The 46,834-nt window shown below is 64.1% G+C and carries 42 protein-coding genes and 1 tRNA gene; 26 read left to right on the top strand and 17 right to left on the bottom strand.

Features of this window, described 5'->3' with window-relative positions; translation table 11 throughout:
- Positions 1-94: 94 nt before the first annotated feature.
- Positions 95-934 carry an SDR family NAD(P)-dependent oxidoreductase gene (locus RAD04_RS15135; RefSeq protein WP_461624391.1) on the bottom strand — a complete coding sequence of 280 codons (840 nt, stop codon included), beginning with the start codon at positions 932-934 and terminating at the stop codon, positions 95-97.
- A gap of 179 nt (positions 935-1,113) precedes the next feature.
- Between RAD04_RS15135 and RAD04_RS15130 the strand changes: the two genes are divergently transcribed.
- From RAD04_RS15130 to RAD04_RS15070, 13 genes are all read left to right on the top strand, one after another.
- Positions 1,114-2,079, top strand: coding sequence for a sensor histidine kinase (locus RAD04_RS15130; RefSeq protein WP_091961957.1), 966 nt, complete (start codon positions 1,114-1,116; stop codon positions 2,077-2,079).
- Between the two features lie 222 nt (positions 2,080-2,301).
- Positions 2,302-4,038 (top strand): putative bifunctional diguanylate cyclase/phosphodiesterase, encoded by a 1,737-nt coding sequence (locus tag RAD04_RS15125; protein WP_461624390.1) that lies wholly within the window; start codon positions 2,302-2,304, stop codon positions 4,036-4,038.
- A gap of 254 nt (positions 4,039-4,292) precedes the next feature.
- Positions 4,293-5,735, top strand: coding sequence for a sigma-54 interaction domain-containing protein (locus RAD04_RS15120; protein WP_461624389.1), 1,443 nt, complete (start codon positions 4,293-4,295; stop codon positions 5,733-5,735).
- A gap of 199 nt (positions 5,736-5,934) precedes the next feature.
- The gene (locus RAD04_RS15115; protein ID WP_461616275.1) at positions 5,935-7,245 is read left to right on the top strand and encodes an MFS transporter; all 1,311 of its coding nucleotides are present in this window, start codon (positions 5,935-5,937) and stop codon (positions 7,243-7,245) included.
- A gap of 111 nt (positions 7,246-7,356) precedes the next feature.
- Complete coding sequence (locus RAD04_RS15110) at positions 7,357-9,384, top strand: acyl CoA:acetate/3-ketoacid CoA transferase (RefSeq protein ID WP_461624388.1); 2,028 nt, start codon at positions 7,357-7,359, stop codon at positions 9,382-9,384.
- 106 nt (positions 9,385-9,490) lie between these two features.
- Complete coding sequence (locus tag RAD04_RS15105; protein WP_461624387.1) at positions 9,491-10,675, top strand: substrate-binding domain-containing protein; 1,185 nt, start codon at positions 9,491-9,493, stop codon at positions 10,673-10,675.
- Between the two features lie 223 nt (positions 10,676-10,898).
- Positions 10,899-11,669 (top strand): ABC transporter ATP-binding protein, encoded by a 771-nt coding sequence (locus tag RAD04_RS15100; RefSeq protein ID WP_461624386.1) that lies wholly within the window; start codon positions 10,899-10,901, stop codon positions 11,667-11,669.
- Positions 11,666-12,388, top strand: coding sequence for a branched-chain amino acid ABC transporter ATP-binding protein (locus tag RAD04_RS15095; RefSeq protein ID WP_461624385.1), 723 nt, complete (start codon positions 11,666-11,668; stop codon positions 12,386-12,388). The genes RAD04_RS15100 and RAD04_RS15095 overlap by 4 nt, the downstream gene beginning before the upstream one ends.
- Positions 12,385-13,395: a branched-chain amino acid ABC transporter permease gene (locus RAD04_RS15090; RefSeq protein ID WP_018319497.1), complete on the top strand. Its 1,011-nt coding sequence runs from the start codon at positions 12,385-12,387 to the stop codon at positions 13,393-13,395. Before RAD04_RS15095 ends, RAD04_RS15090 begins: the two co-directional genes overlap by 4 nt.
- Positions 13,392-14,477: a branched-chain amino acid ABC transporter permease gene (locus RAD04_RS15085; RefSeq protein ID WP_461624384.1), complete on the top strand. Its 1,086-nt coding sequence runs from the start codon at positions 13,392-13,394 to the stop codon at positions 14,475-14,477. The genes RAD04_RS15090 and RAD04_RS15085 overlap by 4 nt, the downstream gene beginning before the upstream one ends.
- Before the next feature lie 174 nt (positions 14,478-14,651).
- Positions 14,652-17,774 carry an EAL domain-containing protein gene (locus RAD04_RS15080; protein WP_461624383.1) on the top strand — a complete coding sequence of 1,041 codons (3,123 nt, stop codon included), beginning with the start codon at positions 14,652-14,654 and terminating at the stop codon, positions 17,772-17,774.
- Entirely contained in the window at positions 17,774-18,853 is a 1,080-nt protein-coding gene (locus RAD04_RS15075) for a sensor domain-containing diguanylate cyclase (protein WP_461624382.1), read from the top strand. The genes RAD04_RS15080 and RAD04_RS15075 overlap by 1 nt, the downstream gene beginning before the upstream one ends.
- 61 nt (positions 18,854-18,914) lie before the next feature.
- Positions 18,915-18,991, top strand: a tRNA-Arg gene (locus tag RAD04_RS15070).
- Positions 18,992-19,017: 26 nt separating this feature from the next.
- Here the strand turns inward: RAD04_RS15070 and RAD04_RS15065 are convergent.
- Together RAD04_RS15065 and RAD04_RS15060 are read right to left on the bottom strand one after the other, a co-directional pair.
- Positions 19,018-19,227, bottom strand: a complete 210-nt coding sequence (locus tag RAD04_RS15065; protein WP_018319492.1) for a hypothetical protein — start codon at positions 19,225-19,227, stop codon at positions 19,018-19,020.
- Positions 19,228-19,321: 94 nt separating this feature from the next.
- Entirely contained in the window at positions 19,322-19,765 is a 444-nt protein-coding gene (locus RAD04_RS15060; protein ID WP_461624381.1) for a TspO/MBR family protein, read from the bottom strand.
- 43 nt (positions 19,766-19,808) lie between these two features.
- Here RAD04_RS15060 and dinB point away from each other — a divergent pair, with 43 nt between their 5' ends.
- Positions 19,809-20,909 (top strand): DNA polymerase IV, encoded by a 1,101-nt coding sequence (dinB, locus tag RAD04_RS15055; protein ID WP_461624380.1) that lies wholly within the window; start codon positions 19,809-19,811, stop codon positions 20,907-20,909.
- Positions 20,910-21,013: 104 nt separating this feature from the next.
- Positions 21,014-22,426 carry a sensor histidine kinase gene (locus RAD04_RS15050; protein WP_461624406.1) on the top strand — a complete coding sequence of 471 codons (1,413 nt, stop codon included), beginning with the start codon at positions 21,014-21,016 and terminating at the stop codon, positions 22,424-22,426.
- Between the two features lie 95 nt (positions 22,427-22,521).
- Here the strand turns inward: RAD04_RS15050 and RAD04_RS15045 are convergent, their stop codons facing one another.
- Together RAD04_RS15045 and RAD04_RS15040 are read right to left on the bottom strand one after the other, a co-directional pair.
- Positions 22,522-22,815, bottom strand: a complete 294-nt coding sequence (locus RAD04_RS15045) for a hypothetical protein (RefSeq protein ID WP_018319488.1) — start codon at positions 22,813-22,815, stop codon at positions 22,522-22,524.
- Between the two features lie 201 nt (positions 22,816-23,016).
- Positions 23,017-23,703 carry a DNA-3-methyladenine glycosylase I gene (locus tag RAD04_RS15040; RefSeq protein ID WP_461624379.1) on the bottom strand — a complete coding sequence of 229 codons (687 nt, stop codon included), beginning with the start codon at positions 23,701-23,703 and terminating at the stop codon, positions 23,017-23,019.
- 336 nt (positions 23,704-24,039) lie between these two features.
- Between RAD04_RS15040 and RAD04_RS15035 the strand changes: the two genes are divergently transcribed.
- Complete coding sequence (locus RAD04_RS15035) at positions 24,040-25,434, top strand: MBOAT family O-acyltransferase (RefSeq protein ID WP_461624378.1); 1,395 nt, start codon at positions 24,040-24,042, stop codon at positions 25,432-25,434.
- Between the two features lie 3 nt (positions 25,435-25,437).
- A complete protein-coding gene (locus tag RAD04_RS15030) occupies positions 25,438-26,505 on the top strand; it encodes a hypothetical protein (protein WP_461624377.1) in 1,068 nt (355 codons plus the stop codon).
- Between the two features lie 56 nt (positions 26,506-26,561).
- On the opposite strand, the gene RAD04_RS15025 is transcribed toward RAD04_RS15030, so the two are convergent.
- The 4 genes from RAD04_RS15025 to RAD04_RS15010 all read right to left on the bottom strand — a co-directional run bounded on the left by RAD04_RS15025 (position 26,562) and on the right by RAD04_RS15010 (position 28,970).
- Positions 26,562-27,098, bottom strand: a complete 537-nt coding sequence (locus RAD04_RS15025) for a GNAT family N-acetyltransferase (protein ID WP_461624376.1) — start codon at positions 27,096-27,098, stop codon at positions 26,562-26,564.
- 122 nt (positions 27,099-27,220) lie between these two features.
- A complete protein-coding gene (locus RAD04_RS15020; RefSeq protein WP_461624375.1) occupies positions 27,221-27,961 on the bottom strand; it encodes a di-trans,poly-cis-decaprenylcistransferase in 741 nt (246 codons plus the stop codon).
- Positions 27,962-27,991: 30 nt separating this feature from the next.
- On the bottom strand, positions 27,992-28,366 hold the full coding sequence (locus RAD04_RS15015; RefSeq protein ID WP_461624374.1) for a transcriptional regulator: 375 nt from the start codon (positions 28,364-28,366) through the stop codon (positions 27,992-27,994).
- Positions 28,353-28,970 (bottom strand): hypothetical protein, encoded by a 618-nt coding sequence (locus RAD04_RS15010; protein ID WP_091962069.1) that lies wholly within the window; start codon positions 28,968-28,970, stop codon positions 28,353-28,355. Before RAD04_RS15010 ends, RAD04_RS15015 begins: the two co-directional genes overlap by 14 nt.
- 194 nt (positions 28,971-29,164) lie before the next feature.
- On the opposite strand from RAD04_RS15010, the gene RAD04_RS15005 reads away from it, so the two are divergent.
- The gene (locus RAD04_RS15005; RefSeq protein ID WP_461624373.1) at positions 29,165-30,412 is read left to right on the top strand and encodes a S1C family serine protease; all 1,248 of its coding nucleotides are present in this window, start codon (positions 29,165-29,167) and stop codon (positions 30,410-30,412) included.
- A gap of 12 nt (positions 30,413-30,424) precedes the next feature.
- Here RAD04_RS15005 and RAD04_RS15000 read toward each other — a convergent pair whose 3' ends face one another.
- Together RAD04_RS15000 and RAD04_RS14995 are read right to left on the bottom strand one after the other, a co-directional pair.
- Positions 30,425-30,703: a DUF3551 domain-containing protein gene (locus RAD04_RS15000; protein ID WP_461624372.1), complete on the bottom strand. Its 279-nt coding sequence runs from the start codon at positions 30,701-30,703 to the stop codon at positions 30,425-30,427.
- Positions 30,704-30,852: 149 nt separating this feature from the next.
- Positions 30,853-31,827 carry a Bug family tripartite tricarboxylate transporter substrate binding protein gene (locus RAD04_RS14995; RefSeq protein WP_091962081.1) on the bottom strand — a complete coding sequence of 325 codons (975 nt, stop codon included), beginning with the start codon at positions 31,825-31,827 and terminating at the stop codon, positions 30,853-30,855.
- 125 nt (positions 31,828-31,952) lie between these two features.
- Between RAD04_RS14995 and RAD04_RS14990 the strand changes: the two genes are divergently transcribed.
- Together RAD04_RS14990 and RAD04_RS14985 are read left to right on the top strand one after the other, a co-directional pair.
- Positions 31,953-32,363, top strand: coding sequence for a VOC family protein (locus RAD04_RS14990; RefSeq protein WP_461624371.1), 411 nt, complete (start codon positions 31,953-31,955; stop codon positions 32,361-32,363).
- Between the two features lie 247 nt (positions 32,364-32,610).
- Complete coding sequence (locus RAD04_RS14985) at positions 32,611-34,191, top strand: AMP-binding protein (protein WP_461624370.1); 1,581 nt, start codon at positions 32,611-32,613, stop codon at positions 34,189-34,191.
- A gap of 108 nt (positions 34,192-34,299) precedes the next feature.
- On the opposite strand, the gene RAD04_RS14980 is transcribed toward RAD04_RS14985, so the two are convergent.
- The 3 genes from RAD04_RS14980 to RAD04_RS14970 all read right to left on the bottom strand — a co-directional run bounded on the left by RAD04_RS14980 (position 34,300) and on the right by RAD04_RS14970 (position 38,537).
- A complete protein-coding gene (locus RAD04_RS14980) occupies positions 34,300-35,394 on the bottom strand; it encodes an HD-GYP domain-containing protein (RefSeq protein ID WP_183708456.1) in 1,095 nt (364 codons plus the stop codon).
- 372 nt (positions 35,395-35,766) lie between these two features.
- Positions 35,767-38,052, bottom strand: coding sequence for a xanthine dehydrogenase family protein molybdopterin-binding subunit (locus tag RAD04_RS14975; RefSeq protein ID WP_461624369.1), 2,286 nt, complete (start codon positions 38,050-38,052; stop codon positions 35,767-35,769).
- Positions 38,049-38,537 (bottom strand): (2Fe-2S)-binding protein, encoded by a 489-nt coding sequence (locus tag RAD04_RS14970; protein WP_461624368.1) that lies wholly within the window; start codon positions 38,535-38,537, stop codon positions 38,049-38,051. Before RAD04_RS14970 ends, RAD04_RS14975 begins: the two co-directional genes overlap by 4 nt.
- A 500-nt stretch (positions 38,538-39,037) precedes the next feature.
- On the opposite strand from RAD04_RS14970, the gene RAD04_RS14965 reads away from it, so the two are divergent.
- The 4 genes from RAD04_RS14965 (at position 39,038) to RAD04_RS14950 (ending at position 41,496) form a co-directional block, all read left to right on the top strand.
- Positions 39,038-39,802, top strand: coding sequence for an alpha/beta fold hydrolase (locus RAD04_RS14965; RefSeq protein WP_461624367.1), 765 nt, complete (start codon positions 39,038-39,040; stop codon positions 39,800-39,802).
- 23 nt (positions 39,803-39,825) lie between these two features.
- Positions 39,826-40,167 (top strand): hypothetical protein, encoded by a 342-nt coding sequence (locus RAD04_RS14960; RefSeq protein ID WP_091962096.1) that lies wholly within the window; start codon positions 39,826-39,828, stop codon positions 40,165-40,167.
- A gap of 51 nt (positions 40,168-40,218) precedes the next feature.
- On the top strand, positions 40,219-40,890 hold the full coding sequence (locus RAD04_RS14955) for a dienelactone hydrolase family protein (RefSeq protein WP_461624366.1): 672 nt from the start codon (positions 40,219-40,221) through the stop codon (positions 40,888-40,890).
- A gap of 123 nt (positions 40,891-41,013) precedes the next feature.
- Positions 41,014-41,496, top strand: coding sequence for a hypothetical protein (locus tag RAD04_RS14950; RefSeq protein ID WP_461624365.1), 483 nt, complete (start codon positions 41,014-41,016; stop codon positions 41,494-41,496).
- A gap of 1 nt (position 41,497) precedes the next feature.
- Here the strand turns inward: RAD04_RS14950 and RAD04_RS14945 are convergent, their stop codons facing one another.
- The 3 genes from RAD04_RS14945 to RAD04_RS14935 form a co-directional block, all read right to left on the bottom strand.
- Positions 41,498-42,244: a polysaccharide biosynthesis/export family protein gene (locus RAD04_RS14945; protein ID WP_461624364.1), complete on the bottom strand. Its 747-nt coding sequence runs from the start codon at positions 42,242-42,244 to the stop codon at positions 41,498-41,500.
- Positions 42,245-42,374: 130 nt separating this feature from the next.
- On the bottom strand, positions 42,375-43,031 hold the full coding sequence (gene msrA / locus RAD04_RS14940; protein ID WP_461624363.1) for a peptide-methionine (S)-S-oxide reductase MsrA: 657 nt from the start codon (positions 43,029-43,031) through the stop codon (positions 42,375-42,377).
- 151 nt (positions 43,032-43,182) lie between these two features.
- Entirely contained in the window at positions 43,183-43,500 is a 318-nt protein-coding gene (locus RAD04_RS14935; protein WP_028139549.1) for a hypothetical protein, read from the bottom strand.
- Between the two features lie 378 nt (positions 43,501-43,878).
- Between RAD04_RS14935 and rpsT the strand changes: the two genes are divergently transcribed.
- Complete coding sequence (gene rpsT / locus RAD04_RS14930; protein ID WP_018319466.1) at positions 43,879-44,145, top strand: 30S ribosomal protein S20; 267 nt, start codon at positions 43,879-43,881, stop codon at positions 44,143-44,145.
- 1,252 nt (positions 44,146-45,397) lie between these two features.
- Positions 45,398-46,807, top strand: coding sequence for a chromosomal replication initiator protein DnaA (gene dnaA, locus RAD04_RS14925; RefSeq protein WP_461616336.1), 1,410 nt, complete (start codon positions 45,398-45,400; stop codon positions 46,805-46,807).
- The last annotated feature ends 27 nt before the right edge of the window (positions 46,808-46,834 follow it).

Raw genomic sequence — 46,834 nt, 5'->3', positions numbered from 1 at the left:
CTGACTCTCCGGGGGTTCGAGTGTGGAAACCCAAACCTACCGGAAAGGCCACGCTCACCACCCCATGGAATCTACGGCACCGTCGCCGGAGCTTCTACGCCCCCTGATCGAACGCCTTGCGCAGCGCCACATAGCCCTGCTGCTGCTGGCTCCAGTTGCGGCCGCCGGTCATGGCGCCGTCGACGACGAGATCGTGGCCGTTGATGAAGCTGGATTCGTCGCTGGCCAGGAACACCGCGGCCTGGGCGATGTCATCGGGAAGGCCCGCCCGCGGGATCGGCTGCGCGGTCTTGTAGACCTCGCGCATCACAGCCGGCGTCTTCTCCGCAGCATCGGTCGAGAGCCCGAGCGCCTTGCCGAAAATGCCGGTCGCGATCGCGCCCGGCGAGATCGCGTTGACGCGCACATTGGACTCGCCAAGCTCCATCGCCACGCATTTGGTGAGATGGATCACCGCCGCCTTGGCCGCGCTATAGACCATCGAGGATGAGAAGCCGGCGAGGCGGCCGGCGATGCTGCCATTGTTGATGATGCTGCCTGAGCCCTGCCTCTTCATGTGGGGCGCGGCGTGCTTCATGCCGAGCATGACGCTGCGCACCAGCGTCGCCATCGCCGCATCGAAGCGCTCGACCTCGAGGCCCTCGATGCCGCCGGTCTGCGCCGGGCCGCCGGCATTGTTGAACAGGCAGTCGATCCGGCCGAACTTGTCCACGGCGAGCGCGATCAACGCCTGCATCTGGTCTTCGAGCGTCACGTCGGTCTGGCGGAAGATGCAGTTGGCGCCGAGCTGCTTCGCCAGGGCTTCGCCCTCCGGTCGACGCCGCCCCGCGATCACAATTTTGGCACCTTCGGCAACGAAGACTTCCGCAGTGCGCAATCCGATCCCGCTTGTCGCCCCCGTAATCACCGCAACCTTGCCGTCCAGCCTGCCCATGGAATGTTCCTGTTTTCGAACGATTTGACGCCAAATGGCGAACATCGGCCGCTGCCATCGCCGCGGGCGCCACTATCCCTGCCTGCCCCCGACAAGGCAAGCTATGCTTGTGCGGACGGGATGCGTAACATCTTCACGGGTCGCTCGATTTTCGAACGCATATCGCAATTGGGCTGCGCATGGGGAAGCTGATCGAGGAATTCCGCAGGGGTTGGCAGGGTGCGGCGCCGCCATCGCTTGGTCTGAGCATTGCCTTTGCGGTGGCCTGCCTGCTGATCGCGACGCTGACGCGCTGGGGGCTGGCCCATGTGCGGCCCGACGTCTACTTCACGCCCTACTTCCCGGCCGTGTTCTTCGCCGCCGCGTTCGGGGGCTTCCGGATCGGAATCGTGACCGCGCTGGTCGGCGGAATGCTCGGCGTCGTGGTGAATTTCGGCGATGCCTTTGCCGATCGGGCGCGGTTTGCCCTGCTGGCACTCTATTGGGCGGTCTGTGCGCTCACCATCTGGGGTGTCGAGCACTATCGCACCATGCTGGCGGAGCAGCGCCGGATCTCCAAGCGCCTGATCGAGGAAGAAGAGTATCGCAAGCTGCTGGTCGACGAGCTCCAGCACCGGCTGAAGAACAAGCTATCGACGGTGCACGCCGTGCTGCACCAGGTGCTGCACGACCACCCCCAGGTCTGGGACCGGGTCGATCCGCGGTTGCGCTCGCTGGCCGCGACCGACGATCTGATCTCGCGGATCGACAAGGCCGGCTGTGACATCCGCGACCTCCTGATCTCGGAGCTCGGCCCCTATGGCCATGTCCGCTTCACCCTCAATGGCGACCGCCTATTCCTGCCGCCGAAGCTCGCGGTCACGCTGTCATTGATGTTTCACGAGCTGGCCACCAATGCGGGCAAGTACGGCGCGTTCTCCGCGCCGCGCGGTCTGCTGCAGGTGTCATGGACCGTCAGCGACGACCGCCTGATCATCACCTGGGACGAGACCGAGGGCCCGAGCGTGGACAAGGTGTCCGAGCCCGGCTTCGGCACCAAGCTGCTGAAATCGGCACTGTCGTCCTTCGATGGCAGGACCGAGATCTCTTACTTGAAGACCGGGCTGCATTGCATCATGCAGTGCCGCATCCCCCGAAGCGAATAGCATCGCGCGTCAAGCGAAAGCCGGCCCGCGCACCCCGCCCGCAGTTTCGCATGGGCTGTTGACCCTCTGTTAATGACGATTTTCTGCGCGCGTCGCATCGCCGCAAGTTTTCTCCAAAACACCCCCGTATTTCTCCGTACCCCTTAACCAAACCTAAGAGGGAACCGCGCAAGATCGCGCCCATTGCAAAGGCGCGCTGAAACAACAAGATTCATGACTTCTATGAACGACAACCAATATTCCGGCGCGACTGAAGCCGAGCTCGGTTTTCTCAAGGAAATCGTTAGAATGCTGCCGGCCGGCCTCACCGTGCAGGATGCGCATGGCGAGCTTCTGCTGGTTAACGATGCCGCCGCCGCGCAGCTTGGCATGGACGGCAGTCGCCCTTCACCCGATCTTGCGCAGCGCCGCGAAGCCTGCCGCCAGGCGCTGAGCGCCGGCCAGGCTGTCGTCACCGAGGAGGCGCTTCACGGCGGCGCCGCGCGCCAGGTGCTGCTCACGACCCACCGTCCCGTTCGCCTCGCCGGACGCGAGCTGCTGATCTCGGCGTCCTCCGACATCACCGAGCAGAAGAATTTCGAGGACCAGCTGTTCCGCTCGGCCTATTTCGACGAGCTGACGGGATTGCCCTCGCGGCGCGTGATCGAACATCACGCCAACAATCTGCTGGCGGAGAATGGCGGCGGCGAGCGTTTCGCGCTGGCCTTCCTCGACGTCGACAATTTCAAGCACATCAACGACTATTACGGCCACGCCGTCGGCGATGCGCTGCTGGTCGAGCTGTCGAAGCGGCTCGGGCGCGACTTGCGCGATTCCGACATGCTGTCGCGCATCTCCGGCGATGAATTCCTGCTGCTGCTCTCTCCGATCCAGAGCCAGGAGGAAGTCGCCGAATTCATGCAATCGACGCTGGAGCGGCTGACGGCGCCGTTCTTCATCGACCATTCGGAACTCTTCGCCTCCACCTCGGTCGGCATCAGCCTCTATCCCGATCACGGCCGCAGCTTCGAGACGCTGCGCCAGAATGCCGACATCGCGATGTACCGCATCAAGAACGACGGCAAGGGATTGGCGGCGTTCTTCGACTCCAGCATGGAGCGCGAGGCGCTGGCGCGGATGAAGATCGAACAGTCGCTGCGGCTCGCCATCCTGGAAAAGCGCTTCTGCTGCGCCTTCCAGTCCAAGGTCGACATCCGCACGCAGGCGGTGAAGGGCATCGAGGCCCTGGTGCGCTTGCGCGACGACGAAGGCGTGATCCAGGCGCCGGGATCGTTCATCAATCTTGCCAGCGAGCTCGGGCTGATCGACGAATTGACCCATCTCGTGCTCGCCGAAATCGTCAAATCGATCGACCTGATCAACGAGACGTTCGGCGCGGAAGCGACCATCAGCATCAACGTCGCGGCCAAGCAGGCCGGCAACCCCGAATTCATGCGCAGCTTCGCGCGGGCGCTGGACGACACCGGCTTTCCGCAGCGCTTCATGATCGAGGTGACCGAAGACGCCTTCGTCGCCAAGAATCATTTCCAGGACGAGATCCTGCCGATGTTCCGCAAGCTCGGCGTCGGCATCTCGATCGACGATTTCGGCACCGGCTATTCCTCGCTCTCGGCGCTGGCCGACATCACCGCCGACGAAATCAAGATCGACCGCTCCTTCATCACCGACATCCATAAGCGCCCGCGCAGCCAGGGCATCCTGCGCGCGATCGAGTCCTTGAGCGAAGCGCTCGGCATGACCGTGATCGCCGAAGGCCTCGAATCCTACGAGGAGCTCGCCTATCTCCAGGCCGCGACCAAGATCCGCTACGCCCAGGGCTATTACTTCTCGCGCCCGATCTTCCTGGAGGAGCTCAAGCTCGCGACGCCGGCCTCGAGCGAGTCGCGCGCCAGCGTCTTAAGCCGCCCGCACCAACAGAACCGCCAGGGCTATTCGCGGGCGAGCGGCTATCGAAGGTAGGGTGCGAGCCGCGCAACACACAGCGCTGTCGTCCCGGGGCGCGAAGCGAACCCGGGACCCATAACCACAGGGCGTGGTTTGGCGCTAAGACGGTCACTCCGAGTCCCCGTTATCACATCTCCCTGTGGCTATGGGTCCCGGATCGTCGCTTCGCTTGCCCGGGACGACAGCGGAGTATGGGGCGCAACCCAATTCCCCCTTTGAAATCGACGCCCTTTTGCTAATACACAGGCAGACTTCCCCCGGGATATGTCATGTCCGCCTCTTCCGCCTCGATCAGCGATCCCGCCTATCTCCGTGCGCGCGCGATGGAGACGCTGTTCGAGCGGCTGGAGAAGCTCTGCGAGGGCGCGATCGCGATCGACCGCGGCGGACGCGTCGTCTACGTCAATGAAAAATATCTCGCGGCGCTCGGTCTCAAGCGGACCTCCGAGGCAATCGGCCGGCCGATCGAGGAGGTCATCCCCAACAGCCTGATGCGCAAGGTGGCCGAGACCGGCGAGCCGATCCTGCTCGACATCATGGAGCTCGGCGGCGAGCAGCTGGTCGTGACGCGCATGCCAATCGAGGACGAGAACGGAACGGTGATCGGCGCGATCGGCTTCGTGCTCTACGACCATCTCGAAAGCCTGAAGCCCCTGCTCGCACGCGTCGCCCAGCTCGAGAGCGATCTGCGGCTGGCGCGGCGGCAATTGTCCAACGCCCGCGCGGCGCGCTTCACCTTCGCCGACTACGTCGGCACAACGCCCGGAATCGCGCAAGCCAAGCAGCTTGCAAGCCGCGCCGCCCGGCAGAGCGTCACCGTGCTGCTCACCGGCGAGACCGGAACGGGCAAGGAGATGCTGGCGCAGGCGATCCACAATGCCTCCTCGCGCGCGGAGAAGCCGTTCGTCAGCGTCAATGTCGCGGCGATCCCCGACACGCTGATCGAGTCGGAGTTCTTCGGCACCGCGCCGGGCGCCTATACCGGCGCCGACCGCAGGGGCCGCGAGGGCAAGTTCCGCATCGCCGACGGCGGTACGCTGTTCCTCGACGAGATCGGCGAGATGCCACTGCAATTGCAGGCCAAGCTGCTGCGCGTGCTGCAGGAGCGCGAGATCGAGCCGCTCGGCTCGGACAAGATCTCCAAGGTCGACGTGCGCGTGGTCGCGGCGACCAATGTGGATTTGCGCAAGCGCGTCAGCGACGGCGCGTTCCGCCCCGACCTCTATTACCGCCTGAACGTGCTCTCGATCGATTTGCCGCCGCTGCGGCAATGCCTGGATGATCTCCCCGACATCTGCGCCCGGCTGGTCGAGGACATCAGCGCCTCCGGCGATTACGTCAAGGCCAAGATCACGCCGAGCGCGCTTTCCGCGCTGGCGCGCTATGACTGGCCGGGCAACGTCCGCGAGCTCCGCAATATCCTGGAGCGGGCGCTGATCCTGAGCGATTCCGGCCGGTTGACCGGCGAGGATGTCGCCCGCATTCTTCCCGTCGGCTCCGAGGTCAGGCTCGCAGCATCCGAGCGTCCGGCCGGACCTGTGGTGCCCTATGCCGAAGCCGAGGCCGAGTTCGAGAAGCACACGCTCGAACAGGCGCTCGCCGCCAGCAACGGCCAGATCTCCGAGGCCGCCAGGATGCTGAAGATCTCGCGCGCGACCTTCTACAAGAAGCTCGCCAAGTTCGGCCTCGCCGCAGGGCCGACCCCTGTCTGAGTTTCGAGACAGTGGACTGTCCGGAGTCTCGGATTCCGGACATGGCGCCGAACGGCTCTGTCCAAGCGCCAATGCGGAAATTGCCGGGATTTAGGCCAGTTTACGCAAGCCAACAGCATCTGGCGCGGACCTTGCTCTTCGCTTTGCACAATGACGCATGCTGCACATGCGCATTTCGCAAATCAGGGAGGACGCAAGGATGAGTGAAGCGATCTCGGTCCATCAGCTTCAGGCGAAACAGCCCTCGCACGTCACGGTCGCCACCGCGAGCCTGATCGGCACGGCGATCGAGTGGTACGACTTCTTCCTCTACGGCACCGCCGCGGCACTGATCTTCAACAAGCTGTTCTTTCCGACCTTCGACCCCATGATGGGAACGCTGCTGGCGTTCGCGACCTATGCGCTCGGCTTCATCGCGCGCCCGCTCGGCGGCGTCGTGTTCGGACACTACGGCGACAAGATCGGCCGCAAGACCATGCTCTATCTGACGCTGCTGATCATGGGCGTGGCGACCGCGGCGATCGGATTCCTGCCGACCTACGAGACCGCCGGCATCTGGGCAGCGGTCCTGCTCGTCACCTGCCGCCTGATCCAGGGCTTTGGCCTTGGCGGCGAATGGGGCGGCGCGGTGCTGATGGCGGTCGAGCATGCGCCCGCGGACAAGAAGGGCTTTTACGGCAGCTGGCCGCAGCTCGGCGCGCCGCTCGGCCTCGTGCTCGGCACGCTGGTCTTCTCGGTGGTATCGGCGATGCTGACCGATGCGCAGCTGCTGGCGTGGGGCTGGCGCATCCCGTTCCTGTTCTCGATCGCGCTGGTGCTGGTCGGCCTGTGGATCCGCTTCACCATCGCGGAATCGCCGGAGTTCCAGAAGGTCAAGGATACCAAGCAGGAAGTGAAGATGCCGATCCTCGAGGCGATCAGGATGTATCCCAAGAACATCCTGCTCGCGATGGGCGCGCGCTTCGCCGAGAACGGCTTCTTCTACATCTACGCGACCTTCGTGCTCGCCTATGCCACGCAGTCGCTCGGCATGAACAAGCAGGACATGCTCAATGGCGTCTTGATCGGCGCGGCGATCGAGACCTTCACCATCCCGGCCTTCGGCGCGCTTTCGGACCGGCTCGGGCGGCGGCCGATCTACATTTTCGGCGCGGTGTTCTCGGCGCTGATGTCGTTCCCGCTGTTCACGCTGCTGGCGACCAGGAACCCGCAATATGCCTGGATCGCGATCGTGCTCGGCCTCGCCATCGGTCACGCCGCCATGTACGGCCCGCAGGCGAGCTTCCTGTCGGAGCTGTTCGGCACCAAGGTGCGCTACAGCGGCGTCTCGCTCGGCTACAACCTCGCCTCGATCTTCGCCGGCGCGCTGTCGCCGCTGATCGCGACGGGACTGATGACGGCCTACGCGCCGGCGACCTGGCCGATCTCGCTCTACATGATCGCGCTGGCGCTCATCACCATCGTCTCGGTCTATTTCGCCACCGAAACACGCAAGATAGTTCAGGGCTGAATGTCCTGATCACCTCGTCCATCGCGAGGAGCGGCCTGTTCCAGGGTCGTTCCTCGCGATAGGATCAACGCACAATAACGGCATACGGTCTAGGAGATCGGGAGGAACGCCGTGAGCCATCACCCAGCTCTGCCTTACTTGCGCAATTCCGAGAAGGGCAAGATCGTCACCGCGGCCGAAGCGGTCATGCTGATCCGTGACGGCGACACGGTCGCGACCGGCGGCTTCGTCGGCATCGGCTTTGCCGAGGAGATCGCGATCGCGCTGGAGGAGCTCTATCTCTCCCACGAGGGCGATGCCCCCTATACGCAGGGCAAGCCGCGCAATCTGACGCTGGTCTACGCGGCGGGCCAGGGCGACGGCAAGAATCGCGGCCTCAACCATTTCGCGCATGAAGGCCTGGTCCGACGCGTGATCGGCGGACATTGGGGCCTTGCGCCGAAATTGCAGCAGCTCGCGATCGCGGGCCAGATCGAGGCCTATAATTTGCCGCAGGGCGTCATCACGCACCTGTTCCGCGACATCGCCGCGCACCGGCCCGGCCACATCACCCGCGTCGGCATGGGCACCTTCGTCGACCCCCGGCACGGCGGCGGCAAGCTGAACGCGCGCACCACCGAAGACATGGTGGAGCTGATCACGCTACGCGGCGAAGAGTGCCTGCTTTACAAGACGTTTCCGATTCATGTCGGCATCATCCGCGCCACCACCGGCGATCCCGACGGCAACCTCACCATGGAGAAGGAGGCGCTGACACTGGAAGCGCTCGCCATCGCCATGGCGGCGCATAATTCCGGCGGCATCGTCATCGCCCAGGTCGAACGCGTCGCCGAGGCCGGCAGCCTCAATCCGCGCCAGGTCAAGATTCCCGGCATCCTCGTCGACTGCGTCGTGGTAGCGAAGCCGGAGAATCACTGGCAGACCTTCGGCACGCAATACAATCCGGCCTTCTCCAGCGAGATCCGTGTCCGCGCCGCCTCGCTGCCGGTCATGCCGGTCAGCGAGCGCAAGATCATTGCCCGTCGCGCCGCCCTGGAGCTGAAGGCCAACAGCGTCGTCAATCTCGGCATCGGCATGCCCGAGGGGATCGCCTCCGTCGCCAACGAGGAACGGATCATCGACCTGATCACGCTGACGGCGGAGCCGGGTGTGATCGGCGGCATCCCGGCGAGCGGTATCGATTTCGGCGCGGCGATCAACACCCAGGCGGTGATCGACCAGCCCTATCAGTTCGACTTCTACGACGGCGGCGGCCTGGATGCCGCCTTCCTCGGGCTCGCCCAGGTCGACCGTGCCGGCAACCTCAACGTCAGCAAGTTCGGGCCGAAGCTTGCCGGCGCCGGCGGCTTCATCAACATCAGCCAGAACGCCAAGGAGGTCATTTTCGTCGGCACCTTCGGGGCGGGCAAGCAGCGCATCGCGGTGAAGGACGGGAAGCTCGTCATTCTCGACGAAGCCAAGTCGCGCAAGTTCGTGGACAGCGTCGAGCACGTCACCTTCAGCGGCCCGTTCGCGGCCGCGCGCAAGCAGCGCACGCTTTATGTCACCGAGCGTTGCGTGTTCGAGCTCAGGCCCGACGGGCTCGAGCTCATCGAAGTCGCGCCCGGCATCGACATCGAGCGCGACATTCTGCGCCTGATGGACTTCAAGCCGCTGATGCCGCGCGAGCCGGCGCTGATGGACGATCGCATCTTCCGTGAGGGTCTCATGGATTTGCGCGAGCGCCTGCTCACCATCCCGCTCGACCAGCGCTTCACGCTGGACGAGCAGCAGAACCTGTTCTTCGTCAATCTCGAGCGCTATCCGCTACGCAGCAAGGCCGAGATCGACACCATCGCTGGTATCGTCGAAGCCAGGCTCGCTCCGCTTGGCCGCCGGGTCTACGCCATCGTCAATTATGACAATTTTTCCATCCTGCCGGAGCTGATGGACGATTATTCGGCGATGGTGCGCAGCCTCGTCGATCGCTTCTATTCCGGCGTGTCGCGCTACACCACGTCGGGCTTCCTGCGCATCAAGCTCGGCGAAGCCCTGGAGAGGCGCGGCGTCGCGCCGCACATTTTCGAAAGCGCGGACGAAGCGCAGTCGGATCGGCGTCAGGCCGAGGGAGCCGGCGATGCGCGGCCAGCCCAAAAATGATGCATGCTCGAAAGGTCGACGCGCTCGGCCGGAAGGTTCAATTGCAATGTTCGTAGCGTTATGCAAATCGCTGTTGCCGAGAAACGTTAAATCAGGAGGGACTATCGTGCGTCGATCACTCATCATAACAACAACCATTCTCGCACTCGCTGCGGGCACCTCCGCACAGGCCGACGATCTCAAGGTCGCGCTGATCTACGGCAAGACCGGTCCGCTCGAGGCCTACGCCAAGCAGACCGAGACCGGCCTGAAGATGGGCTTCGAATACGCCACCAAGGGCACGATGACCCTCGATGGTCGCAAGATCGTCATCATCACCAAGGACGACCAGGGCAAGCCGGACCTCGCCAAGGCCGCGCTCGCCGAAGCCTATCAGGACGACAAGGCCGATATCGCGATCGGCACGACCTCGTCGGCCGCGGCGCTCGCCATTCTCCCGGTCGCCGAGGAGAACAAGAAGATCCTGATCGTCGAGCCCGCAGTCGCGGACCAGATTACCGGCGAGAAGTGGAATCGCTACATCTTCCGCACCGCGCGCAACTCCTCGCAGGACGCGATCTCCAACGCGGTCGCGATCGGCAAGCAGGGCGTCACCGTCGCAACGCTGGCGCAAGACTATGCGTTCGGCCGCGATGGGGTCGCCGCCTTCAAGGAGGCGCTCGCCAAGACCGGTGCGACCCTCGCTGCCGAAGAATATGCCCCCACCTCGACCACCGACTTCACCGCAGTCGGCCAGCGCCTGTTCGACGCACTGAAGGACAAGCCGGGCAGCAAGGTCATCTGGGTGATCTGGGCCGGCGCCGGCAATCCGCTGGCCAAGCTGCAGGACATGGACCCGAAGCGCTACGGCATCGAGCTCTCCACCGGCGGCAACATCCTGCCGGCGCTCGCCGCCTATAAGGGCCTGCCCGGCATGGAAGGCGCGACCTATTATTTCTACGAGATCCCGAAGAATCCGGTGAACGACTGGCTCGTCGCCGAGCACCAGAAGCGCTTCAACGCGCCGCCGGACTTCTTCACCGCGGGCGGCTTTGCCGCCGCGATGTCCGTCGTCGCCGCCGTCACCAAGGCGAAGTCGACCGACAGCGAGAAGCTGATCACTGCGATGGAAGGCCTGGAGTTCGACACGCCGAAGGGCAAGATGGTGTTCCGGAAGGAAGACCATCAGGCGCTGCAGAGCATGTACGCCTTCAAGGTCAAGGTCGATCCGAACGTCGCCTGGGCCGTTCTCGAGCCGGTGCGCGAGCTGAAGATCGAGGACATGGACGTTCCCGTCCGCAACAAGCGCTGAACTTTTCTTGCTTCGCCTCTCCCGCTCTTGTCCGCCAAAGCCTCGGCGAAGGCGGATGCGGGAGAGGTCGGATCGCATCGTCAGATGCGATCCGGGTGAGGGCTTTCTCCGCTTGGGGGTTCTCGCCTGTGGAGACAACCCTCTCCCCAGCCCTCCCCCGCAAGCGGGGGAGGGAGCGCAGCTTGATCGCGGATATACCTCCATTCATCATTCGCCGGCCCCCATGACGCTGACCCTCGAAACACGCGACCTCACCATCCGCTTCGGCGGCCATGTTGCGGTCAACAGCGTGACCTGCACGTTCCGTCCGGGCGAGCTCACCGCCATCGTCGGCCCGAACGGCGCCGGCAAGACCACCTATTTCAATCTGATCTCGGGCCAGCTGCGCGCCTCGAACGGCAGCATCCTGTTCGACGGCACCGACATCACCCAGCACTCCGCGCCGATGCGAACCCGCGCGGGCCTCGGACGCGCATTCCAACTGACAAACCTCTTTCCGAACCTCACCGTGGAAGAGAACGTGCGCCTCGCAGTGCAGGCGGCGAACGGCACCCATTACGACATGCTGCGGCCCTGGATGGTGCGCCGCGACCTGATCGCCCGCGCCGACGCCATTCTCGACCAGGTCGCGCTCGGCAGCCGCCGCGGCGTCGCCGCGACCGCGCTGTCGCATGGCGACCAGCGCAAGCTCGAGGTCGCGCTGATGATCGCGCTGGAGCCAAAAGTCTTCATGTTCGACGAGCCGACCGCCGGTATGAGCATCGACGAGGTCCCAATCGTCCTCAACCTGATCGCACAGCTCAAGCAGGACAGGAGCAAGATCATCCTGCTGGTCGAGCACAAAATGGACGTGGTGCGCTCACTCGCCGACCGCATCATCGTGCTGCATAACGGCCAGCTCGTCGCCGACGGGCCGCCTGCCGAAGTGATCGCCTCGCCGATCGTGCAGGAAGCCTATCTCGGTGTCGCGCCCAAGACAGGGAGTGCGGCATGACCGATCTTTTAAGGCTCTCCGGCGTCCACACCCATATCGGTCGCTATCACATCCTCCAGGGTATCGACCTCGCGGTCCCGCAGGGGCAGACCACGATGCTGCTCGGCCGCAACGGCGCCGGCAAGACCACGACGCTGCGCACCATCATGGGCCTGTGGCAGGCCTCCAGCGGCGAGATCAGCCTCTCCGGCGACCGTATCGAGAGCCGCGCCACGCCCGACATCGCAAGGCTCGGTGTCGGCTACGTGCCGGAGAGCATGGCGGTGTTCTCCGATCTTACCGTGAAGGAAAACCTGGTGCTGGCGGCCCGCGACGGCCCGCTCGACGACACCCAGCTCGACTGGATTTTTGGTTTCTTCCCGGCGTTGCGCCGGTTCTGGCTGTCGCGCGCGGGAAGCCTCTCGGGCGGACAAAAACAAATGCTGTCTATCGCGCGCGCCATCATCGAGCCGCGCAAGCTCTTGCTGATCGACGAGCCGACCAAGGGCCTGGCGCCGGCGATCGTGATGGCGCTGATCGAGTGCCTGAAGGAGATCAAGCGCAAGGGTGCGACGATCCTCCTGGTCGAGCAGAATTTCTTTGCCGCCCGCGAGCTCGGCGACAACGTGCTCGTGATGGACAACGGCACCATCGTCCATCGCGGCGAGATGGCGGCGCTCGCCGCCGACGTGCCGCTGCAGGAGCGGCTGCTCGGCTTGAGCCTGGAGGCGCATCAGTGACTGACCTTGCCGCAACCGATCCGCTGCCGAAGCCGAAGCGCGATATCGCACCGATCCTGCTGCCGGTCGCGCTCGCCCTCGTGACGATCCCGCTGATCGGCTCGCCCAGCACCTGGCTGACGCTGACCGCGGCGAGCCTCGCCATGGGCATGATGATCTTCATCATGGCCTCGGGCCTGACGCTGGTGTTCGGCCTGATGGACGTGCTCAATTTCGGCCACGGCGCCTTCATCGCTGTCGGCGCCTATGTCGCGACCCTGGTGCTGGCGCCATTCGCAGCGTCCATTCAGGCGGATTCGCTCTGGATGAACCTCGCTGTGCTGGCGCCGGCCGCGCTGCTCTCGATGGCGGTGTCGGGCGCGCTCGGCCTCGTCGTCGAGCGCGTGCTGATCCTGCCGGTCTACGGCCAGCACCTGAAGCAGATCCTGATGACGACCGGCGGCCTGATCGTCGCCGAGCAGACGCTCTATGCGCTGTGGGGGCCACAGATCATCCCGATGCCGCTGCCGGCGTCGCTACGCGGCTCCTTCATCCTCGGCGACGTCGCGATCGCCAAGTACCGCGTGCTGGCGATGCTGATCGGCCTTGCCGTCTTCATCGCCATCCAGCTCGTGCTCAACCGCACCAAGCTCGGGCTCCTGATCCGTGCCGGCGTCGAGAACCGCGAGATGGTGGAAGCGCTCGGCTATCGCATCCGCCGCTTGTTCCTCGGTGTGTTCATGACGGGATCGGCGCTGGCCGGCCTCGGCGGCGTGATGTGGGCGCTCTATCGCGAGCAGGTCCATGCCTCCATGAGCGACGACCTCACCGTCTTGATTTTCATCGTCGTCATCATCGGCGGTCTGGGGTCGATCGGCGGCTGCTTCATCGGCGCGATCCTGGTGGCCATGGTTGCCAATTACGGCGGCTTCCTGGTGCCGAAACTCGCCCTCGTCTCCAACATCCTGCTGATGGTCGCCATTCTGATGTGGCGGCCGCGCGGCCTCTATGCGGTGACCAGCCGATGATGATCCTGTCAGGCGATCCGCCGCGTAGCCGGATCCTCACGCTCGTTCTTGTCATCATCATCCTGGCGCTGGCGTCGACGCCGTTCCTGTTTCCGGGTGCCAAGGCACTGAACGTCGCGGCCAAGATCTGCGTCTTCGCCGCGCTGGTCGCTTCCTACGACCTCCTGCTCGGCTATACCGGCTCGGTGTCGTTCGCCCACACCATGTTCTACGGCATCGGCAGCTACGCCATCGCCATCGCGCTGTACGGGATGGGCCCGAACTGGGCCGCGGTCGCCACCGGCATCGTCGTCGGCCTGCCGCTCGCGGCCCTGCTCGCGCTCGCGATCGGGCTGTTTTCGCTGCGGGTCGCCGCGATCTTCTTTGCCATGATCACGCTCGCGGTCGCCTCCGCCTTCCAGGTGCTGGCTTCGCAGCTGTCTTGGCTGACCGGCGGCGAGGACGGGCGCAGCTTCCAACTGCCCGAGTTGCTCCGCCCCGGCACGGTGCTGATCCCAAAGAGCCTGGTCGGCTTCGAGGTCAACGGCCGGATCCTGACCTTCTATCTGGTGTTCGCCATCTCGGCGTTGATGATCCTCGCGCTGCTCCGCGTCGTGAACTCGCCGTTCGGGCGCGTGCTGCAGGCAATCCGCGAGAACCGTTTTCGCGCCGAGGCGCTTGGTTTCCGCACGGTGTTCCACCTGACCTATGCCAACTGCATCGCCGCGCTGGTCGCTGCCAGCGCCGGCATCCTGAATGCGCTGTGGCTGCGCTATGCCGGTCCCGATACCTCGCTCAGCTTCTCGATCATGCTGGACATCCTGCTGATGGTCGTGATCGGCGGCATGGGCACGATCTACGGCGCGATCATCGGCGCTACCGTCTTCATCCTCGCCCAGAACTATTTGCAGTCGCTGATGGGCGTCGCCTCCACGGCGGCGTCGGAGGCCGGCCTGCCGCTGCTGCCGGGGCTGCTGCATCCCGACCGGTGGCTGCTGTGGCTCGGCCTGCTGTTCATCGCCAGCGTCTACTTCTTCCCGACCGGCGTGGTCGGGCGGCTGCGTAATCCCGCTGGCGACAAGACCGCCGGAAGTTCGCATTAACGCGCGATTAATGATGCAGTGCGGCGATTGCTGCGCCGTCCACACAACCGAGGCGCGATTCCCGCTCCGCTGCACACGGACGCGGTTGCGCAACTGGATTAATGCTTAGGTAACTGGATTTCCTAAGGTTTAGGCCATTTGTGCGGTGTATTCGTGTTCCTCCAGGGAGGGGGAATGCGCGAGGTTTTTTCCACGGTGGCAGCCGGAATGTCTCGAGCCGCAAGGAACGGCTGGGAGGCTTTGGCGCGAGGTGGTCCTGTCCTGTGGCTGACCCTGTGCGGCGTGTTGCTGGTCGCGGGCATCTTCGGTGTGACGGCCGTGGCCGTCGGTGAATTTCGCGAGCGCACCCTGGCCAACCGCGAGCGCGAGCTGGAAAACACGGTCCAGCTGATCGCCCGGCATTTTGATCAGCAATTCGAGGACTCCGACGTCGTCGCCGCCGATCTGATTGGTCAGATGAGCCTGACGGAGATCACCTCGCCGACGATGTTCCGCGAGCGCATGTCCGGAGCTGCGGCGAACCAGATGCTGCGCAGCAAGATCAGCTCCGTGTCTTACCTCGGCGATATCGCGATCTACGATGCCGACGGCGAGCTGATCAACTGGTCGCGGGCCCAGCCCCTGCCCAAGATCAACGTTTCGTCGCGGGCCTACTTTCAGACATTCAAGACCAATCCGCAGTCCGAACCGGTGCTGCTGGAATCAGTCCGCAGCTTCATCATCAACAAATGGACCACGATCGTAGCGCGCCGCTTGAACGGCGCGGACGGCACCTTCCTCGGCGCAATGGTCCGCCGGATCGATCCGGACAGCTACCAGCATTATTTCGCATCGGTCGCGCTGGCCGAGGGCACGGCCATCTCGCTATTCGATCGCGAAGGCAAGATGCTGGCGCGTTATCCGCATCATGAGGAGCTGATCGGACGGAGCTTCAAGGATGCACCGCTGATGCGGAAGGTGCTGACCAAGGGCGGTCAGCAGACGCTTCGCGTCAGGAGCCCGCTCGACGGCGAGGAGCGGCTCGGCTCAGCGGCGTCGCTGACGCATTTTCCGCTGGTCATCGTCGCCACCAACACGACAGTCGCGGCCCTGGCGGACTGGCGGCAGCAGACCGGCTTCATGGTCACGACCGCCGCGCTTTCGGCTGCCGTGATCGCGCTGATCCTTTATCTGATCATCCGCCTGATCAACCGGCAGAACCGCGAAGCGCAGGAACGGCTGGAAGCGGAGCGGCTGCGGCTCGACACTGCCTTGAACAACATGACGCAGGGGCTGATCCTCTACGACGCGAGCGGCACCATCGTCACATGCAACCGACGCTACGCCGACATGTTCGGCCTCACCCACGACGTCATCAAGCCCGGCTGTCACATCCGCGAGGCGATGTATCATCGCCAGGAGCGCGGCGCGTTTGACGGCGACGTCGAGGAATTTTGTGCGGACGTGATGAGGGTCGTCGCCGAAGGCACAGTCTCCACGCGAATTCATCAACTGGCCAATGGCCGCGCCTTCCAGGTCATCAACACCCCGCTCGCCCAGGGCGGCTGGGTCGCCACGATCGAAGACATCACCGATCGCCGCCACCTGGAACAGGAGCGCGATCGCAACCACACCTTCCTGCGCGAGATCATCGACTATATTCCTTCGCGGATCACCGTGAAGGATGCCCAAACGCGGCGCTACCTCCTGGCCAACCAGGTGGCCGAGCAACAGCTCGGCGAAACCCCTGACACGATCGTCGGCAAGAGCGCGTTCGACCTTTACCCGACGCAAGACGCCGAGATCATCACCCGGGACGACGACAAGCTGCTGCAATCGCCGAACGGCCTGTTCCTGGATGAGCACATCTGGAACACCCCGGCCACCGGACGGCGCTATATCACCTCGACCCGGATCGGCATCCGCGACAAGTCTGGCGAGCCGCGCTACATCATCAATGTCGTCGAGGACGTCACCGAGCGGCGGCGCGCCCACGAGAAGATCGCGCATATGGCGCATTACGATGCGCTGACCGATCTGCCGAACCGCACGCTGTTCCGCGAGCAGATCGAACGCGAGCTGGCGAGGGTCGCCGATGGCGGGCAGTTCGCGCTGCTCTACATCGATGTCGACGAATTCAAGGGCATCAACGATTCGCTCGGCCACCACGTCGGCGACGAGCTGTTGAAGGCGATCGCGGGCCGCCTCCGCGGCTGCCTCAAGCAGGACGATTTGATCGCGCGGCTCGGCGGCGACGAGTTCGCCGTGATCCAGACCGGCATCCAATCCCCTGCCGACGTGCTGGCCTTCGTGACACGGATCTACGAGGCGATCCGGCAGCCCTATCATTGTCTCGGCCATCAGCTCTCCACCGACGCGAGCATCGGTATCGCGCTTGCGCCGCAGGACGGCACCGATCTCGACCAGCTCATCAAGAACGCGGACCTCGCGATGTACGGCGCCAAGGCCGAGGGGCGCCGCACCCATCGCTTCTTCGAGCCGGAGATGGATGCCTGCGCCAAGGCGCGCCTCAGCATGGAGCAGGATCTGCGGCAGGCCCTGGTGAACGGCGGCTTCGAGATTCACTACCAGCCGCTGGTCGACCTGCGCACCAACGACGTGGCGGGCTGCGAGGCGCTGCTGCGCTGGCGCCATCCAGAACGCGGCATGGTCTCGCCGGCCGAGTTCATTCCCGTCGCCGAGGACACCGGCCTTATCAACGAGCTCGGCGACTGGGTGCTGCGCATGGCCTGCAACGAGGCCGCGACCTGGCCGTCGCATGTGCGCGTCGCGGTCAACGTGTCGCCGGTGCAGCTCAAATGCGACACGCTGGCGCTGCGGATCGCGGGCGCGCTCGCCGCCTCCGGGCTGGACCCGCGCCGGCTCGAGCTCGAGATCACCGAGGCCGTGCTGATCCGCGACGACGAAGCTGCGCTCTCGATCCTGCACCAGCTCCGCTCGATCGGCGTGCGCATCGCGCTCGACGATTTCGGCACCGGCTACTCCTCGCTCAGCTATCTCAAGCGCTTCCCGTTCGACAAGATCAAGATCGACCGCTGTTTCGTCGCCGACATCGCGGAGACGAGCGGTGCACCCGTGATCGTGCAGGCGGTGGTGAACATCGCGGCCGCCAGCAGCATGACGACGGTTGCCGAGGGCGTCGAGACCGAGGCGCAGCGCGAGATGCTGCGTGCGCTCGGCTGCACGCAGATGCAGGGTTACCTGTTCAGCCCGCCGAAGCCAGCCAGCGAGGTGCGGAAACTGTTCGGCTCGGGCGATGGCCTGCCCGGAGCCTTGCCAGTGGCGGCGGTGGCCTGATGCCGAAGCCAGGGAAGCCGTCAGGAAAGGTCTCGAACAAGACGTCGGCAGAAACGGTCGATGTCGCGGATTCCTATGCCGTGCGGCTGATGCAGCATCTGGTGGTGCCGACCTTCGTGATCGACCCCAAGCGCCGCGTCGTGATCTGGAACAGGGCCTGCGAGCGGCTGACCGGCCTCGCCGCATCCGAGGTGATCGGCACCAACAAGCACTGGCAGGCCTTCTACGAGACGAGGCGCCCCTGCCTTGCCGATCTCGTGGCACTCGATCGGCCGGAGCGGCTTCCGGAATTCTATTCAGAGTATGCCGCGCGCGGCCATAACGGGCTCGGCTTTTCCGCGGAAAACTGGTGCACGATGCCGAAGCTCGGCAGCCAGCTCTATCTCGCCATCGACGCCGGTCCGATCCACGACGAGGCCGGCCATCTGATCGCCGTGGTGGAGACGCTGCGCGACCTCACCGACCAGAAGCGCGCCGAGATGGCGTTGAAGGAGCTCGCGACCAAGGACGGGTTGACCGGCCTGTCGAACCGCCGCTCGTTCGACCAGATGCTGATGAGCGAATGGGCCCGCGCCCACCGCACGCAGAAGCCGCTGGCGCTGCTGTTCGTCGACGTCGATCATTTCAAGCTGTTCAATGACCACCACGGCCACCAGATCGGTGACGAATGCCTGCGCGCGGTCGCTTCGGTGGTCAGCCGGCATGCCGTGCGCCCGCTCGATCTCGCCAGCCGCTATGGCGGCGAGGAGTTCGCGCTGATCCTGCCGGACATGGATTGCGATACCGCCTGCGTCATCGCCGACGAGATCCGCTGCGCCGTCATCGCCTTGCGGATCGCCCACGGCGCCATCGGCGCCGGCGACCACGTCACCCTCAGCGTCGGGGTCGCCAGCCACATTCCCAGCGGAGCCGATGGCGGGCCCGACCGGCTGCTGGGCGCGGCCGACGAGGCGCTCTATGTGGCCAAACGCCTCGGCCGCAACCGCGTCATCTGCGCCGAAAAGGTGCTTGCCGAATTCGCAAGCCTCGGCCGGGAAGCCGCAGCGGTTCCGGGCCCTTTCCGGCGCAAAACCGCTTAAGGCGCAATGTGGCGAGAACCGGTTGCCCGCCCCGCGCCAATCGGCTAAATGAGCGAGCACTGCACCCGTAGCTCAGCTGGATAGAGCGTTGCCCTCCGAAGGCAAAGGTCACACGTTCGAATCGTGTCGGGTGCGCCAGTCCTGCGGCCGTTTCAGGCCGACGCTCACGTCAGCATCGCGACAATCGTCTGGAGCTGGTCGGAGGCGGACGAGACCAGTCCGTCATATGAGGTCTGGCCGTGCGCGGCGGCGTTCAGGATGCATTCGGCCACGGCCGCTTTCAGGCCGAACACCGATTGATGGGCCGGTACGCTCGCCATCACGGTCTCCAGCGCTTGACGCATCGTGTGAATGAGCTCGGAGCTGTATTGCATTGGCTGTCCTCCGTGCGCTCATATTAGGTCGCGTGACCATGCTTGCCACTCACAAGCCTGAGATTGCGCTTTGAACCGGTTGAGACCGAATGTCTCAATTCAAACGCCAGATGGCCGCATTGAGCACGCCGGCAAACGCGACCCAGGCTGCGTAGGGCACGAACAATGCGGCAGCCAGCCTGTCTCGTGATGCCTCGAGACCGATATAGGTCACGATCGCGACGAACAGGCCGATGAGGATGACGAGCGCAGCGCCGATCTGGTGCATCGTGAACATGACCGGAGACCAGATGAAATTGAGCGCCAGTTGCGCAGCCCAGGCCAGCATCGCCTTGCCCCCGGGCTCACGGCGAAAGGTCCGCCAGCCCGCGATGGCGATCATGATGTAGAGCAGGGTCCAGGCCACCGGGAACGCCCAGTTCGGTGGCACGAAAGCCGGTTTGGCGAGGCCGGCATACCACTCTCCGGGGAGATTGGTCGCACCGATCAGCCAGCCGATGCCGACCACCCCCACCACGAACAGCAACAGCTGCAGCATCCATCACCTCGCGCATCTCATCGCGCAATTGTATCATCCTTCCATGAGCGAATCCGACACGGTGACCGGCGAAGCCTCGCCCGTCCGCAAGATCATCCATATCGACATGGATGCATTCTATGCGTCGGTGGAGCAGCGGGATGATCCGGAGCTGCGCGGCAGGCCGGTCGCGGTCGGAGGCTCCGCGGAACGCGGCGTCGTCGCGGCCGCCAGCTACGAAGCGCGCCAGTTCGGCGTTCGCTCCGCGATGCCATCGGTCACTGCGAAGCGGCAGTGTCCCGATCTGATCTTCGTCAGGCCGCGCTTCGAGGTCTACAAGGCGATCTCCAGGCAAATCCGCGACATCTTTGCCGAGCACACGCCCATCATCGAACCCTTGTCGCTCGACGAGGCCTATCTCGACGTGACGGAGAACCTGCAAGGCATCCCGCTGGCGCGCGACATCGCGCTGAAGATCCGCGGGAAGATCAAGGCCGAGACCGATCTCAACGCGTCGGCGGGCATCTCCTACAACAAGTTTCTGGCCAAGCTCGCCTCCGACCATCGCAAGCCCAACGGTCAGTTCGTGATCTCGCCGGAGATGGGACCGGCTTTCGTCGAGACGCTGCCAGTCGGCAGGTTCCACGGCATAGGCCCCGCGACAGCTGCGAAGATGAACGCGCTCGGCCTGTTCACCGGTCTCGACATCCGCAACCAGACGCTGGAGTTCATGAATGCGAATTTCGGCAAGTCGGGCGCCTATTACTACTGGATCTCGCGTGGCGTCGACGATCGGCCGGTCCGGGCCAACCGGATCCGCAAGTCCATCGGCGCGGAGACCACGTTCTCGGTCGACCTTGCCGAATATGGCGCGCTGGCGGCCGAGCTCAGGCCTCTCGTCGACAAGGTCTGGCGGCATTGCGAGGCGACCGGCAATCGCGGCCGCACCGTCACGCTGAAGATCAAGTTTGCCGACTTCGAGATCATCACGCGCAGCAGGTCTGTCGCAGCGGCCGTCGCGGGGCAGGACGATCTGGAGCGGCTGGCCTGCGGCCTGCTCGAAGGCGAGATGCCGCTACCCAAGCGCGTCAGGCTGCTGGGTGTCTCGCTGTCCGCGCTCCAGATCGGGGACGAGGCGGAGCCGCAGCTAACCTTGGGCATTTGAACGAGGCCGGCAGGTCTTCGGCGAACGCGACATCTTTATCCGCGACGCGGCGCAAAACCTGTCGTAGAGACACCAAAACACGATTTTTCGCGATTGATGCTGGAATGCTTGCCTTATTGATACGCCTCGGATTGCGCTTCGAAGACCGCATTGAGGAGCGCCGGTTTGTCGACCAATACGTCCGAGGCAGTCTCGGCTGGACGCAGATCGCGATGCTGCTCGGCGCCGCCACCTATGCCGGCTACACCCTCTGGGACTGGGTGCTCTATCCCGAAGTCGTTCCAACCACGCTGGCCATCCGTGGCGGCACCGCCCTGTTCGTGCTGCTCCCGCTGACCGCGTTGCTGTCACGGCGCTTGATGAAGCCATGGGCGGAGACGATTTTCCTCGTCTACTGCGTCATTCCCGGCTGCATCCTGCCGAGCATCTATCTCGTCCTGCCGTCGGGCTTCACCTTTGCCGCCCCCGGCATGATGATGATCATCCTGTTCGTCTCCACCATGCTGCCATTACGAATCGGCTCACTGGCGATTTTCTGCCTGCTGTCTTGGCTGGCGCTGCTGGTCGCCGAGACGTTCGCACCGACGATGCCGATGGGCCTGAGATTTATCAATCATTCTCTCGTCGGCAACGCCTACGCATTATCGCTCTATGCCGTGGCCGCGCGCGAATACCGGGCGCGAAAGCAATTCCGAACGTCGGAGGCGCTGCAGCGGGAAAAGGAACGCTCGGAGAAATCGCTGCGCGATTTGCGCGCGACCCAGGAGCATCTGGTGCAGGCGGAAAAGCTCGCCTCGCTCGGTCGATTGGTCGCCGGTGTCGCTCACGAGGTCAGCACCCCGCTTGGCCTCGCCCTGACGACCTCGACGGCCATGCAGACCGATCTGCAGACAATGGCCGACGCATTGGGCGGAGCGTCGGTCCGGCGATCCGATCTGACCAAGGGAATTGACAGGCTCAAGCAGGGGCTCGACCTGACCTTCGATAACCTGCACCGCGCATCCGAGATGGTGCACAGCTTCAGGCAGGTCGCAGTCCACCAGGCCGATGAGGACCGGCGCTCGTTCGAGCTTAAGGATTGGCTGGCTGAGCTGATGTCCAAGCTTGGGCCGCTGCTATCGCACCATGCTCTGGCGGTCGACGTCCAATGCCCGGCGGGCATCAAGCTCAACAGCTATCCGGGAGCACTTGCGCAGGTGATCGGCAATCTCGCCCTCAATACCGCGGGGCACGCGTACCCGGACGAGAGAGGCGGCAGATTCGCGATCACAGTCAGCCAGCCGGACGCGAAACGGGTCCGCCTGGTCTGCGCCGACGACGGCGTTGGGATACCCGAGGAATTGCAGGCGCAGATCTTCGATCCGTTCGTCACGACCGGCCGCGAGAGCGGACATGCCGGCCTCGGGCTACACATCGCGTTCAATTTGGTGGCCTCGTCGCTGAACGGGCGCCTGCGCCTCGAGAACAGGACGGGTCCAGGGACTCAGATCGCGATCGAGATCCCGATCGAAGCATGAAACTGCGACCGCTGGAGCCGCCTCGGAAAGCGCGCGGCCGACGGTGACGGGATTTTCAGCCCGCCACCGATGAAACTCGACCCGCTCGGGGGCAATCAATGCCTCACGTGCTCGAACACCACGATCACGCCGGTCGGCTCGGGCTCGTGCGCCATCAGGCGCGTCAGGTCGGAATCACCCCAATCGGCGAGGCTGACGACTTCGCCGCTCTGGCGATCGGCACCGAGCGATGGTGTGGGCTCGAGGACCTTGAGGCCCATCTCGTCGACGAAGAAGGTATGCTCGCCGAACATGCTGTTGAGCTGCGGCATGGCCGGATGTTCGTCGGGCAGCACCTGAGCGCCGAGTTGGTTGACGGTCTGCTTCACCTGTTCGGATGTGAGCTTCATGAGCTGCTCCGTTTCTGTGTCCGGTTTCGTTGGCCTGGGCGGGAGCACGCGTTCCCTGCGCCTTTGTCCGCCTGGCTCGACTCCGAACAGGTGCTGCGCACAAATGTTCCCAAAAAATGTATTTCGTGATCGCGCGTTGCATCTGCCGCGCTCGCGGCACGAGATCGCCACAGGATGCACACGATTTATCGGGGGGACCTGCTACTCGCTGCGGCTTTCACCGACCGAGAGCGCGCAGATGCGTGACAGATATGTGTAGGGCAGGCCGGTCTCCTCGGCCCAAGCATTGAACTGCGCCTGCACCTTGGCGAGATCGCCCTTCGACTTGACCGCTTCGGCAATGTCGAGACCGGCATCGCGCAGGCAAGCCACCACGTCTCCTGAGGTCACAAAGCCGTCCCACCCGACGAAGCGCAGCAGCATCTGCCCGGTATTGCCGCCGAGCCGGCTGCCGCGCTTGGTCATGAGATCGAGCAGGCCGATCTCGTCGGACGAGGGCCACTTCGCCAGAAACTTGCCGAAGCTGCCGTGCTCCTTCGCGATCTCCTGCACGAAGGCGGCGTTGTCGCGCACCGACATGATCTTGGCACCGTTGCGCACGATGCGCGCATCGCGCAGCAGGCCTTCCCAATAATCCTCGGGCTGGAAGGTGAGCTTGGCCGGCTGGAAATGCAGAAAGGCGTCTTCGAAGCCGTCCCATTTCGTCTCGATCACGCTCCAGGCAAAGCCGGCGCAAAACACCCGCCTGGTCATTTCGGCAAGGACGCGGTCGTCGCCGAGCTTGGCCAGCCGCTTGAGGTCCGGCTTTGCCGGCATCAATTTCTCCAGCGCCTTGGGCCCGCCCTTGCGCTTCTCAGCGCGGGCACGAATGGTCTTGAAGGAGGTCATGCGGACATCCGCGTCGATGGATCGTCAAGTCACCAGAATTGGCTCAAGAGGTCCAGCACCGCGGAGGTGAAGTCCGTGATGCCGGCGCGCCAGGCGCACGTGGTCGGGTCCTCGGCCAAGGACGTCGCCGCCCGCAAGCGGGAGCGGATGGATAGCGGTTGATTTCATCTCAAAGTTGTTATTGGATGCCGCTGCCAGTGAAGCGGCCTCAGTCACCGCCTCGCGGGGACTGTGGTTTATCTTCGCAATCCCGGTTGCAACCCGGCTCGCATCGTCATCCAGACTGAGCAGAACGACGAGCGGCGTCGCGACCCAATAATGTGACCTATTCTTGCAATGTCCTTTGTCTCCGTGGCGTTCCTCGGTCTGGTGCCCGCGACCTTCCTGCTCTACCACGCCACCTCCAGGCTCGCGCTCCAGAATGTCATCATCCTGGCGGCAAGCTACGTCTTTTATGGCTGGTGGGACTGGCGTTTTCTGCCTCTGCTGGTCGGAATTTCCGTCGTCAACTATGCCGCGGCGATTCTGATCGCCGCGACCCCTCACGAGCACACCCGAAAGCTTCTGGTCTTTTCCGCGGTCGCAGTGGCGATCATCGTTCTCGCGATATTCAAGTATTTCAGCTTCTTCGTCGATTCGTTCGTGACGATTGCACAACGCGCGGGTCTCAATCCGAACCTGCCGACGTTGCGCATCATCCTGCCGCTGGGCATTTCCTTCATCACCTTCCAGGGCATCGCCTATGTGGTGGACGTTTATCGCGGCAAGCATGTCGCGGAGAGAGACCTCGTCAAGTTTCTCGCCTTCAAGGCGTTCTTCCCGCAACTCGTGGCGGGACCGATCGAAAGAGCCAGCAATCTCCTGGACCAATTTTCGAAGCCGCGACAATTCACGGCTGATCATGCCGACCGCGCACTCTGGCTCCTGATTTACGGCTACGCCATGAAGGTCGTGGTGGCGGACAGCCTGGCGGTAATCGTCGACACGCTCTTCATTCCGGATCAGCCCTTTGGCTGGTCGGTCGTGCTCGCCACGATCGCCTTCGGCATCCAGATCTACACCGATTTCAACGGATACAGCCTGATCGCAAAAGGCGTCGCGCTTCTGTTCGGCTTCGAGCTGACGTGGAACTTCCGCTACCCCTACTGGTCGGTATCGATCAGCGAATTCTGGCGGCGCTGGCACATCAGCCTCAGCACATGGCTACGGGACTATTTGTACATCTCGCTCGGCGGAAACCGTCGCGGCGAGGCCATCACGAACCGGAATTTGATGCTGACCATGGCTTTGGGAGGCCTCTGGCACGGCGCGTCGTGGACATTCGTGCTTTGGGGACTGCTTCATGGCACCGTGCTTGCGCTATGGCGCAAATTGCCCGGCGGAGACGAGCCCCCTTCGAAAGTCGCCCGCGGCGCCGGCTGGGCCGTCACCATGCTGGTCGTATTCGTCGGCTGGTTCCTCTTTCGCGCGGCAAATTGGAATTTGCTGGTGGGCATGCTCAGCGCGCTCAAGAACTGGGAATGGGCCCCGGTGCACAGTGCCGTCGCGCTCGCGATTCTATCGCTGTCGGCCCCGCTGATGTTGCTGGAATGGCAACTGCAGTCGCACGGGGACTATTTCCTGATTCGCCGACCTGCATGGATGAAGTATCCGCTGTTTGCGGCCCTGGTGGCTGTGACGATCGCGGCGTCCGGGCACGTCAACGCAACCTTCATCTATTTTCAGTTCTAGGCCATGCCGAAACGCACGATCCAGGCGATCATGAAGTCGCCGCTGACCAATGCGCTTCAGCTTGTCGCGCGCAAGTTCGTTCCGGTCGCCGTCTTGACGGCTCTCATCCTCGGAATCGCGAATTTCATCTATCGGCAGAGCAACCACCAATGGTCTCGCGGAATCGAGACCTACATCGTCCTCGAGCAGATCAGGCGTTCCGAGCGGCTGCCTGCATCCGATCTCGCCTTTCTCGGCGACAGCTCTTGCCTGTTTGGGGTTCACGTCCCGACCTTGTTGCACGCGTTTCCGGGATCCGACGTCGAGGCGTTCTGCACCATCGGCTATGTTGGCCCGGATGGCTACGCCGCCATGCTCGACAAGATGATCGCCCGCGGACGCCAGCCCAAGAAACTCGTTCTGGTGTTCAATCCGATCCAGTTCGAGCGCGATCCAAGATGGAATGAGTGGCCGACCTTCATCAGGACCGACCGTTTTGAAGTTCCTTCCGGCCTGACGTTTCCGGCCGGCGGTCTCGAATACATCCGACTGCTGATGGAGCGGGCCGTGTACACCCCGCTTCCGGGCGCCTATGCGATTTACTACGGCGGCAAGGACCAGTTCATTTCGACCATATGGAGCGAGCACGGTAGCGCCATCGACCCCAACCGAATGCTTGATATGCCTTCGCTGGGGGCCTTCAGGGCCACGCTGCCCGGCCACGTTCTTCTCAAGCCGCTCCCCGCCTCAAAACCGTTCGTGATGAACGCGGAATTCGAGAAGGCGCTCGACTCCCTGTCCGTAACGCTTTCGAAGCTTGACCGGTCAAAGGTCTATCTCGTGATCTCGCCGGTCAATTCCGTCAATGCTCAGGGCGGCCCGCAGAGCTTCCACACCGAGGCAGGCAAGAGGATTGCGGCTCGACTTGGCCTCGATCAATCGCAATTCCTGGATACCCCGGACGTCATGCTGGACATCCTGTATGCGCGTTATCCGGCGCATTTGCATCGATGGGCGCGGATGATCTACACCGAGCAACTTGCCAAGACCCTGGCTGACCGGAGAATCCTGGGACAATCCGCCGGCGACTGAGTCGTCCGCTGGCGCGCGCCGGCGCGTCCTCATGAGATGGTGGATTTTCGCGCTCGCTAACGCGACAAGCGCTTCGCGAGGTGGACAGACTGCCAATCTCCCAGTCCAGTATCCCTGAAACCTGCTTTCTTCGCCAGGCCGCGCATCTCGGCATTCGTCCGGGCCGTCTCGGCGGCGATCATCTCGTGGCCGAGATCGACCGCGCGCGTCTCCATCGCCGTCATCATCTGAAGGCCAAGGCCCATGCGCTGGAAGGCATCGGCGACCGAGATGGCAAATTCGCCGTGCCGAACGGCCGCGTCATAGGCGTATCGCGCTTCGCCGATGATCCGGCCGCGGCCCTCATGCCTGAGTTCGGCGAGCAAGGTGAAGTGGTCGAGGCGGTCGGACTTGGCGACGCACTCGGCCGCGATCTCGGAGAGATCGGTTCGCGCGCCCATGAAGCGCTTGCTACGCGATGTCGTGGAAAGGCCGGTGAAATAGACCGAGAGGCTCTCGACATCGGATTCGCTGGCGGTCCTGATGCAGACCATGCCCTTCGTTTCGGCCAGTTCGACCGGCTCGACGACGGCTCCCGGAAACAGCTGTGACATGCGTGATGCTTTCGGCAGGTTGCTGGGACTTGCAGACCTAGCCGAGGCCGCGCACCTTCCGCTTGGACGGAGCTGCCAATCATGCGGATGAAAACGAACAGCTCGTTTTGATGTGCCGCGCGTCACACACGGGAGAGCGAAGGCACCTCCTCGGGTACGATCGCCTGAAGGCCGCCGAAGCGGCGCTCGCGGCCGTGGAAGGAGGCCAAGGCGGCGGCGAGATCGCTGGCGTCGAATTCGGGCCACATCCGCTCGGTGAAGTGCAGCTCGGCATAGGCGCCTTCCCAGAGCAGGAAGTCCGACAGCCGTTTCTCGCCCGAGGTGCGGATGATGAGATCGACGTCGCGCAGGCCGGCTTCGCCGGTGACGAGCTGCGAGAAGGCTTCGCGGGTAAGGCTCGTCAGCGCGGCCGCCTTCGCCGCGGCGTTGAGGATGGCGTCACGCGCGGAATAGTCGACGGCGATACGCAGGTGCAGCGTCGAGCCTTCAGCGGTCGTCTCTTCGGCGCGCGTGATCGCGTTGGCGATGCCGTCAGGCAACCGGTCGCGGCGGCCGATCACGGTGAGGCGCACGCCGTTCTTGACCAGGCTCTGCACCTCGTTGGCGAGATAGAAGCGCAGCAAGGTCATCAGCGCCGCGACCTCGGCCTTCGGCCGGCGCCAATTGTCGGTGGAGAAGGCATAGAGCGTCAGGGTGCCGATGCCCTGTTTTGGTGCGGCCTCGACGATGCGGCGGATGGTTTCGACGCCGGCCTCGTGGCCGCGGACGCGCGACAGGCCGCGCCGCGTCGCCCATCGCCCGTTGCCATCCATGATGATGCCGACATGAAGCTTCTCGTTGCGGGACGCAAGTTCACTTTGCATTGCAAAGTCTCCGGTCAAAAAGGGGGAGGATCAGGTCGAGACGATACCGAGGCGGCCGAGCGGCGGTGCCTCGCGGCCGGCGGCTTTCGCAGCGTCGCGCACCAGGCGCTCGAGCACGGCGAGATAGTCGAGGAAACGGCGGCGCCCGGTCTTGGTGAGGCGGCAGGTGGTGTGCGGGCGGTTGCCCTCGTAGCCCTTGGTCACCTCGACGAGGCCTGCTTCCTGCAGCACGCCGAGGTGCCGGCTGAGATTGCCGTCGGTGAGGCCGCAGAGCTGCTTGAGGTCGGCGAATGCCAGCCCCTTGGGATGCGCCATCAACGAGGTCAGAAGCCCGAGCCTCGCCTTCTCGTGGATCACGCGGTCGAGCCCTTCATAGGAGAAGGGCGCGCTGTCAGTCTTCGACATCATGGTCTCCGGATGCGACATAGAGAATGCCCGCCATCACCGACTGCCCGATCACGAAGGGCAGGCCCATGGTCCACGGCGACAGCGTGTGCGTCTGGCTCGCGAGCACCACCACGGCGAAGCCGGACACGAAATACCAGGCACCGGCGAGCGCGACGGTGCGCGGCAGCGAGCGGACGGAAGCGAAAATGCCGAGCGACACCAGGATCTGCCATAGGCCCGGGAGCAGCCAAAGCGTCTCGCCCGCGAACTTCCACATCACCACCGCGAGCAGCACGCCGGCAACGCCTGCGGGCAGGAACTGCTCGACCGCCTGGTGGATCATGGCATCGGCCAGACCCGAATGATGGCGGTGCGAACGCGCACGCATTTCGATCCCGATGATCAGGCCAGACAGCGCGGCGGCCATGAACCAGCCGAGGAAAAAGCCGAGCGGCTCGCCGGTGGGATCGCCCAACAGCCAGAATTGCAGGATCGCGGTGAGCAGCGCGACAGCGCCGGTCGCGGCCATCGTCGCGGGGCCATAGCCGCGGAACGCCGTACCAGCCGCAATCTGGCTGCGAATCGCCACGATGTCGGCCAGTGCCTTGTCGAGATCGCGCAACGCCAGAACCTCGCTCCGCCCGTGTTTCCGGGATTGCTCGTCCCGTTACTTTGTAATGCAAAGTATATGGCATTGCAAAGCAAACGCAAGCCCGAAAGTCGCCGCGAGAGATACCGCCGGCCCAGACAACTGCCGGTTGCGCACCCGCTACTCCCGTAGATAAGATGCAGTCCAAAAGCGTTCCGGGGGCTGGTATGTGGCTTAAGTCATTAATTCTCGCATCTTTGTTTCAGGTAGGTATCGCCGGAGCTGCGAATGCGGCGGGACCGTTCGGAAGCGTCAATGTCGGCAACTGGATCGGCGGCGCCTTCAGCAACGACCAGACCGGCGCCTTCTCCCATTGCGCCGCGACGACACCCTATGCGAACGGCGTCATCCTCGTCGTAAGCCAAAATTCCGCCGGGACCTGGTCGCTCGCCTTTGCGAGTCCCAGTTACCACTTCAACAAGGGTGAGAACGCTGCAATCGACGTGACCTTTGACGGGCGGGAGCAGGCCCGGCTGTACGCGACGGCGTATCAGTCCAACATGCTCACGGCCATCATGCCACTCAACGTCGTGCGTACGTTTCAGAAGGCCAGCCTGATGGTCGCAACAGCCGGCCGCGCCGTGCTGAATTTCGATCTGACATCGACCGGGCCGGTGATCGCGGCATTGGCCAATTGCGTGAGCAAGGTGAAAGCCGACGGGCTCGACAAGGCCGGCGACTTCACCAAGGTTGCGGCGAAGCCCGCAGCGGCCGGCGACAAGCAAGGTGCGCCTGCCGCCAAGCCGGGACGAACCGGGACCTTTACCGGCACCGGTTTTGTGGTCAGTCCCAACGGACATGTCGTCACCAACAGCCACGTGATCGATAGCTGCACCGGAGATATCAAGGGCAATCTCGCCGGTGAGGCCGCGATGGTTCTGCGCGTTGTCTCCAGCGACGCGACCAACGATCTCGCGCTGCTGCAGGCGCCGGCGACGGCAGTGTTCAAGGATTTTGCGAAGATCCGGGACCGCTCGATGCACTCCGGCGATCCAGTGGTGGCCATCGGCTTCCCGCTGCACGGCTATCTCTCCTCCGACCTGACCGTGACGACGGGAATTGTCAGCTCACTCAGCGGCTTCCGCAATCACACCGGACGTTTGCAGATCAGCGCGGCTGTTCAAGCGGGCAACAGTGGGGGCCCCTTGTTCGACCTGTCCGGCCAGGTCGCAGGCATCGTCGTTGCCAAGCTCAACGCGCTCAGGATGATCAAGGAGACCGGGCAGCTGACGGAGAATATCAACTTCGCCATCAAGACCGGCGCGCTGCGCGACTTCCTCGACAACTCCGTGGTGCCATACCAGACCGCGGAGCCCAAGGGCGAGCTGAAGACTGCCGACATCGCCGCCAACGCCCGCGCCTACACGATGCTGATCTCGTGTACCGGCACGGAACAGGCGGACGCGAAGCGGTAAACCGGTGTGCTCTCAATACGGAGCGACGGGCCGCACGCGCCGCGGCGGCCGCGGTTGCGCCGGCAGCCCCTGGCCGTAGGCGAAGCGCGGATTGCGATCGCAATACAGCAGCCGGCCGGACACGCTGGCCTGGCATTGTTCATAGGTGTTGTAGCTGCATTCGCCGGGATAATCATAGTCGCCGCCCTGGGCGCACCATGGATAGTCGCGCGCGGCCGCGGGCGTGACGGTGGCGAAGCCGGCCAGGACCGCCGCACTGAACGTCATCAGCACCAAATGCATCTTGCGCATGATCCAACTCCTATCTAGCTGGCCCGAGATACGGCGCCATCTATCATCAGGTTTCGCAGCGCCATTTTATTCCAGATCAACGAAACAAGACACGCAAGAAAAAAGCCCTGCCAGACGGCAGGGCTCCTATCCTCACGATCACAAGACCGCTACTCGACCTTCAGGCCGGCGAACTCGACGACCTTCTTCCACTTCTCGGTCTCGGCCTTGATCTCCTCGCCGAACGCCTCGGGCGTCTGCGCCCGCGGCTCGCCGCCGAGCTCGACCAGACGCTTGGCCATGTCCGGCTCCTTGATCACCGCGTTGACCTCGGCGTTGAGCTTGGCGATGATTTCCTTCGGCGTGTTCTTCGGCGCGCCCATGCCGAACAGTGCGCTGGCCTCATAGCCCTTGACGGTGTCGGCGATCGGCTGCACGTCCGGCAGCTGCGCCGAGCGTTCCGTGGTGGTGACGCCGATGGCGCGAAGCGAGCCGGAGCGGATGTGCTGGATGATCGAAGGCATGTTGTCGAAGATCACCTGCACCTGGCCGGCGAGCATGTCGGTGATCGCGGGCGCAGCGCCGCGATAGGGCACGTGCTGCATCTTGCAGCCGGTCATGGCCATGAACATTTCGCCGGACAGATGCACCGAGGTGCCGTTGCCGGACGAGGCCATGTTGACCTTGCCGGGATTGGCCTTCACGTATTCGATGAACTCGGCAACGTTCTTGGCCGGCACGTCCTTGTTGACGGTCATCACGTTCGGCACGCGCTGGAACGAGGCGACCGGCGCGATGTCGCGCACGAAGTTGAACTTCAGATTGGTGTAGAGCGAGGCGTTGATGTAGTTGGCCGGATTGACCAGCTGCAGCGTGTAGCCGTCGGGCTCGGCATTGACGACCGATTCGGTGGCGATATTGTTGCCGGCACCCGGCTTGTTCTCGATCACGAATTGCTGGCCGAGCTTTTCCGACAGGCGCTGGCCGATCAGCCGCGCCAGGATGTCGGTGGCCCCGCCCGGCGGATAGCCGACAACCCATTTCACCGGGCGGGCCGGATAATCGGCGGCAAAGGCCTTCGACAGCGGGGTGGCTGCAAGCGGACTGGCGGCGAGCAGGCCCAGCGCGGTACGGCGAGTGATCATCTCAAGGGTTCTCCCAACGTGTTGTTCTTGAAGCCAGATAGCTTGATGCCGGCGTCGGTGGGGTTGTAACAAAGCTTGCCGCAGGCGCAAAGTGCGCGGGGCGCATCGCGACGAAAGGATAAGGCATGGCGGTCAAGGTCGAAGCCCTCGATCATCTCGTCATCAACGTCGCCGACGTCGCGGCTACCGCGGAGTGGTACCGCAGGATTCTGGGCATGGAAGTCAAGGTGTTCGACCCAGGCGGCGGCAAAGCGCCGCGGACTTCGCTTCACTTTGGTAACCAGAAGATCAATGTCCGGCCGCGCGATGCCGACAAGGTGGAGTGGTTCACTGCGGACCACCAGACCGCCGGCAGCGAGGATCTCTGCTTCCTCACCTCCGCCACGCCCAATGAGGTGGTGGCGCATTTGCAGGCACACGGCGTCGCGATCGAGGAAGGCCCGGTTCCCAAGCAGGGCGCGCGCGGCACACTGCGCTCTGTCTATTGCCGGGATCCGGACGGCAGCCTGATCGAGATTTCATCGTACGAGGATTGAGGAGGCCGGGCGCTACACACTCCATCGTCATGCTCGGGCTTGTCCCGGACATCCACGTTCTTCGAGCGGCAAGACGTGGATGGCCGGGTCAAGCCCGGCCATGACGGAGGAGAGAGTGCGCGCGCCTCGCAAGGCATGATGCACTCATGCCCCTCCCCTGATTTGCTCGCCGCGCCGTGCGATGGCAGGAAAACGCAATCATCCAAAGACAGCCGCCATCAAGATGCAGGCTGCACGGGGAGGAGCCATGTCACTTCACCAGACCGCAGCCGGGATCGTCGGCCCATTCGACGGGCTCGACGTACCCTGGCTCTTGAGGATGCGCGCCGAGGTGCGGCGTGATCATCCGTTCCTGATCTGGGCGCCGTTCGACGCGCCGGCGCGGCGCTGGAGCTATGGTGAATTTCACGAGCGGGTCGGCGCGCTCGCGGCAGGGCTGGCACGGCGCGGCGTGAAGCCGGGCGAATATGTGCTCATTCATCTCGACAATTGCATCGAGGCGCTGCTGGCATGGTTTGCCTGTGTCGAGCTAGGCGCCATCGCGGTCACCACCAACACCCGCTCGGCGCCGGCCGAGATCGCGTATTTTGCCGATCATTGCGGCGCGGTCGCCGCGATCACGCAGCCGGCCTATGCGGAGATTGTCGCGCAGAACTGCCGCAACATAAGCTGGATGGCGGTGACCTCGCATGATGCGGGCGCAGCGCCCGCACACGGCGTCTCGCGCGGCGACAGTTTTGAATCCCTGTTCGCCGACAGTGCCGACCGCCCCAGGCGCCCGGCCGACCCGCTGGCGCCGTGCAGCGTGCAGTACACTTCGGGCACGACCTCGCGCCCCAAGGCCGTGCTGTGGACCCACGCCAACGCGCTGTGGGGCGCCAAGATCAACGCCGCGCACGAGGACCTGCACGCCAGCGACGTGCACCAGGCCTATCTGCCGCTGTTTCACACCAATGCCCTCGCCTACTCCATGCTGGCGACGCTGTGGGTCGGCGCCACCTGCGTGATCCAGCCGCGCTTCTCGGCCAGCCGGTTCTGGGGCGTCGCGCGCGAGCACGGCGCGACCTGGACCTCGACGATTCCGTTCTGCATAAAGGCGCTGCTCGAGCAGGAGATCCCCAGGGATCACAAATTCCGCCTGTGGGGCACCGCGATCAACGAGCCGCCGGCCTTTGCCGCTTTCGGTGTCAAGATGATCGGCTGGTGGGGCATGACCGAGACCATCACCCACGGCATCGTCGGCGAGGTCGACCAGCCCAACATACCGATGTCGATCGGCCGCGCGGCGCCTGAATATGAAATCCGCATCACCGACGACGAGGGACGGCCGACCGAGGTCGGCGGCACCGGCAATCTCGCGATCAAGGGCATCCCCGGCCTGTCGCTGTTCGCCGAATATCTGCACAACGAGAAAGCGACGCGCGAAAGTTTTGACGCGCACGGCTTCTTCCTCACCGGCGACCGCGTCGAGCGGCTTGCGAACGGCTACATCAAGTTCGGCGACCGCGCCAAGGACATGCTGAAGGTCGGCGGCGAGAACGTCGCGGCCTCTGAGATCGAGCAGGTGATTGCGCTGGTACCGGGCGTGCGCGAGGCTGCCGTGGTGGCGAAGTCGCATCCGATGCTGGACGAAGTGCCGGTGGTCTTCATCATCCCGCAAGGCGGCGTCGCCGGCGCTGCGCCAGACCTGCACGCGCGCGTGATGGAAGCCTGCCGCAAGGGCCTTGCCGACTTCAAGGTGCCGCGCGAGATCCGGTTCGTCGACGACATGCCGCGCTCGACGCTGGAGAAGGTGGCGAAGGCGGAGCTGAGGAAGATGGTGGGGTGAGCACGGTGCCGTAGGGTGGGTTAGCGAAGCGTAACCCACCACTTCTGTCTCTGCGGATACTAAAGAGGTGGGTTACGCCTTCGGCTAACCCACCCTACGGCATCTCGCCTAAAACGACCCCAACGCCACAGGCCTGAACGCCTGCAGCAGCTGTTGATCGAGCTTGCCGCCCATGCCTTCCATCATCCCGAACGCACGGGAATGCGTGAAGGGCATACGGTAGGCGCGTTTCTCGACCAGCGCGGCGTAGATGTCGACGATCGTGGTGAGACGCACGATGTCGCTGATCTGGTTCGACGACAGGCCGTTCGGATAGCCTGAGCCGTCGAGGAATTCGTGGTGATGCAGCACGACGTCGAGCATCTCTGGCGGAAAGCCGCCTTGCGCTGCGAGCGCGTCATAGCCGCGGCGCGGATGCTGGCGGACCTCGGCCATCTCCTCGTCGGAGAGCTTGCCGGGCTTGTCGAGCAGCGTGGAGGGAACGAAGGCCTTGCCGACATCGTGCAGCAGCGCGGCGCGGGTCAGGCGGCGCTGGTCGTCCTCGCGCATGCCGAGGTGCTGCGCGAAGGAGACGGCGAAGCCGGTGACGAACAGGCAGTGCCGGTAGCTGCCGACATGGTGGCAGCCAACCGTGGTGAGCCATTCACGCAGCGAGGAATGCTTGATCGCCTTCAGGATCTTGCTCTCGGCGGCGATCACGTCGTCGAAGGTCAGGGGCACGCCGAGCGGCAGCTTCTCGAACATCTTCGCCAGCACCGCGTGCGCCGCCTCGACGCCGCGGTTGAGCGTCTTGCCGCGGTCGGTCGCGTCATAGGCGGCGGTGTCCGGGAAGGCGGCGCGGATGCGCTGAAGGATGGCGTCCGCCTGGAGCGGCCGCGAGATGGTGTCGGTGGCGCCCAGCGCCCAGGCCTGCATGGTGCCGTGATGCAGGGCATCGGCGAGCACGAACAGCCGCGGCATCGAACGATAGGCATCGCCGCGCAGCTTGTTGCGCACCCGCTGCACGCTTTCGGGCGAGCGCAGGTTGATGTCGACCACGAGGCCGGAGAGATCGCGCGAGGGCTGCTCGGGAATCCCCTGCGTCGTCACCGTCGAGACATCGCCGACCGCCTTCAGGATGCTGGCGAGCTCGGTGCTCTCGTCGCTCCGGTCGGAGGCGAGCAGAAGCCGGCGTTTGGCGGCGGTTTTGGCTGAGGCGTTCATGACTTCCCCAAAGCACGGGATTGGATTTGGCGTCAGCCTAAGCCGGATCAGGTTCTCCGGCCCTTAAGAGGCGTGCTCAATGGAACCTTCTGGAGTTGTGCGCAATTTTAGGAATTTCGGGTTCCAGAAGGGGAACTGTAAAACCGCGAAAACAACCCCATGCACAGTAGACGGACCATTGAAAGATAAGGGGAATTTTACCGCCATGGGGCTCGTCCCGGCCATCCACGGCCTTTGGCCCCGGAGCACAGAGAACGTGGATGCCCGGGACAGGCCCGGGCATGACGGTGTACCGGATGCAGAGAGATCCAAAACAAATCCGCCGGAGGTTGCCCTCCGGCGGATCGTCTCATTCAGCAATCACGCCCGGCGTTACGCCTTCATGCTGGCCTTCACCGCCTCCGCCGTGATCGGCAGTGCCCGCACGCGGGCGCCTGAGGCGTTGAAGATGGCGTTGCCGATGGCAGGCGCGACCACGGTCACCGCGGGCTCGCCGACGCCGGTGGCCTTCTCGCCATTGGCGATCACGGCAACGGCAACCTCTGGCACCTGGCTCATGCGCAAGGGCGTGTAGCTATCGAAATTGGTCTGCTCGATGCCACCGTCCTTCAGCGTCGCCTTCTCGTACATCGCCAGCGACAGGCCCCACAGCGCCGCGCCCTCGACCTGGGCACGGATATTGTCGGGATGCACCTGCGTGCCGACGTCGGTTGCGACCGTGAGCTTCTTCACGGTGACCGCACCCGACGGCGCCACCGCGACATGGGCGACGCACGCCGTCCAGCTCGCGGTTGCGCGCTCCTGCGACGAGACGCAGGCGACCCCCATGCCCTCGCCTTTCGGCAATGGCCTGGTGCCGTAGCCCGACAGTCCCATCGCGGCGAGCAGCGTGTTGCGCAGCCGCTGCGCGCCGCCGTCGTTCTTGCCGGCGCCGTCGAGCAGCGAGATGCGGAACTGCGCGGGATCCTTGCCCGTGGCAGCCGCGATCTCGTCGATCATGCTTTCGACCGCCCAGAAGGTCCAGCCCGGTGCCACCGAGCGGAGCTGGCCGGACGGCGTGGCGTTGTGCGCGAGCTCGTTCTTGATCGCGCGCACATAATGGTTGGGCACGGTGTAGAAGAAGTCGGCCCCGTTCACCGTGAAGCTGTCGAGCGGACCCTTCTTGTCGACCGAGGGCGTCAGGAAATCGGGGATTCCCCAGCGCGCGGTCGGCCAGGCCGAGACCACGTCGTGGCTGAGCGCGACGAGCTTGCCGTCGCCGTCCACGCCGGCCTTCACTTTCTGGTAGGTGAGCGGACGCGAGAAATCCATCGTCATGTCGTTCTCGCGCGTGTAGATCACCTTGACCGGCTTGCCGATCGCCTTCGCCGCCTGCACCGCGGGAATCATCATGTCGGCATCGAGACGCCGGCCGAAGCCACCGCCCAGCCAATGCTGATGCATGACGACGAACTTCGGATCGATCCCGGCCGCACCCGCAGCGATCGCGCCGGAGCGCGTCGCGAACTGGTTGCCGGAATAGATGTGCAGGATGTCGCCCTTGAACTCCGCAGTGGCGTTCATCGGCTCCAGCGGCGCATGGATGTTGATGCTGGTGGTGTACTCGGCCTCCACCACCTTGGCCGCCGAGCCGAAGGCCGCGTTCGGATCGCCGTCCTTGACGAAGAACTGGCCGGAATCGTCCAGCTTCTGAAGCCGCTTGGCTTCATCGAGCAGCGTCTCGCTCGAGACCTTCGCGTTCGGACCGCCGTCATAGGCGATCTTCAGCGCCGCCGCCGCCTTCTTGGCGTTGGCATAGGTGCTGGCAACCGCAACGACCCAGCCCGACGTCGTGCCGGTCTTGTCGTCGAGGGTGACGGCCTTGATGAAGCCCGGCACCTTCTTCGCCGCACTGTCGTCGACCGATTTCACCGTGGCCCCGAACCGCACCGGCGGGGTCACCACAGCGCCATAGGCCATGCCCGGCAGCATCACGTCGATGCCGTATTTCGCCGTGCCATTGGTCTTGGAGGGAATGTCGAGCTGCGGCACCGACACGCCGATCATGGTGTATTGGTCCGGCGTCTTCAGCTTGATCGCCTTCAGCTCGTCCGGCGTGAAGGTTTTCGTCGCCTTGCCGTTCTTGACGATGTCGGCGAACGACATCTGCTTCTTCGACTTCGGATGCACGATCATGGAATCGCGCACCACGAGTTCCGCCGCCGGCACACCCATCGCGGCGGCCGCGCCTTCGGTCAGGGCCATGCGACCCGCGGCGCCCGCCCGGCTCATCGCCTCGAAGTTCATCATGGTCGACCAGCTGCCGCCGGTGATCTGTGCGCCGAGCACGGGATCGTTGAACTTCGGATCGTTGGAGGCGAGCGCGACGCGCATGTCGGTCCATTTCGCGCCCAACTCCTCGCAGACGATCTGCGCCATGGTGGAGGCGATGTGCTGGCCCATGTCGGCCTTGCCGCAGGTCACGGTGACGAGACCATCCGGCGAGATCGCATACCAGACGCTCGGCTCGAAATTGGCGGGAGCCGCGGCCGACGCGGAATCGATGCCGGGCACGCCGGCATAGCCGAGCACGAGGCCGCTTGCGGCGGTGCCGACGAGGAAGGAGCGGCGGCTGAGATCGGTCGTCGCGGGGGTGACGTTCTTGACGTGCTCGTTCATGTGGGCCTCCGCTCGCTGGAGGCGGACGCGGTGCGCATCTCGGATGCGGCGCGCATGATCGCCTTCTGGATCCGCGAATAGGTCATGCAACGGCAGAGATTGCCGTCCATATGCGCCACGACCTCTTCCTTGGTCGGGTTGGGATTCTTCGACAGCAGCGAGGCTGCCTGCATGATCTGCCCGGACTGGCAGTACCCGCATTGCGGCACCTGCTCGGCGACCCACGCCTTCTGCAAGGGATGATCGCCCTTGACGGAGAGGCCCTCGATGGTGGTGATCTTCTTGCCGGCGACATCGCCGACCATCGTCTGGCACGAGCGCACGGCTTCGCCGTTGACGTGCACGGTGCAGGCCCCGCACAGCCCGGCACCGCAGCCGAACTTGGTGCCGGTCATCTGCAATTGCTCGCGGATCGCCCAGAGGAGCGGCGTGTCGTTCGCCGCATCCACGGACATACTCCGCCCGTTGATGGTGAGTGTTGGCATAGGCGTCTTCCCCTGCCGGTGCATGAAGCCGCTTACGGCGGCAACTTGAATAGCGGACGCCCACCGGGCTGGCGTCAGCCTTGGCGGCGAGAATGATCGGGTTCGCGTGCCGTGGCAAATGCAATTTGGAACGAGTCGAAAAAACCCTCTGCCCTCGCTCGTTGTGCGCCGCGCCAACGGCGCCAACGCAGCCACTGGACACAACAGCGCGTGCGTCAGACATGCGTGCCATCGCGTTCAGGCAGTTTCTTCCAGGTAACTTGGCGAAGTAGAATGCAGCCAACCGCGAACCTTACCCTCCGCAGGAGGGGGAGGGTCGATCGCGCGGAGCGCGAGCGGGGTGGGGTGATCTCTCCACGAGAAACACTGTTCGAGATGGAGAGACTGTCACCCCGCCCCGTCTCACATTTCGCTGCGCTCAATGTGAGCCGACCCTCCCCCTCCAGGGGAGGGTGAAACACTGAGATTGCGGCTAGAACAAAAAGAAAGGGGCGGAAACAATGCCAAGGATCGATCGGGACGGCGTCGGAATCTACTACGAAGTTCACGGCAACGGTCCGCCGCTGCTGCTCACCCACGGTTATTCCTCGACGTCGGCGATGTGGCAAGGGCAGGTCGATGCGCTCGCGAAGGATCACACGCTGATCCTGTGGGACATGCGCGGCCACGGCCAGTCCGATTATCCCGATGACCCCAACGCCTATAGCGAAGCGCTGACGGTCGGCGATATGGCGGCGATCCTCAACGCTGTCGGCGCTGAGCGCGCGATCATCGGTGGTCTCTCGCTCGGCGGCTACATGTCGCTCGCGTTCTATCGCACCTATCCGCAAGCCGCCCGTGCGCTGCTGATCATCGACACCGGCCCCGGCTTCAAGAAGGACGAAGCGCGTGAGGCCTGGAACGCGCGGGCGCTCGGCACCGCCGACAAGCTCGATCGCGAAGGTCTCGACATGCTGAAGTCGGCGACGCGCGAGCGCGCTACTGCGAACCATCGCAACGCCAGGGGATTGGCGCTCGCCGCGCGCGGCATGCTGACCCAGCGGGATGCGCGCGTGATCGAGCTGCTGCCCGACATCAAGGTGCCCTGCCTGATCGTGGTCGGCGCCGACGACACGCCGTTCCTGGCCGCGTCCGATTACATGGCGGCAAAAATCCCCGGCGCACAAAAGGTCGTGATCCCCGCGGCCGGCCACGCCGTCAACATCGATCAGCCCAAGGCTTTGGTTGACGCGGTCGTGCCTTTCCTGAAGAACTTGCCGGCATAGGCCGGATAATGGGGACGTCGACCATGATGCGAGCGATCTTCGCGGCGGGCGCAATGGCGGCGCTGCTATCGTCGGCGGCGCAGGCCGAACCCTTCGGCGCGGTGCCGCCGCGCCAGCCCTTCGTCACGACCTTGTCGAACAATACGCCGCTCGCCTTCGGCATGGATGCCGAGCAGTCCGCCCGCGCTCTCGGGCAGCCGCTGCAATATGTGCGCGGGCGTCCCGGCAACGAGATCTATCTCGCGCTGCGTAACATCGGCGGCAGCGGCTTGATCCCCTACCGCCACCGCCTGTTCCTGCAATTCCGTCATGGACGGCTGGCCGGCTGGAAGGAGGATTACGGCGAGAACTGGATGTGGGAATAGGTACTGCCCCTCCTCCTGAGAATTCCGCGATAACCAAGAAGGACAACCCGCGTGGGACAAGACATCAAGCTGACGGCCTCCGACAATTTCCAGTTTGGCGCCTATCGCGCTGATCCCGGCGGTACGCCGAAGGGCGCGGTGGTGGTGATCCAGGAGATCTTTGGCGTCAATCACCACATCCGCTCGGTCTGCGACCGCCTCGCCGGGGAAGGCTATGTGGCGATCGCACCATCGATCTTCGACCGCACCGCGCCGGGCTTCCAGTCGGGCTATTCGCCCGATGAGGTCGCCGAAGCCCGCAAGTTCGTCGCCAGCCCCGATTGGGCCGCGATGCTGCGCGACACCCAGGCCGCGATCGATGCGGTGAAGAGCGTGGGTCCGGTGGGCATCATCGGCTTTTGCTTGGGCGGCAGCATCGCCTTTGTCGCGGCGACGCGGCTGTCGGGACTGAAGGCTGCGATTGGATATTACGGCGGCGCGGTCGTGCGCTTCGCCGACGAGACGCCGAAGGTGCCGACGCAACTGCATTTCGGCGAGAAGGATGCAGGCATCCCGCTGACCGACGTCGAGACCATCAAGTCGAAGCGGCCGGACGTGGAGGTGTTCGTCTATCCGGCCGCGCAGCACGGCTTCCATTGCGACGAGCGCGCGAGCTACGACAAGGCCAGCGCCGACATCGCCTGGCCGCGCAGCATGGACTTTTTCGCGAAGCATTTGAAATAGGGATGAACTCTCTCCACAAGGAGAGACAACCACGCTGCGTCCCCTCGCAGGAATCGGGTGGCTGCATCCTGCCGCCCGGCGATAGAGCTGGCCAATCGAGCCAACTCACGCTGGGAGATCGCCATGCCGCAAGCCATCACGCACCTCGTCATCCGCAATCCGTTCGGAACCATGGATGTCCCCTCACCCGATGATTCCGAGGTGATGGATTATGCCGCGACGGCCACGCTGCCTGGTGATGCCGCGGACGGCAATGCGCCGGCGTGGGCAGCGATCGCGGCGCCATCCGATCCGCTCGAAGGCATCTGGGCGAGCCGCTGGAATGGCGGCGCCGATCCGACCATCGCCGGCGACACGGCCGAGACATGGAAACAAGGGCGCGCGGACGTGCGCATCACGGGCAGCCGGATCTATCTGCGCTTCGACTGGGACAATGGCCGCCGGCACGGGCTGATCGAGGCCGCGCGCGAGGGCGCGGATCGGCTGGTCGGAAAATACGTCAACTTGACCACGCCGGCGATCACACGTCCCTGGATCGGACGCGTGGTCGACGCTAACAGGATCGACGGATGCTTTCCGGAGGGGCGGCTGGATTTCAGGCGGTGAGCTAGAACCAGCGCTCGCCGACGAACACGGTGTCGCCGGGGTTCAAGGGGGTGCCGAGCGGCACCACGGCGCGCATGGAGCCGCCGTTCTCGGTGTGCGTGATGGTGACCACGTCGCGCTTGGCGCGGGGCGAGAAGCCGCCGGCGATTGCGACCGCGCTCTCGACCGTCATGTTCGGCACGTAAGGATATTGGCCGGGCGCCGTGACTTCGCCGAGAATGAAGAACGGGCGATAGGCCTCGATCTCGACCGCGACCGAGGGCTCGCGGATGTAACCGTTGCGCAGGCGCGCGGCGATCTCGCCCGCAAGGCCCGCCGTGGTGCGGCCGCGGGCCGGCACTGCGCCGATCAGCGGCATGGTGATGGAGCCGCCGGCATCGATGGCGTAGCTGTTGGTGAGACCTTCCTGGCCGTAGACCACGACGCGGAGCTTGTCGCCGGCGTCGAGATGGTAGGAAGCGTCATAGCGCACCGGCGCCGCCATCGGGGCGGCGTAGCCGGCCGGCATGGGTGCGGGCGAAGAGGCAAAGGAATTACGCAGCGCGCCGATGGCGCCGCCTCCGTCAGCGACGACAACCGGTTGCGGCGCACTGTAGGGCTGGCCATAGGCCATGGAATCGAGATCGGCGCGCGGCTGCATGACCGCGACGGGGCCGGCGGTCTGCATGCAGCCGCCAAGAGTCAGCGCGGCGGACGCTGCCAGGGACGCTGCCAAGATCGACCATCGAAACGCGCGTGCAACCGGCACCGGACCAATCCCTCGAAACGAGACGGCTTAAGTGATGCACCGGTTATGGTTAATAAAGCGTTGAGCGGGGCGGCTGTGACCGTCGCACCCTCCCCCGGAGGGGGAGGGTAAGCAAAATGCGTCGTCTCGCCTACGCGCTCACGCCGACGCCGATCGGGCAGGACACGCCGGTGCCCCCTAAGCCGCAATAGCCGGCGGGATTCTTCGCCAGATATTGCTGATGGTAGTCCTCGGCGAAATAGAATTCGCCCGATGGCGCGATCTCGGTGGTGATGGCACCGAGGCCTTTGGCTGCGAGCGCCTTCTGATAGAGCGCCTTCGACTCATTGGCCGCCTTCTTCTGCGCATCGGAAGTGGTATAGATCGCACTACGATATTGCGTGCCGACGTCGTTGCCCTGACGCATGCCCTGCGTCGGGTTGTGGCTCTCCCAGAACGTCTTCAGCAGCGTCTCGTAAGAAATCCTGTTCGGATCGAACACGACCAGCACCACTTCGGTGTGACCGGTTCGTCCCGAGCAGGTCTCTTCATAGGTCGGGTTCGGCGTGTGGCCGCCGGCATAGCCGACGGCGGTGGTGTAGATGCCATCGCCGAGCTGCCAGAACTTGCGCTCGGCGCCCCAGAAGCAGCCGAGCCCGAACACGGCCTGCTCGAGGCCCGCGGGATAAGGCGGCTTGAGCGTGCTGCCGTTGACGAAATGGAAGGTCGCGGTCGGAATAGCTTGCGCGCGGCCGGGCAGCGCCTCGGCTGCGCTCGGCAATGCGGTGGTCTTGCGCATGAACAGCATGATTGGATCTCCGCAAACGAGCCGTCCGTCGCCTGAACCAGATGCTCAGGCGGCGTGCTCGCGGTCAGGTGGGAATATAGGGATCTACGCTGGCGAGGGCAGCCTTGTTACGCCGCACGCCTCGCGAGCGCTCAATCCCGGGAATTGAAGTTCAATCCCGGGAATAGCCGATCAGCGGTTTCCGCGGCCGGAACAGGATCATCAGCAGGATGCCGAGAATGCCGAGGACGGCGAACACCGGCTGATCCAGCAGCAGGCGGATCACCGAGGTCCAGAGCCAGGGCGCCTTGGCCTCGACCCAGGTGCGGAATGCAGATTGGCTGGCCTGATTGATGTCGTTCCAGAACTGGCCGAACCGGGTGAATTTGAGGGTCTGGTCGGCCACCCAGCGGGCGCCGTCATAGACCATGAAGATGAACCCGCCAGCGAGCAGCAACAGCCCAATCAGTCGGAAAAAACCGCGGATCATGCCTCACCTTATATGGTCGTCCGATCGGAGGAGCCGACAAAACGCCGCCAGCCAATAGCCGGGAGACGGCAGAAATTCAACCTCTTCAGGGCGTTACGACGCCCTTGGAGGGCCTCGGGGGCCGCTTTTCCAGCCTGGAAAGCGTTGACGGTGCCGAAGACCCTCTCTATAAGGGCGCCAACTGGCGGCGGGCGCAATCCTGCCGCCGCTGTTCTTTGAGCAGTTGCAGGCTCCTTGAGCTTTGAGCTCTTTGCGGCCTCATGTTCCGGGGACAGCCCAGCAACCGAACACCCTAAATCCGAGCGTCGATTCCGCGGTCAAGCAAGCCGGCGCTACCCGACCAAGACGCGACCGGTACCCGCAAAGGATATTGAGACTATGGCCAATACCACTTCCGCCAAGAAAGCGACGCGCAAGATCGCCCGCCGCACCGCCGTCAACAAGTCGCGCCGCACCCAGATGCGCGGTGCCGTGCGCAACGTCGAAGAAGCCATCGCGACCGGCGACCGCGCCGCTGCCGTGAAGGCGCTGGCGAATGCCGAGCCCGCCTTGATGCGCGCCGCCCAGCGCAACATCATTCACAAGAACAACGCCAGCCGCAAAGTCTCGCGCCTCACCGCGCAGATCGCCAAGCTCGCCAAGTAACGAGCCAAGTAACGAACCAGGTAACGGCGAACCAATCGGTCGGCCGATCCGATCGAACATCGCACGCGTCAAACAGCCCGGCATCGCGCCGGGCTTTTTTGTTGCCCGTCATATTCACTCAACCGGTCACGCCACAGTCGATCTTCGATCGGAAGGTTTGCACCGCCTGCGCTATTCTTCGTTCCGTAGTTCTACCTGCCGATGTTTTGCAACAGTGGAAACTTTCACCGCGTTGCAAAAACCCCTGTGCTGCGGGGCTAAGATGAATTCCCGCACGCAGGAGTTCTGCACACCGTAGATTCACCGGAACGCGCGTGGCTGTGGAGTTACCCTGTGAAACGAGACTCAAAAAGCGATGTCTCGCTAATCACTTATCGACATAGCGACCGCAAGCATTTGGAAAATTCGCCGACACGTCCGGCGCGTGACGAATTTGTAAAAATTTTTTTAGCAGTGACGGAGAATTGTCACATGATGCCCGGCATTCTCGATTCTGTGCACGAATCCAAAAACTTGCTTCCGAGCCTGTGAACAACTCCCGCGCGGCGTTAACCGAGGTCAAGTTTTTTGACGCCTCAAGTGTGAATCAATTTCGTTGCGAGTCTTTCCGCATAGTGTATTCCTTAAGTCGTCAGCGGCGCCCACGATCTTCAGACCAGCGCGGTTTAGGAAACGGGGCGAGCGTGCAAATCGGCGGCGGTGTGCACGTAGGCGACGCTTCAAAAAGCGAATGTCGGATCAAAAACCCATAGCAATATGGGAATGGTATCTCTTTGTCTGAATGTCTCCTAGAGGGATCTTACGTATCCCGATCTCGCGAGGCGCACGGACATCGCAAAGTTATCCCGACAAGAGCGATGGCGAAGCCGAGCGGACGAGCAGTGCAGACGGGCAGGGGCATCAGCGATTTTCGTCGCGGGCGTCTTCAGAAGCAGGACCTTGTCGTGAGCGATCACGGCAGGACGGGGAGGTATCATGTCCTACGGATTCAACGCGGTATTGACACAAGTTCCATCGTTCAACGATGCCGTCTCCGATCCGTCCTGCGTTCAGCCTCCCACATGCGAGGGCGCGTCGAGTACGCGCTGACCTCGCGAACCCTCCATCTCCGACCTCGCTGATCTGACCGCGGCGTTTGCGCCGAACGGTCGAGCTATGCCTGACGATGGACTCGCTTGAGGTCGCGCCATGACAGGAAACCCTGCTTGGCGCTCACCACGCAACCTTATCTCTCAAGAGAAGTTTTCTGACGATGACAATGGAACAGGATCGCTGGTCACGCGTGAAGGGTCGGCTGCGCTCGAGCGTTGGCGAAGACGTTTACACGAGCTGGTTTGCGCGCATGGATCTGGAAGGCGTGCAGGAGGAGAGCGTGCGGCTCTCGGTGCCAACCCGGTTCCTGAAGAGCTGGATTCAGGCTCATTATGCCGAGCGCGTGCTGTCGTGCTGGCAGGCCGAGATGCCGGAAGTGCATCGCATCGACCTCACGGTGCGTTCGGCCGTGCGCCCGGTGATACAGCCGAAGGAAGCCCCCGCGCCGGTCGAGACGCGACGCACGCCCACACCGGAGCTGCGCTCGACCGCGACCGCGCCGGTGTCGGCCAATCATGATGCGCTCGGCGGCTCGCCGCTCGATCCGCGCCTGACCTTCGCGAGCTTTGTCGTCGGCCGTTCCAACACGCTGGCGCATGCGGCCGCGCGTCAGGTCGCCGAAGGTCGCCGCGGCGACCCCGTGATGTTCAACCCGCTCTACATCCATGCCGGCGTCGGCCTCGGCAAGACGCATCTGCTCCAGGCGGTGACCTGGGCCGGCAACTCCGGCAACGAGCGCAAGGTGCTGTACCTCACGGCAGAAAAATTCATGTACGGCTTCGTCGCCGCGCTGAAGACGCAGACGGCGCTGGCCTTCAAGGAAGCGCTGCGCGGCATCGACGTGCTGGTGATCGACGATCTGCAGTTCCTGCAGGGCAAGTCGACCCAGGCCGAGTTCTGTCACACGCTGAACGCGCTGATCGACGCCGGCCGCCAGGTCGTGATCGCGGCCGACCGGCCGCCGTCCGATCTCGAAAGCCTCGACGACCGCGTCCGCTCGCGGCTCGCCGGCGGCCTCGTGGTCGAGATGGGCTCGCTCGGCGAAGAGCTGCGCCACGGCATCCTCAAGTCGCGCGTCGCCGCGGCCCGCGCCCATCATGCGACCTTCGAGGTGCCGGAGGAGGTGCTGCATTATCTGGCGCGCACCATCACCCATAACGGCCGCGACCTCGAAGGCGCGATCAACCGCCTGCTGGCGCACTCGAAGCTCAACAACCGGCCGGTGACGCTGGAGATGGCCGAGCACGAGGTGCGCGACCTGGTCCGGCCGCAGGAGCCGAAGCGGATCAAGATCGAGGACATCCAGCGCGTGGTGGCGCGGCAGTATAATGTCAGCCGCTCCGACCTGCTCTCCTCGCGCCGCACCGCCAACGTGGTGCGCCCGCGCCAGGTGGCGATGTATCTCGCCAAGACGCTGACCCTGCGCTCGCTCCCCGAGATCGGCCGCCGCTTCGGCGGGCGCGACCACACCACGGTGCTGCACGCCGTGCGCAAAATCGAGGCCCTGGTCTCCAAGGACACCGCACTGTCCGAGGAGGTGGAGTCGCTGAAGCGCCAGCTTCAGGAATAAACGCCTAAGGCGCTCCTGCCATTCCCC

The sequence above is a fragment of the Bradyrhizobium sp. 25ACV genome (assembly GCF_054863005.1).
The sequence above is the reverse complement of the archived record's forward strand: the minus strand, read 5'-3'. Positions and strand labels throughout refer to the sequence as shown.

Coding starts and splice junctions, on each gene's coding strand:
- RAD04_RS15135 (WP_461624391.1), bottom strand. CDS start 934: ATGGGCAGGCTGGACGGCAAGGTTGCGGTGATTACGGGGGCGACAAGC.
- RAD04_RS15130 (WP_091961957.1), top strand. CDS start 1,114: ATGGGGAAGCTGATCGAGGAATTCCGCAGGGGTTGGCAGGGTGCGGCG.
- RAD04_RS15125 (WP_461624390.1), top strand. CDS start 2,302: ATGAACGACAACCAATATTCCGGCGCGACTGAAGCCGAGCTCGGTTTT.
- RAD04_RS15120 (WP_461624389.1), top strand. CDS start 4,293: ATGTCCGCCTCTTCCGCCTCGATCAGCGATCCCGCCTATCTCCGTGCG.
- RAD04_RS15115 (WP_461616275.1), top strand. CDS start 5,935: ATGAGTGAAGCGATCTCGGTCCATCAGCTTCAGGCGAAACAGCCCTCG.
- RAD04_RS15100 (WP_461624386.1), top strand. CDS start 10,899: ATGACGCTGACCCTCGAAACACGCGACCTCACCATCCGCTTCGGCGGC.
- RAD04_RS15095 (WP_461624385.1), top strand. CDS start 11,666: ATGACCGATCTTTTAAGGCTCTCCGGCGTCCACACCCATATCGGTCGC.
- RAD04_RS15085 (WP_461624384.1), top strand. CDS start 13,392: ATGATGATCCTGTCAGGCGATCCGCCGCGTAGCCGGATCCTCACGCTC.
- RAD04_RS15080 (WP_461624383.1), top strand. CDS start 14,652: ATGCGCGAGGTTTTTTCCACGGTGGCAGCCGGAATGTCTCGAGCCGCA.
- RAD04_RS15075 (WP_461624382.1), top strand. CDS start 17,774: ATGCCGAAGCCAGGGAAGCCGTCAGGAAAGGTCTCGAACAAGACGTCG.
- RAD04_RS15065 (WP_018319492.1), bottom strand. CDS start 19,227: ATGCAATACAGCTCCGAGCTCATTCACACGATGCGTCAAGCGCTGGAG.
- RAD04_RS15060 (WP_461624381.1), bottom strand. CDS start 19,765: ATGCTGCAGCTGTTGCTGTTCGTGGTGGGGGTGGTCGGCATCGGCTGG.
- dinB (WP_461624380.1), top strand. CDS start 19,809: ATGAGCGAATCCGACACGGTGACCGGCGAAGCCTCGCCCGTCCGCAAG.
- RAD04_RS15050 (WP_461624406.1), top strand. CDS start 21,014: ATGCTTGCCTTATTGATACGCCTCGGATTGCGCTTCGAAGACCGCATT.
- RAD04_RS15045 (WP_018319488.1), bottom strand. CDS start 22,815: ATGAAGCTCACATCCGAACAGGTGAAGCAGACCGTCAACCAACTCGGC.
- RAD04_RS15040 (WP_461624379.1), bottom strand. CDS start 23,703: ATGACCTCCTTCAAGACCATTCGTGCCCGCGCTGAGAAGCGCAAGGGC.
- RAD04_RS15035 (WP_461624378.1), top strand. CDS start 24,040: ATGTCCTTTGTCTCCGTGGCGTTCCTCGGTCTGGTGCCCGCGACCTTC.
- RAD04_RS15030 (WP_461624377.1), top strand. CDS start 25,438: ATGCCGAAACGCACGATCCAGGCGATCATGAAGTCGCCGCTGACCAAT.
- RAD04_RS15025 (WP_461624376.1), bottom strand. CDS start 27,098: ATGTCACAGCTGTTTCCGGGAGCCGTCGTCGAGCCGGTCGAACTGGCC.
- RAD04_RS15020 (WP_461624375.1), bottom strand. CDS start 27,961: ATGCAAAGTGAACTTGCGTCCCGCAACGAGAAGCTTCATGTCGGCATC.
- RAD04_RS15015 (WP_461624374.1), bottom strand. CDS start 28,366: ATGTCGAAGACTGACAGCGCGCCCTTCTCCTATGAAGGGCTCGACCGC.
- RAD04_RS15005 (WP_461624373.1), top strand. CDS start 29,165: ATGTGGCTTAAGTCATTAATTCTCGCATCTTTGTTTCAGGTAGGTATC.
- RAD04_RS15000 (WP_461624372.1), bottom strand. CDS start 30,703: ATGCGCAAGATGCATTTGGTGCTGATGACGTTCAGTGCGGCGGTCCTG.
- RAD04_RS14995 (WP_091962081.1), bottom strand. CDS start 31,827: ATGATCACTCGCCGTACCGCGCTGGGCCTGCTCGCCGCCAGTCCGCTT.
- RAD04_RS14990 (WP_461624371.1), top strand. CDS start 31,953: ATGGCGGTCAAGGTCGAAGCCCTCGATCATCTCGTCATCAACGTCGCC.
- RAD04_RS14985 (WP_461624370.1), top strand. CDS start 32,611: ATGTCACTTCACCAGACCGCAGCCGGGATCGTCGGCCCATTCGACGGG.
- RAD04_RS14980 (WP_183708456.1), bottom strand. CDS start 35,394: ATGAACGCCTCAGCCAAAACCGCCGCCAAACGCCGGCTTCTGCTCGCC.
- RAD04_RS14975 (WP_461624369.1), bottom strand. CDS start 38,052: ATGAACGAGCACGTCAAGAACGTCACCCCCGCGACGACCGATCTCAGC.
- RAD04_RS14970 (WP_461624368.1), bottom strand. CDS start 38,537: ATGCCAACACTCACCATCAACGGGCGGAGTATGTCCGTGGATGCGGCG.
- RAD04_RS14965 (WP_461624367.1), top strand. CDS start 39,038: ATGCCAAGGATCGATCGGGACGGCGTCGGAATCTACTACGAAGTTCAC.
- RAD04_RS14960 (WP_091962096.1), top strand. CDS start 39,826: ATGATGCGAGCGATCTTCGCGGCGGGCGCAATGGCGGCGCTGCTATCG.
- RAD04_RS14950 (WP_461624365.1), top strand. CDS start 41,014: ATGCCGCAAGCCATCACGCACCTCGTCATCCGCAATCCGTTCGGAACC.
- msrA (WP_461624363.1), bottom strand. CDS start 43,031: ATGCTGTTCATGCGCAAGACCACCGCATTGCCGAGCGCAGCCGAGGCG.
- RAD04_RS14935 (WP_028139549.1), bottom strand. CDS start 43,500: ATGATCCGCGGTTTTTTCCGACTGATTGGGCTGTTGCTGCTCGCTGGC.
- rpsT (WP_018319466.1), top strand. CDS start 43,879: ATGGCCAATACCACTTCCGCCAAGAAAGCGACGCGCAAGATCGCCCGC.
- dnaA (WP_461616336.1), top strand. CDS start 45,398: ATGACAATGGAACAGGATCGCTGGTCACGCGTGAAGGGTCGGCTGCGC.